Consider the following 57671-nt stretch of genomic DNA (forward strand, 5'->3'; position numbering starts at 1 on the left):
GGGCCCTCGCCGATCCCCTCGCCCGGCTCGGCATCTCCGTCTACGAACAGAGGGACGGAAGCTCCCGGCGCCAGCTGGTGGAACGCTTCCGTTCAGCGGAGCGGGCGGTGCTGCTGGGGACCCGGAGCCTCTGGGAGGGGGTGGATATCCCCGGGGAAGCCCTCTCATGTCTGATCATCGCCAAGCTGCCTTTCGAGGTTCCCGACGAGCCGATCTTCGCCGCCCGGAGCGCCCGCTACCGCGATCCGTTCCTGGATTACGCGGTGCCGGAGGCGGTGCTGCGGTTCCGCCAGGGCTTCGGGCGCCTGATCCGCCGCCGTTCCGACCGGGGGGTGGTAGTGATCCTGGATCGGCGGGTGCTGACCCGCACGTATGGAGCCTGGTTCCTGACCGCCCTTCCCCCGTGCACCCTCCATCGAGGTCCTCTGTCCGACATCGGTTCGGTGCTGAAGGACTGGTTGATGGGCGCTGCGGCGAAGTGAGAAGTTCCGATGCCTCCGAACCGATCCCGTTTGCCGGGCGAAAGGCTCCCCACGTAAAATTCAAACCACATCGGATCGGGGAGGGCGGTTGCTGTTCGGCATCCGGCCCTTGAAAGCGATCAGACGCCTCAGCATCGCGAGCCCTGAACCCGGGGTAGCGGACGGGCGAGGAGGTGGGATGTGGAGCGGAGCCTTCGCGGGCTGGCGCGGACGTGGGGCGGGCGCCTGGATGAGCTCACCCGAGCGCTTCGGCAATCCGTTCAGAGCGGCGCTCTCTGGGTCCCCATCCTGGCGGTCCTGACTGCGATGGGGATCGGCGGGGTTGTGGTCTTCGTCGCCACCGGCAAGCCTCAGCTGGCCCTCCTGGCTTATCAGGGGCTGTGGGAAGGGGCCTTCGGCTCCCCCAAGGCGTTAAGCGAAACCCTGGTGCAGATGACCCCCTACGTGTTCGCCGGGTTGGGCATCGCCCTGGCCTTCCACGGAGGATTGTTTAACATCGGGGCGGAAGGCCAGCTGGCCCTGGGGGCCATCGTCGCGGCGTGGATCGGCTACGCCCTTCCCTCTCTGGTGGGCGGGACCATCCCGGCTCTTCTGCATCTGCCGCTGGCCATCCTGGGTGGGGCGCTGGCCGGCGCCCTGTGGGCCGCCATCCCGGGCTGGCTGAAGGCCCGCACCGGCGGGCACGAGGTCATCAACACGATCATGATGAACTACATCGCCCTGCTGATGGCCAGCTATCTCCTGAACGGCCCCATGCGGGATCCCAGCCCGACCAACGTGGTGGCCCGCACCCCTCGCATCGCAGAGACCGCCCGTCTCCCCCGACTGTTCGCTGATCCGGATCTCCGGTTGCACGCCGGGTTCCTGATCGCCCTGGGGATGGCCCTGCTGGTGGCCTGGCTGCTCTGGCGGACCACCCTGGGCTTCGAGATCCGGACGGTCGGCCTGAACCCTCACGCGGCCCGCTATGCGGGCATCCCCATCGTCCGGATCACTGTGCTCACGATGGCCATGAGCGGCTTCCTGGCCGGGATGGCGGGCGCGGTGCAGGTGACGGGGCTGAATTACCGGCACGAGCTGAGCTTCAACCTGGGCTACGGCTTCGACGCCATCGCCATCGCCCTGCTGGGGAAGGTTCACCCCATGGGAGTGGTGCTGGCCGCCTTCCTCTTCGGAGCCCTGCGCAACGGGGCCAGCCGCATGCAGTTCCTCACCCAGGTCCCGGTGGATCTGATCTCGGTGATCCAGGCCCTGATCCTGATGTTCGTGGCCGCCGAGGCGATCGTGCGCACGCTGTATCGGCCGCTATTCCGGGGCGCGGCGGAGGAGGAGCGGATGGTGCTCACTCGAGGATGGGGAGAGCTGTGAAGAGGATGACCTCGAGATATCCCGCGAACGATGCGTGGGGCGCCTGAGGGGATCCGATCGGGGAGCGAAGAGGGGATGGACGCGCGACGGTTCGGCTTCATCATCGGGGTGATCGCCCTGATCTTCGGGGCGGCAGTGGCCCTGGGATACGGACGGTATCCCGCGGCGGTGATCCTCGTCAGCATGCTGGCCACCACCATCCGGGTCTCTACCCCTTTGGTGCTGGGAGCCCTCTCCGGGATCTTCTGCGAGCGCAGCGGGGTGGTTAACATCGCCATCGAGGGGATGATGCTCACCGCGGCCTTCACCGGCTTCACAGCTTCCCTTTACATCTACGATGCCGGCGCGCCCGGCATGGTGGCGCTGCTCCTGGGCGTGCTGGTGGCCATCTTGAGCGGGGCGCTCCTGGGCCTGCTCCACGCCGTCCTCTCGATCACGTATAAGACCGATCAGATCATCAGCGGGACGGTGATCAACATCCTGGCGGTGGGGATCACCGGCTACCTGAACCGCCAGCTGTTCTTCGGCGGTCAGATGCCCCACTCCCCCGGCGTGCTCCCCCGCATCTCCCTCCCGGTGCTCTCGGAGCTCCCCCTGGTGGGGAGCATCTTCAGTCAGCAGCCCATCACCTGGCTAGCCCCCCTCCTGGTCCTGGCCGTCCACATCCTGCTTTTCCATACTGTCTGGGGGCTGCGCACCCGAGCGGTGGGGGAGCATCCTCGGGGGGCGGACACCCTGGGCATCGATGTGATCCGCATGCGCTATATCAATGTGATCCTGGGTGGGGCGATGGCCGGGCTGGCGGGGGCCTACTTCACCCTGGAGTCGGTGCCGGCCTTCGAGCCGTTGATGACCAACGGCCGGGGCTTCATCTCCCTGGCGGCGATGATCTTCGGGAACTGGACCCCCTTCGGGGCGTGGGCGGCCACGCTGCTGTTCGGGGCGGCCCAGGCCCTGCAGGCCAACGCCCAGCAGTTCGAGTTCCCCGCCCCCTCCCAGTTCGTGGGGATGGTGCCCTACGTGATGACCATGCTGGTGCTCACCGGCATCGTCGGCCGCACCATCCCGCCGGCGGCGGACGGACAGCCGTATGAGCGCGAGGCGCTGCCGCCTCGCCGTCGGACCCAGCGCCCGGCGGCCCTGCCCTTCTCCGCCGATGGGGAGATCCTTCAGGCGGTCGGGATCGTCAAGCGGTTCCCCGGGGTGGTGGCCAACGACCACGTGAACTTCTCCCTGCGCCGGGGCGAGATCCACGCCATCCTGGGGGAGAACGGGGCCGGCAAGACCACCCTGATGAACATCCTCTACGGCCTGTATCATCCGGACGAAGGCGAGATCTACGTGAAGGGGCAGCCGGTGGAGCTGCGCCGGCCGAACGACGCCATCCGCCTGGGGATCGGGATGGTCCACCAGCACTTCATGCTGGTGCCGGTGTTCACCGTGGCCGAGAACATCATCCTGGGCCAGGAGGTCCGCCGCGGCCCCTTCCTGGATCTGCGCCGGGCGGTTCAGGAGGTGCGGGAGCTCTCCCGCCGCTACGGCCTGGAGGTAGACCCGGAGGCCCTGGTGAAGGACCTACCGGTGGGCGTCCAGCAACGGGTGGAGATCCTCAAGGCCCTTTACCGCAACGCCGACATCCTGATCCTGGACGAGCCCACGGCGGTGCTGACGCCCCAGGAGACCGAGGAGCTGTTCCGGGTCATGCGTCACCTGCAGCGGCAGGGGGTCTCCATCATCTTCATCACCCACAAACTGAAAGAAGTGCTGGCGGTGGCGGACCGCATCACGGTGCTCCGGAACGGGCGGGTGGTGGGCGTGCTGACGCCGGAGGAGGCGGACGAGGCCCACCTGGCCGCGATGATGGTCGGGCGTGAGGTGATGCTGACGGTGGAGAAAGCCCCCGCACGGCCCGGGGAGGAGGTCCTGCGGGTGGAGGATCTGCGGGTGCGGGACGACCGGGGGGCGCTGGCGGTGGATGGAGTGAGCTTCTCCGTGCGCGCCGGCGAGATCCTGGGGATCGCGGGGGTGCAAGGGAACGGACAGACCGAGCTGATCGAGGCTCTGGTGGGGTTGCGCCCCGTCTCCGGCGGCCGGGTGTTCCTGCTTGGGGAGGAGGTGACCGGCCGTCCGCCCCGGGCCCTGATCGACCGCGGGATGGCGCACATCCCGGAGGATCGGCAGAAGCACGGCCTGGTGCTGCCTTACTCCGTCGCCGACAACCTGGTTCTGAACGCTTATGACCGCCTGCCCTTCGCCCGGGGCCTCCAGCGGCAGCCCCAGGCGATCCTGGAACACGCTCGCCGTCTCATCGCCCTTTATGACATTCGGACCCCGAGCCCCTACATGCCTGTCCGCAACCTCTCCGGCGGCAACCAGCAGAAGGTGATCGCCGCCCGGGAGCTGTCCCGGCCCATCCGGCTGCTGGTGGCCAACCAGCCCACCCGGGGGCTCGACGTGGGGGCCACCGAATACATCCATCGCAAGATCGTGGAGATGCGGGACCAGGGGGTGGCCGTGCTCCTGGTCTCCACGGAGCTGGACGAGATCTTCTCCCTATCCGATCGGATCGCGGTGATGTATCGGGGGCGCATTGTGGCCGTCCTGGAGGCGGCGGAGGCCACGCTGCAGCAGGTGGGCCTGCTGATGGCCGGGGTGCTCCCGGCCCCCGCGCGGACGGACGGGGAACGCCCCGCCGCCCAAACCCTTGCCGGATGAGCGAGGGCACGCATCGATGTTCGATCCCGGCAGGAGGCGGAGATGAAGCGGATTTGCGTGATCGGAGCCGGCTACGTCGGATTGACCACCGCGGCTTGCCTGGCGGACCTGGGCAATCGGGTGGCGTGCGTGGATATCAATGAGGAAAAGATCGCCATGCTGCAGGAAGGCCGGCTCCCCATCTTCGAGCCAGGGCTGGAAGAGATCGTCCGCCGCAACATGAAGGCGAGCCGCCTTTCCTTCACGACCTCATATGAGGAAGGCATCAACGGCCTGCCGGCGGAGTTCGTCTTCATCGCCGTGGGGACCCCCGAGGGGGTGGACGGAGAGGCAGATTTGCGGTATGTGCGCATGGCCGCGGAGCGCATCGGGGAGGTGATGGACCATCCCCTCATCATCGTCAACAAGAGCACGGTGCCGGTGGGGACCGGAGATTGGGTGGCAGACATCGTGCGCAGCCGCCAGCGCCAGCCCATTCCCTTCTGGGTGGTCTCCAACCCCGAGTTCCTGCGGGAGGGGTCAGCGGTTTACGACTTCATGAACCCCGATCGCATCGTCCTGGGCTCGCTGGATCGGGAAGCAGCGGAGAAGGTAGCCCAGCTGTATCTGCCCCTGCGCAGCACCATCATGATCACCGACCTGCGCACCGCCGAGATGATCAAATACGCCTCCAACGCCTTCCTGGCCACCAAAATCTCCTTCATCAACGAGATCGCCAACATCTGCGAGGCCCTGGGGGCCGATGTGAAGGAGGTGGCGGCCGGCATGGGCTATGACAAGCGCATCGGCCGCGCCTTCCTGGACGCCGGGGTGGGGTGGGGGGGCTCATGCTTCCCTAAGGACGTCAAGGCCCTCATTCACATGGCCGTCGTCCACGGGTGTCATCCGCAGCTGTTGCAGGCGGTGGTGGAGATCAACCGGGATCAGCGGCGGCGGGTGGTGTGGAAACTAAAGGAGATCCTGGAGGATCTGCGGGGCATGGTGATCGGGCTGCTGGGGCTGGCCTTTAAGCCGAACACCGATGACATCCGGGAGGCCCCGGCCCTGGAGATCGCGGGGCTGCTCCTCCGGGAGGGGGCTGTCGTGCGGGCCTACGATCCGGTCGCCATGCCCAACGCCGCGCGGGTCCTGCCCCAGGTGATCATGTGCGCCGATCCCTACGAGCTGGCCGAGGGCGCCGACGCCCTGGTGGTGGTGACGGACTGGAACGAGTTCAAGCATCTGGATCTCCCGCGCATCAAGCAGCTCATGCGGCGGCCGGTGATCATCGACGGCCGTAACATCTATGAGCCCGAGATGATGCGCGAGCTGGGCTTCATCTACCGGGGGATCGGCCGGGGGTATAATCGGACAGGATCGGATCGCGAATAGCCAGAGCAGGTCGTCTTCTTTCACGCTCGGCTGCGTTCCGAACAGGGCAAAAGGGGCGGTTATGGCCTCAGCCCCCTCGCGCCGGGTTGATCCCTCGGGGACTCAGGATGATACAAGAGCCCGCCGATTGATCCGGCTGGCTGTTTCCTTCCTGTTTTCTATCCTCCTGAATTCTTACACGTGGACGCTTGATCCTCAGCCAGCCTCTCCTTCATCCGAAGGGCCTGCCTCTCATCCTGCGGATCCGGCCCCGCCGCCGGGACGGTCCTTCGCTTCCCTGGCAGAGTTCTGGGCCGGTCAGGCGGAGTGGATCCTGGAGGTCCCGGATACGGGACTTCCGTTGGGGGAATCCGATACGGTCTGGCGCGGCGGCTTAGAATTCTGGTCCTATCTGCACGCCAGCTTTCCTTCCGCGGGGGTGGTGGATTCCTGCGGCCAGCCGGTCCCCTTCCCGGGGTGTGTCACCCTGTGGCGCAGCACCGATGGGGGCCGTCACTTCCGCCTGGAACGTCCGGTCTGCCTGATCCCATGCGCCCGCTGCCCTTGCGATCCCCAGCGGGATCAGGTCGATCAACAACAGTATCCCCGGGTCTTCTTCGAGAGAAGACGGGCCTATATGGTGTATGAATGGCGTGGAGCTGTTTACCTGCGGATCTCCCCGGATGGCCTTCGCTGGTCCCCGGCGCTGCGGATCCCGGGCACCGGATGGTCCTCCCCGGCCCGTCGATGCCGGCCCGAGGAACGGGTGGGGAGGCATCCCCACATCCTTTCCGAGCGGGAGTATGGGGAGTGCCTGGCTGGAGGTCCGCCGGGCCTTTTCGTCACCGGAACGCGTCTGTATGTGTTCGTCAACCTGGGGCGGAGCCCCGGGCACATGGGATGCCTGGTAGGCCCGAAGGCCCTGACGGCCCGGGGCTGGCGGCGTTGCACCGCCAATCCCCTTTTCGGGCCGGAAGCCGATTACGGCCCTCTGGAGCTCACGGGCCCTGCAGCCAATCGTTACTTTGAGTTCCGCACCATCTCCGCCGCCGATGTGGTGCGGGAGGGTTCCCACTACTATATGGTCTATGAAGGCATCCGAGGTCCCAGCCGGCCCGGCGTGGGGGACGACCAGTTCGGGCTGGGGATGGCCCGCAGCCGGAGGCCCTTCATCGATGGCCCCTGGGAGAAATATCCGGGCAACCCGCTGTTGATGGACCTGCCGGGCAACGTCGGCGTCGGCCATGCCGATCTCGTTCAGGTGGGCCCGGCAGTGTATCTTTACACCGCCACTCCCTTCGGCACGCGGGGTCGTTACGTGCTGGTGAAGAAACTTTGAGGATCTCCCAAGCCCATGAGTTCCTGGGAGGTGCGCTATGCGGAAGTTGCGCAGGCTCTGTGTGTTGGCCTTGATCGGCCTGCTCGGCTGCGGCGGGCCTTCGACGGTCGCCCCCCTGCAGACCCCCTCACCGCTTCCGGCAACGGCGAACCCATCGCCCGCCTCTACCCCTACCCCGGCCATCACGCCTACCCCCACTCCAGCGCCGACCCCTACGTCGACCGCCACCCCCACACCCCTCCCGCTTTCCACGCTGCGCGGGCGGATCGTATTCACGCTTTGCAGCCTCGACTACAGTCAGTGCGATCTCTCCTCGGTGCGACCGGATGGAAGCGATCGGATTGATCTGACCGCTACACCCCACGAGTCCGAATCCTCTCCCAGCGTTGCCCCGGACGGGACATGGCTTGTGTTTGACTGCATGCCCGGGATCTGTCGGATGAACGCGGATGGAAGCGGACGGCGCGTGCTCACTTCCCAAGGGTTTAGCCCGGCGATCTCCCCGGACGGGCAACGGATTGCCTACTCCAGGCCCGATGGCCTGTATGTGATGAACGCGGATGGAAGCGAGGCTCGAAAGCTGAGCGCGCGCTCGGCCGGCTCCCACACGTGGTCGCCGGATGGAATGTGGATCGCCTTCGAATGCTACGATGAGGCAGGCGGCGCCATATGCCTCATTCGTTCTGATGGGAGTGGGGAGCGCGTGCTGTTTTCTGTTCCTGGAGGAATCTGCTGCCCAGCCTGGTCCCCGGATGGTCGCTTCCTCGCTGTCTGGCAGGGGTCCGGCGTGCTGATGGTTCCAATGAGCTTGCCCAGCGGCCGACTAAGGGGCCAAGCCTTCTTTCCATCTTTTCCCTACGGCATGCCCGGAGGCCACGCCTGGTCGCCGGACAGCCAGAGCTTGGTGATCTCCAGCAAGATGGATCCGATCACGTTTCAAGTTTTGCCGGGAAATGCCCTCTGGATTGTGAGAAACATCCGGGCTCCGTTCCAGCAGGAAGAACCGCGGTTGCTCATCCAGTTGGAGGACGCGTCCTGCTTATTCCCTGTTTGGGTACCTTAGTTGAGAGGAGGGGAGGTCCATGAGACCCAAAGCCCTGCTGTACGCGCTGGGATTGCTGGCCCTGTTGTTCAGCCTGCCGGATCTCTCCTTCCGGGGGCGTTGGCGGCCGCTCCCTATGGCCGAACCCGTCGCCGAGACGCCGACGCCATCCCCCACCCCTCCGCCCACCCCCACCCCCAGCCCGACGCCCTCTCCTGTCCCGACGGCGACGGCGACCGCCACGCCCACGCCGGCACCGATGACGCCCATCGCCCCCGGCGGCTCTGCCGGGCTGGGGCTTCCGCCCAACCGGGTGAACCTCATCCTGCTCGGGATGGACCGCTGGAACATCGAGCGCCGGGGCCGAACGGACACCATGATCTTGATCTCGATTGATCCGGACGAGCCCTCCGTGCGAATGGTCAGCATCCCCCGGGATCTGTGGGTGCGTCTGCCATGGGGTGGGGAGCACAAACTGAACACGGCCTATCCCAGCGGAGGCTTTGAGGGGTTGCGATCCACCCTGCGGCTGAACCTGGGGATCTCCGTGGATCGATTTGTGGCCATCGATTTCACGGGGATGCGCCGGCTGATCGACGCTCTGGGCGGGGTGGACGTGCTGGTGCGTTGCCCGCTGTATGATGTGTTCCCGGACCCGGACTATCCGACGCTGACCTACACGCTGGACCTGCGGACGCCGGGATGGTATCACCTGGACGGGAAGCTGGCGATGGCGTATATGCGGTCCCGCCTGACGACCAGCGATTACCACCGGGCGCGCCGGCAGCAGCAGGTGCTGCGCGCGATATTCCGGAAGCTGCGCTCTGAAAACCTGCTGCCCCGCATCCCGGAGCTCTGGCCGGCGATCCAGCAGATGGTCCACACCAATCTCTCCCTGGGGGAAGTGGTGTGGCTGGCATGGGTGGGGCGGCGGTTGCCGGAGGATCGGATCGCTCATGCGTATCTGCACGCCACCATGGTCTCCTCGCGAACCCTGTATCTGCCGCCGCCGACGACGGGGGTGACGCAGCCGCTGGAGCTGTGGATCTACGTGCAGACCGGGAACACTATCCCCTTCCTGCGGCGGTTCCTGACCGAGCCCATGCCGAACCCGGCGGAGCGGACGCCGGTGGAGTTGATCAACGCCACCGGAGAGAAAGCTCGCGGAGACATCGCGGAGGAGGTGCTGGCGGAGGCCGGGTTCCGCGTGACGCGGCGGGTGGAGCTGCGGCGGGAGGAGCAGCCCACGCGGGTGATGATGCTGAAAGAAGGAGGAGGAAGCGAAGCCGGAAGACTCCTGCGGGCGTTGCGGATTTCCTTCTCCCGCCTGGAACGTGCTCCGGAGCCCGACGCGGCAGTTCCTTATCGGATTTGGTTAGGGCCTGATTTCAACCCATGCCCCTGAGGAGATTCGGAATGGCCCGGCTCGTGTCCCCCTGCCACCAATGCGCCGAGCCCGCTCTGGATGGGCGCGCAGCACCCAGCCCACGCAGAAGAACGCGGCCCGAGCGCCCACTGCCTCCAGATCCCGAAGAAGCGGCTCCACCAGATCCGGAAGGAAGCAGTCACCCGGAGGCGCTCAAGGGAGGCAGCTGAACGTCTCGAGTCTGCTACAGATAACTGAGCACAGCATGACCAGGCCAGTCTGCTGCGCATAGAATCAGGGGGCTTCGCCAGCTAAGCGTAAGATGCGACGACGCAGGTCCTCCGACAACCCCATGCCTGCCCCAACCAGTCTCTCCACATAAGGGGATACTTGCTCGATGACACCACGCTCCTTGGCTTCAAGAAGAATACGGAGTATTCCCCATACCTGCAATCCAGCCGCCTGCGCGATCCGCCGGGCCAAACGGTCATCAAGCAGAACCACTGCCTCTCTGTGCTCAAACGCCAAAGCCAGAGTCGCCAACTCCCCCCGACCTAAGTCCACCGACAGCCATTCCTCAGGCGCATGACGTGGGTTTATCCTTTTGAGCCATGGATAATCTTCAACTTGGGGCACGTCATATCCACGAAACCGGCCGGCTTCTAATTCCTCCACTACCGCATTAGGGGCCCACACCTCAACAAAGATGTTCCCCAACCACTCAATCCCACCAATTCGATATAAATAGGCGAAGTGTTGCTAATCGCCACTCTCACCGGCGGCCTCCAGATCCTCCAGATCCGCTGCCAGCGGAAATACCCGATAGCGGTGCAGACTGAGAAGAAATTCGACGCGGGGCATACCTGCCAGCTCGGCCGCTCGACCAGAAGAAAGACGTCCCATCTCGTATAGCTTTACCGCAGCCAGCATCAGTAGCTCTCGAGCGAAGGTCTCCGGATCGCTCTTCTCGGCTAGAAGCACCTTCTCAGGGATGGTTAACACAACTTTTAATTCGCGCATGGAACACCATCCTTCCATTCAGACGGATTACGGCCTTACCTCTAATGTAGCGCGTGGCTCGATGACCGTCAAACCCCATTCTCCGCTTCTCCAGTCGAGAAAGAGCGGGCTTCCTGGGCCTTCCTCACCCATCACGGGGAGTCCGGTGGGAACATCTCGCTCAACGTCACCAGCCGGAAGCGGGCCGCCAGCTCCGGCAGCACCCGACGGGCTCCCTCCACGTTCGATGTGCTGACGTGCAGCAGGACGACCTCCCCACCCCGCACCCGCTCCCGCAAAAAGGCCGCCACCTTCTCCGGATCCCGCACCCCCAGTCGATCCAGCGATCGATAAACGTCCAGGGTCCAGAGGGCCACCCGCATCCCCCGCCGCCGCACCGCCTCCAGGATCTTTGGATCCGCTTCCGTGGTGAAGCCCGCCATCCCCGGCGGACGAAACCAGCGGGTAGGATAGGGCCCGCCCAGGGCCTCCTCCACCGCCCGCTGCCAGCCGTCGATCTCGGTGTCGATCACCCTCCGATCCGGACGCGGGGCCAGCATCCGGTGATGCAATGTATGGTTGCCCAGCTCGTGCCCTCCCGCCACCAGGCGCCGGGCTAGCTCGGGATGAGACCGAAACACCCGGCCCACGCAGAAGAACGTGGCCCGAGCGCCTACGGCCTCCAGATCCTGAAGAAGCGGCTCCACCAGATCTGGAAGGAAGCAATCATCGAAGGTCAAGGCCACCATCGGGGCGGATCCCCGGCAGACCACGCCGGGTGTCGCGCAGGGGGGTGGTCCTCTGCGCCGGCGGGGCCTGGGCGTCTCCTTTCGAGCTTCCCGAAGGGACTGACGCAGCGCCTGAGGATCTTCGTCCGAGGGGGATCCGCGGGGAGGCGGGGCCGGCTCCGGCCAGCGGGCCCCGAGGAGCAGAAGGAGAGCGCTCGCCCCGAAGAGCCAAGCAGATCTCCAATGGGAATGCAACCGACAGCGGGAAATCCCCGCACCTCTTCGGGAACCCATGGGCGGATCGCTCCCTCATCCAATGCACTGATCACTCCACCGCACTGCCTCTGGACCAGCGCTGCCCGGGCGGCGCATGGCCCTCGACACACGAAACGGGCTCACCCGCGAACGAGGCGATCCACCACCATCACGATGAAAAACAGGAAGAGATAAGTGTTGGAGGCGTGATACAGCCGGCGGGCATGGGCCTTAGAGGGGTCCTGCCAGAGGCGAAGGGCCAGCAGCAGCAGCCAAGCGTTCAGCAAGAGGGCGCCGGCCAGATACATCCAGCCCATTGCCCGGATCAGGAAAGGCACGAGCCCGAGGGCCATCAGGATCCCCGTGTAGATCAGCGCCTGGAGGGCCGCCGGGCGCGCGCCGGTGACCACCGGCAGCATCGGGATCCCCGCCTCCCGGTAATCCCGCTCGGTCAGGATGGCGAAGGCCCAGGTATGGGGCGGCGTCCAGAAGAAGATCAACGCGAAAAGGAAAAGGGCCATCGGATCCACGCGGCCGGTGATCGCCGCCCAGCCCACCAGCGGCGCGAACCCTCCCGCCGCCCCGCCGATCACGATGTTCTGAGAGGTCCACCGCTTGAGGATCATCGTGTAGATCCCCACATACCAGATCCAGCCGGCCAGGGCCAGCCCTGCCGCCGTGGCGTTGACGAAGGTCCACAGCAGGAGCAATCCGAGAGCGGAGAAGAGCAAGGCCACCGCCGCGGCCTCCCGTCGGCCGATGCGTCCCGCCGGGATCGGGCGACGGGCGGTGCGGTGCATCCGCTGGTCCAGGTCCGCATCCCACACGTTGTTCATGGCGTTGGCCCCGCCGGAGATCAGGAACCCTCCCAGCAGGGTGTAGATGAAGGTGAGGATGGGGGGCAATCCGCCCTGGGCAATCAGCATCGCCCCGGCCGTGGTCACCAGCAGCAGGGCCACGATCCCCGGCTTGGTGAGGGTGAAATAAGGCTCCCAGATGTGACGCAGCCGCACGGTTTCCTGAAGCGTCGGCTCGGCCCACTGGGCTTCCCCCAGCGCCCAGGCCCAGGCGACTACGACAGCGGCCCAAATGGCCGTCGCCAGCCCGAGGTGCAGGGTGTTCAGCAGAGCGGGGAACCCCATCCACAGGTTGATGGCCCCCAGCCCCATCTGAAGCACATACAGGACACCGGCCGCCAGCATCCAGCGGAAGATCCCGCGGGGGATCCCGGACCAGGCGGCCAAGCGCACCACAAGCCATGCGAAGGCCACCCCCACGCCCAGGGCGACCAGCCGGTGGAGCATGTGGACCCGGCCGAGCAGATCCCCGGGCCAGATCGTCCAGCCTTCACAGAAGGGCCAAGACGAACACGCCCAGGAGGCGCCGCTCCCCGTCACCGTGGCCCCCACCAGCGTCAGGGCGAACAACGCCAGTCCGATCATCCCAATGGCGCGCACCGCGGCGGCCGCAGGCTGGATCGCCGCGAGATCGCGATGGGGAGGGCGCGCCGCCCAGGGGGCGAAGGCGCGGGTGGCGGCCACGAGGGTGAGGGTGAGGATAATGAGGGCCATGGCCAGGTGCACGGCCACGATTGTGGGGGGAAGCTCCAGGATCACTGTCAGCCCGCCCAGAAGGGCCTGACCGAAAACCAGCCCCAGGGCCCAGAAGAGGGGCCGATACAGGGCCGGCTGGCGTTCCCGTCGCCAGGCGAGGAACGCCGAGAGGAAAAGCAACGGCGTGACGCTGGCGGCCAGCAACCGGTGGATCCATTCCAACCATGCGGCGACGTCCTCAATCGGGGGGAAAAGCCGGCCGTAACACAACGGCCAGTCCGGGCAACCGAGGCCGGACCCCGTGCTGCGCACCAGAGCGCCCCAAGCCGTCAACAGGCCGATAACCAGAGCCGTGAGGACCAGCAACACCCGCACGCCCTTACCGCTTTTCCCATTCGCCATCTGAAGCCTCCACACGCATCCGGCCAGCGCGGGCCGGGATCCGTTCGAACGTTGGGGATGATGCTTATCTCCAATGATAGCCGGAGACCTACGGGCCCCCAAATCCGCACATCATGGATTATGAACCCTGGGCTCCACTTTCACGGGATGCAAAAGGAACATGTCGCTCCTGGTGGGAGGGGCTTTCACCCCAAATCCCAGTCTTTGACGACGTAAGGGTCGCGGCGGAAGCCGCTTCTACCGACAAGAGAGGATCACTGGGAAAGGCCGGTGGAGCCCCGGAGGCGGCGGAGGCCGCGTCGGTGACGCCAGCGCCACCAGACCCCCACCGGATATCCGCACATCTTCGCGATGTCCCCCCAGACCCGGATCAGCGGTACCCACCCCAGCATCCGGATCCGATCCTCCCAAGGGTAGCCCTCCCAGAGCCGGAAAAGCCTCCGGTAAGGGGTTCGCAGATACAGCGCGCCCCCGAGGAGATACCCCAGGGCGAACAGTGGATGCACCCCCAGGCTGAGCCCGGCCAGCAACGGGACCAGACCCAGATAAGTGCCGTAGCGGATGGCATGGCGCAGCCGCCACAGGTCCGCCTTCCCATCCCCCCGCGCATATCGGTAATACTGCACAAAGAAGGCCCGCATGGTCGGCCGGGGGCGGAAATAAACCACCGCCTCGGGGACGAAGGCGAAGGGACCGAAACGCTCATAGAGGGCGAAGTCAAAGATCAGATCCTCGCAGTAATCCAGCCACTCGGGGTAGCCGCCCACCGCCTCCCAGGCGGACTTCCGGAAGGCCACGGAACGGCTGGAGGGCCAGAACCGCTCCGGCCGGATGTCCCGCAGCTCGGGCAGCACCGTGGCCGCCATGGCCACCTCAAAAGGCGTTCGGGGATCCGGCAGGAAGAAGCCGGCCGCGACCATGGTCTCCGGCCGCTCGCGGAAGGGGCGGAGCAGGTGACGCAGCCAGTCCGGGTGCAGGCGCACCCCCGCATCGGTCACGGCGATGATCTCCCCCCGGGCGGCGGCAATCGCCCGGTTGCGCCCCTGGGCGATGTTGGCCCCCGGGGCCTCGATCACCCGCAGGGGCAGCCGCCGCTCCGCCCGCAGGCGCTCCAGGGTTCCATCCGTGGATCCTCCATCGGCGATGACCACCTCGTCGGGCAGATGGGATTGCGCCGCCAGGGAATCCAGGAGCTCCTGGATGGAAGCGACTTCGTTTTTGACCGTGGCGATCACGGAGACCATCGCCATGAACGACAACCCCACGGTCTTTCGTTCAGTGGACGGCTGCTTCCAGCGAGGCGGAAGCCTGAAGGGCGGTGAGGCCTTCCCGGATAGCGTCCAGCATCCGGCCGCGCACAGCCCGGACGGCAGCGTGAATCGCGTTCTTGACGGCTTTGGCGTCGGAGCGGCCATGCCCGATCACCACCACGCCGTCCACCCCCAGGAGGGGCGCCCCCCCATACTCCCGGTAATCCAGACGGCGGAGGATCTCCCGAAGACTGGGGAGCAACAACAGCAGGCCGGGGGCGGCCAGAAGCAGCCCCGGCAACGCCATCGCCAGCCCCACGCGGTCCAGGGCGCCGTCGGTCAGCTGGGCCTTGAGGAAACGAACCAGGAAGGCGACGAACCCCTCCGTGTGTTTGACCACCACGTTGCCGGTGAAGCCGTCCGTCACCACCACATCGGCCGCTCCCCGGGGGATGTCCTTCCCCTCGACGTTGCCGATGAAGTTCAGCCCGCTGGCCTCCAGACGGCGGTAGGCTTCCCGGACCAGGATGGAGCCCTTGCCCGGCTCCTCCCCGTTGGAGAGGATCCCTACCCGGGGGCGGGGCCACCCCAGCACCCGCTCGGCGTAGACCACGCCCATCATGGCGAACTGCACCAGGTGCTCCGGCTTCGGATCGGTGTTGGCGCCGATATCGAGCAGCAGGCAATGGCCGCGGAGGGTGGGATAGAGGGTGGCCAGCGCCGGCCGGTCGATGCCGGGGATCCGTCCCAGGTGGAAGAGAGCCGCCGCCATCACCGCCCCGGTGTTCCCCATCGAGACGAAGGCGTCCGCCTCCCCGGCGCGCACGAGCCGCATCCCCACTACCATGGAGGAGTCCCGTTTCGCTTTCACGGCGATGGTGTGTTCATGCATCTCCACAACCTGAGAGGCGTGGACGATGGAGAGCGGGAGGCCGGCTGCACGGCGGCCCAGCGCCGCCCGGAGGCGGTCCTCCGGGCCGATCAGGAGGATGTGGAGATCCGGGATCTCCCGCAGCGCCCGCAGGGCACCTTCCACCGGAACCTGAGGGGCGTGATCACCCCCCATGGCATCCAGCGCGATCCGCACGGTCATGGTTGGAGGCTACCTCCCTTATCCCAGGCCTTCCAGGAGTTGCTCGACAGCGGTGGAGAAATCGATCTCCCGGCGCACGAGCTGATCCACCAGACCATCCAGACGGGCACGGCCCACCCGCTGGGCGATGCGGGCCCATAACCGTTCGCGGACTCGGGCGGCCAGTTCCTCCGCTACGCGCCGCCGGCGCCGAGCCTCCCCTTCCCCACTCTGCTCCAGATACACGCGATGGCGCTCGATCGCCTCCACCAGCTCCGGGATCCCCTGGCCGGAGAGGGCGACGGTCTGCAGGATCGGAGGGGTCCAGCCCTCGGTGGCCGGCTCCACCCGCTGGATGGCCATCGTCTGTCCGTGGTGGCGGATGACGGCGGGCTGGCCCAGGGAGAGCATCGAGCGCAGGATGTGCAGGGTGGCGGCCGCGCCTTCCCGATCCGCCTTGTTGACCACTAGGATGTCCGCGATCTCCAAAATACCCGCTTTGATTGCCTGGATGTCATCCCCCAGGCCGGGAGCCTGCACCACGACCACCGTGTCGGCTGCACGGGCGATGTCCACTTCCACCTGGCCCGCCCCCACCGTCTCGACCAAGATCCGCTGGAAGCCCACCGCATCCAGGGCCCGGAGGACCTCTTGGGTCGCTCGAGCCAGCCCACCCAGGCTGCCCCGAGTGGCCATGCTCCGGATGAAAACCCCGGGGTCCATGGCCACATCCTGCATCCGGATACGGTCCCCCAGCAGGGCGCCGCCGGTGAAAGGGCTGGTGGGGTCCACGGCGATGATCCCCACCGTCTCTCCTCGGTCCCGATAGGCCCGGGCCAGGGCGTTCACCAGCGTGCTCTTCCCAGAGCCGGGGGGGCCGGTGATCCCAATCACATAGGCGTTCCCGGTGTAAGGGAAAAGATGGGCGCTCAGCCGGGCCGCCGCCTCCCCGCCTTCCTCCAGCAGGGAGAGCATCCGCGCCAGCGCCCGGCGGTCCCCCGCCCGGGCGCGTTCGAAGAGAGCGATCGGATCTCCCATGGAAGGCTTCGCTCCTGCTCAGGGTGCCACCGGCTCTCCGGCCGCCTTCAAATCCTCCGGCCGGATGCCGAAGTGATCGCAGATGAACCGCACGATGGCCTCGGTGCTGGTCCCCGGCCCGAATACCTCGTGGATGCCGGCAGCCTTGAGGGCCGGCACGTCTTCCTCCGGGATGATGCCCCCGGCGATGACCAGCACATCGTCCAGGCCGCGCTTGCGCAGCTCCTCCACCACACGGGGGAGCAACGTCATGTGGGCGCCGGAGAGGATCGAGAGGCCGACCACATCCACGTCTTCCTGCAGAGCGGCCTCAGCGATCATCTCGGGGGTCTGGCGCAACCCGGTGTAAATGACCTCGAACCCTGCGTCCCGGAGGGCCCGGGCGACTACCTTGGCCCCCCGATCATGCCCGTCCAGCCCCGGCTTGGCGATCAACACGCGGATCTTGCGTCCCATGGTCCGCCTCGCCCGATGGGATGGATCCCCGTTTCCATTGTAACGCAAGGGGGAGCCGGGAGTTCACCGCTACGGAGCAAGCCGGACCCCGTGGGGCCCGGAGGAGGGGAAGGGATGGGCGATGAGGATCAGGCGGTGGGAATTGCTCCAGGGTGGCCAGCAGGTGACGAGGGTCAGCCGCTCCTCGACCGTCGGCTGGATCCAGCGGGCGTTGGCCTCCCGGACGGCGAGTGGCTGGTCCCGCTCCGGGAGGATGTGGCGTTCGACGATCTCGTATTCCCACACGCCGCCGACCGCATCGATCCGGATGCGCGCCCCAAGGGGGAGCTCAGCCAGACGTCGGAAGACCGCGCCGGCGATGTTGTGGTGTCCGTTGAGCACCAGGTTCCCGATCTCCCCAACCCGGGCCGAGGTCGGGATCCAGCCGGCTGCTGGCGCGTCGGGAGCGAGCCATTCCCGGTAGCGGCGCCCCGCTATGACGACGATCCGCGACGGCGCAACTCGCACGGGCGCGTCCAGGCCGATGGCGGGGACCGTGATCCACAAGGGGACTCCACGGGCCGGCGTCTCCGGAGGCGAAAACGTCGGCGCTTGGGGCCACGCCGTCCACCAGGATACCGAGGATGGAGCGGACCCGACCTCCGGCGCCGGCACGCCGGCAAGCGGTGCGGATCCCTCCTGGCTCGCCTTCGTCATCCCCGGCAGCACGCCCGAGCAACACGGATCCCGGATCGAGCCGGGCAACGGCCCGAGGATCAGCGTCAGCGCCAGGGCCCATGCGCCCCACTCCGGGCCGGGCATCCGGCATCCTCCCCGGTGGCCGGATGAAGCGCCTATCGCCGGGCCCACGAGGGGGAGCGCAACCCAAGGATCAGAAGGCCGCCGGCGATCCCCAGGACGATGGCCGTCGGGAACGGACGGGAAGGCTCCCCAGATCCCCCGGTGGGCCCCAGCAGCTCCCCATCCAGCGGCTCCGTGGGACGTGGAGTGGGGGAAAGCGGCATGGGCAAGGGAGGGACGGCTGTGGCGGGAACCGGATCGGTGGGCGTCGGAGTGGGAGTCTCCGTGGGAGATGGAGTCGGTGTCGCGGTGGCTGTGGGCGTGGGGGAGGGGGGCGGCTGCTCGGCGATGCAGAAGATGTCCCATGGATGGCCGGGGCCGATCACCCCCAGGAGGTTCGTCCCGGCCCGGGCGTCGGCTTCGGTGGGATAGACCTCCAGGGCCAGATCCACATGCATCTCGAAGAACCCGGCGGGCCAGGTCTCCCACGCCGGGTAGATCACCTGGAGCGGATAATCTCCCCCCTGGAGGACCTCCCAGCGCTGGACCATCTGGCGGCCCCCGCCATCGGGGATCACGAAATCCAGCTGCACGAAGCCGCGGAGCCAGCGGCTGCCCACGTTGCTCACCGTGATCGTATCGAGATCCGAGCCATCGGGGCAGAGCGCATAGGTCTGAGGCACCGTCAGGACGATATCACTGATATCGGGGTCGTCCTCATGGTCCGCCCGGGTCAGCAAGGCTCCCCCGCTCAGTGCAAGAAACACGAGGAAGAGCGGGAAGATCCCGCGCGCCAGCCCTCGGAAGCCCCGGAGCGCCCGGGCCCATCGGTGTAGATGAGGCATAGATCACCTCCAAGTTCGGAAATCAAGAGGCCCGGCCGGAGACCATCCCACCGGTCAGGCGCTGGGCTTTCCCCAAAGCGCAAAGAGGCCACAAAGCGGGATGTCTCCCGGAGCGTTCCCACGGCCCTCGAAATGACATCCCCGGATCCCCCGGACCGAGGGCCGCACGCGGATCGATGCCGGAGGTGCCAAGGGGTAAGCCAGCTTGAGGCTAAGAGAAAGAAGTTGGAAAAAAGTAATGAGTTTGTTATCTGCCGGATCCACCGCTCGACAGGCTATGGACGCTCTGGGCGCGCGGTCTCCGGGGTCGATCGACCTCCACAGCCGTCCCGCCCGCCTCGTGAAACCCCTTCTGTCAGATCTGGGGGGCGCCATGCGGTCACCGGGGCGGCCGGGAGCGCTTCTCAGCAGCTCCCCACCCAACATTACCATCGCCCGAGACGAAAGCGAGTCGGGCACCCTCCGGATGAATCGCAAGATCTTGAATGCCACCTGGGATGGCGGCGAAGGCCGGCTGTGGCGCTTCCTCACAAATTTCAAGTCCAGAGATCCTTCAGGATCCACCTACCTCCCTACGGGCCTTGGGCATCCAGCTCGGGTTTACCTGCAGGACCTGGGCAGCCCGACGGTGATCCTGGTGTAGCAGGATCCCGCACGGCCGGGACGGGCCCGGCTGGCCCTGTTCCTGATCGGCCGTGGGGCACTGGTGGAGAAGTTCGCCCCACGGGTCCTCACCGCCACGACGGTGCGCGGGCGGCCGGCCCTGTGGGCGGAAGGGCCCGATCTCCTGCAGACCCGCTCCGGGGGCTGAACGCTGCAGCGTTTGGTGGAAGGAAACGTGCTCCTCTGGACCGAAGGGGAGGTCACCTACCGACTGGAGACCGATCCAGGGATGGAAGAAGCGGTGCGGATCGCGGAGTCCCTCGCGCCGCCGTAAGAGTGGACCGCCTTCGCCGCACGAATTAGAATGAGCCTTGTGAGCCGAAACCCGGGGGTCCCGGGATGGGTTCTGGACCCATCTGGGAGCGCCTGGGTCCATCCTGAACCCTCCAGGAGGTGGTGGATGACGGTGGAACGCTTCGGGGCGGTGACCTTCCGCGGCAAGCCCTTAACGGTGATCGGGGAGCCCCTCCGGGTGGGCGACGTCGCCCCCGACGTGGAGCTGGTGGCCCCCGATCTGAGCCCCTTCCGCATCCGCAGCACGGACGGCAAGATCCGCATCCTCAGCGTGGTGCCCTCGCTGGACACCGGGGTGTGCGACGCCCAGACCCGCCGGTTCGACCAGGAGGTGGCCCGCTTCGGGGACGAGGTGGTGTTGATCACGGTCAGCGCCGATCTCCCCTTCGCCCAGCGCCGCTGGGCCGCCGAGGCCAACGCCCAGCACGTGATCCTCGCCTCCGATCATCGGGAGATGGCCTTCGGCCAGGCCTACGGGACCTGGGTTAAGGAGCTCCGCCTGGAGCAGCGCGCGGTCTTCGTCCTGGACCGCGACGGGACGATCCGGTATGCGGAATATGTCCCCGAGATCGCCCAGCACCCCAACTACGACGCCGCCCTCGAGGCGGTCCGCGCGCTGCTGGGCCAGCCGGAGCCCCGCTGAGAGGAAAGCCTGCGTCTGTGGGGGCTATGCGCCCTTACACCCCGGGGGGACGACGAGGCGCGTCCCCCCTTTTCGTTTCGCGATCCTATTCGGAATTGAAGGGAGCGGAGGGGCGTGCTATGCTGAGAAATCGGCTCCAGATCTGAGGAAGCGATGGACGGCGATGGCGAAGGGGAAGATCATCGTTCGGGGCGCCCGAGAGCACAACCTCAAGAACATCACCGTGGAGATCCCGCGGGAGAAGCTCGTGGTCATCACCGGCCTCTCCGGCTCCGGCAAATCCAGCCTGGCCTTCGACACCCTCTACGCCGAGGGCCAGCGACGCTACGTGGAGTCCCTCTCCGCCTACGCCCGCCAGTTCCTGGGGCTGATGGAGAAGCCGGATGTGGACCAGATCGAGGGGCTCTCCCCGGCCATCTCCATCGACCAGCGGGGGGCCTCCCACAACCCCCGCTCTACCGTGGGGACGGTGACAGAGGTCTACGACTATCTCCGCCTGCTCTTCGCCCGCGCCGGGATCCCCCACTGCCCCCGCTGCGGCCGGGAGGTCCAGAAGCAGAGCCCCGAGCAGATCGTCGAGGCCATCCTCTCCCTCCCCGAGGGCTCCCGCATCATGATCCTGGGCCCCGTGGTGCGGGGCCGCAAGGGCCATCACGGCCCGGTCTTTGAGGAGCTGCGCCGCCTGGGCTTCGTCCGCGCCCGGGTGGATGGGGTCATCCGAGACCTGGACGAGCCCATCGAGCTGGACCGCTACAAGATCCATCACATCGAGGCGGTGGTGGACCGCCTCATCGTGCGTCGGGACGGGGCGGATCGTTCGCGGCTGCAGGACTCGGTGGAGACGGCCCTGCGGCTGGGGGACGGCCTGGTGATCGTGCACCACGCCTCGGCGGAGCCACCGGAGGATCTGCTGTTCAGCGAGCACTTCGCCTGCCCCTACTGCAGCATCAGCCTGCCCGAGCTGGAGCCCCGCCTGTTCTCCTTCAACAGCCCCAAGGGCGCCTGCCCGACCTGCGAGGGCCTGGGGGTGCAGCTGGAGCTGGACCCCGACTTGCTGATCCCGAACAAGGACCTCTCCCTGGCCGAGGGGGCTATCATAGCCTGGGGCGGGGCGGAGGAGGGCGGCTACTACTGGCAGCTGCTGGAGGCCGCATGCCGGGCCTTCGGCATCCCCACCGACATCCCGGTGCGCGCCCTCTCCCCTGAGCAGCTGCATCTGCTCCTCTACGGGGCCGGGGAGGACGTGCGGATCCCCGTTCGCTATCAGGCCCGGGACGGAAGCTGGCGGGTCTACGAGGCGCCCTTCGAAGGAGTGATCCCCAACCTGCGCCGACGCTACGAGGAGAGCACGTCGGACTACTTCCGGGCGCGGGTGGAGGGATGGATGAGCGAGCGGCCGTGCCCGGCGTGCGGTGGGGCGCGGCTACGGCCGGAGGCGCTGGCGGTGACGGTGGCCGGTAAGAACATCTACGAGGTCACCCGCATGTCGGTGGCCGAGGCCATGCGCTGGGTCGAAGCCCTGCGAGGGGAGGACGGGCAACCGCCCTTGCTCTCCGAACGGCAGCGGACCATCGTCGCCCAGGTCCTGCAGGAGCTGCACAACCGGCTGCGCTTCATGGTGGACGTGGGCCTGGACTACCTGACCCTGGATCGGCCGACGGCCACCCTGTCGGGAGGGGAGGCCCAGCGCATCCGGCTGGCCACGCAGATCGGCAGCCAGCTCACCGGCGTGCTCTACGTGCTGGACGAGCCGAGCATCGGCCTGCACCCGCGGGACAACGAGCGGTTGATCCGAACCCTGAAGCGGCTGCGGGATCTGGGGAACACGGTGCTGGTGGTGGAGCACGACGAGGCGATGATCCGGGCCGCCGACTGGGTGATCGACCTGGGCCCGGGGGCGGGGGAGCACGGGGGCTACGTGGTGGCCGAGGGTCCGGTGGAGGCCATCATGCGCAACCGCCGCTCCCTCACCGGAGCCTACCTGGCCGGACGGCTGACCATCCCGGTCCCGGCCCGCCGGCGTCCCGGGAACGGGCGCTTCCTGGTCGTCCGCGGGGCTCGGGAGCACAACCTCAAAAACATCGACGTCCGCTTCCCCCTGGGCTGCTTCATCTGCGTGACAGGGGTCTCGGGCTCGGGCAAGAGCACTCTGGTGGTGGAGATCCTCTACAAGCGCCTGGCCCAGATCCTCCACGGGGCCCGCGAGCCGGCGGGCGCTCACGAGGCCATCGAGGGAGTTGAATTCGTCGACAAGGTCATCCACATCGATCAATCCCCTATCGGTCGGACGCCCCGCTCGAACCCGGCCACCTACACCGGGGTTTTCACGGATATCCGGGACCTTTTCGCCAGCCTGCCCGAGAGCAAGCTGCGCGGGTATGGGCCGGGCCGCTTCTCCTTCAACGTGAAGGGCGGCCGCTGCGAGGCATGCGAGGGCCAGGGCCAGATCCAGATCGAGATGCAGTTCCTCCCGGACGTCTTCGTGACCTGCGAGGTCTGCAAGGGGGCTCGCTTCAATAAGGAGACGCTGCAGATCCGCTATAGGGGGAAGAGCATCGCGGACGTGCTGAACATGACCGTCGATGAGGCCCATGAGTTCTTCGAGGCCTTCCCGGCCATCCAGCGCAAGCTCCAGACGCTGCGAGACGTGGGGCTGGGCTACATCCGGCTGGGCCAGCCGGCGCCGACCCTCTCGGGGGGCGAGGCCCAGCGGGTGAAGCTGGCCAAGGAGCTCTCCCGTCGCCCTTCCGGGCACACCCTCTACATCCTGGACGAGCCCACGGTGGGGCTGCATGCCGCCGATGTGCACCGGCTCATCGAGGTGCTCCAGCGCTTCGTCGACCAGGGCCACACCGTCATCGTCATCGAGCATCACCTGGATGTCATCAAGGTGGCGGACTGGATCATCGACCTGGGCCCGGAGGGCGGCGAGGGAGGAGGCTACATTGTGGCCGAGGGGACACCGGAGGATGTGGCCCGTGTAGAGGCTTCTTACACCGGCCAGTTCCTGCGCCGGGTCCTGCGCGGGAACGCCGCTTCCCCCAACGGGCGACGTCGGAGGGAGCACTGATCCGCGCGGAGGGAGCGATGGTTTCGAGTCACGCTGAACCAAGGTCAAGCCGTCAAGCCTTGCCAAGGTGAATTCCGAATTTGATGCAGGAGTCGCAGGCCATCGTGGGCGCGGCGCGGGACACCTTCTATGTCCTCCTCTTCCCCACCGTCCCCACCCAGGTCAGAACCTCCGGCCTCAGGGGGACTTGACAGGATGCGGGATCTGTGCTATAAAAGGCGGCAAATCCCGGATCAGTGGAGCCAGTCGCGCATGGCCTTCGGTTCGGTGGTTCTCTCCCTTATCGTCATCGTCCTTATCCTTCGGGGCCTCCTTCGCCTCGGAGGGGCGAACCCCGTTTGGGAGGGAACCACCCTCAGGTAGCCCGGAGCATCTTCTATATCTGCACCGACCGGTCGGAGGGGGCCTCCCAAACGGGAGGCCCCCTCCCGTTTTATCTCCCAGCCTGCGAAAGGAGGTCGCGATGGCCGCGCCAGCGATGATCCAGACATCAGCTCCTCCGCGCACCGCCCGCCGGGAGCGTCGCCGGATGAAGACAGCCTGGGCGGTGATGGAAGCCCTGTATCGGGAAGGCGTCGAGGTGATCTTCGGGGTCCCCGGCGGTGCCTCCCTACCCCTCTACGATGCGCTCTATGACTACCCCCACATCCGTCACGTCCTGGTTCGCCACGAGCAGTGCGCCGTCCACATGGCCGAGGGCTACGCCCGGGCCACCGGTAAACCCGGGGTGTGCTTCACCACTTCCGGCCCCGGCGCCACCAACCTGGTCACCGGCCTCACCGACGCCATGATGGACTCCACCCCCGTGGTGGCCATCACCGGCCAAGTCCCCACGTTCTTCATGGGCGGGGACGCCTTCCAGGAGGCCGATGTGATCGGCCTCACCATGTCCATCACCAAGCACAACTGGCTGGTGAGGAAGCCCGCCCAGGCCCCGGAGGCCGTCCACGCCGCCTTCCGGCTGGCAACTGAGGGCCGCCCCGGTCCGACCCTGGTGGACCTCCCCCGCGATGTCCTGCTCGCGGAGGCGGAGTTCACCTTTGAGGATCCGGAGGCCTCCCGGCCCGCCCGTTCCCCTCGCCCGTTCCCGGACGAGGCGTTGCTGCGCCAGGCGGCTGATATGATCGCGCAGTCCCAGCGGCCGATCCTTTACGTGGGAGGAGGAGCCATCCATTCGGGCGCTGCCCCTGAGATCCGCGCGCTGGCCGAGAAGGCGCGCATCCCGGTGGCCACCACCCTGATGGGCCTGGGCGCCTTCCCGGAGGATCACCCTTATTCCCTGAAGATGCTGGGGATGCACGGCACGGTCTACGCCAACTTCGCCATCAACTTCTCCGACCTGATCATCGCCGTCGGCGCCCGCTTCGACGATCGGGTGACGGGGAAGCTTTCGGCCTTCGCCCCCCACGCCAAGGTGATCCACATCGACATCGACCCGGCGGAGATCAACAAGAACCGCAAGGCCGACATCGCCCTGATCGGGGATGCCAAGCAGGTGCTCCGCGCCCTGCTCCCCTTCGTTCGCCCGCCGGACACCGAGGCCTGGTGGCGTCAGATCCAGGACTGGAAGGCCCGCTACCCGCTGCGCTATCGGCAGGGCGACGACGTCATCAAGCCCCAGTTCGCCATCCAGATGATCTACGAGCTGACCCGGGAGCACCGGCCCATCGTCACCCTGGATGTGGGCCAGCACCAGATGTGGGCGGCCCAATTCTTCACCTGGACGGAACCACGAACCTGCATCACCTCCGGAGGGCTGGGGACCATGGGTTTCGGCCTGCCGGCGGCCGTGGGGGCTCAATTCGGTTGCCCCGACCGGCTGGTGATCAACATCAACGGCGACGGATCCTTCCAGATGACCTTCCAGGCGCTGATCACGGCGGTGGAGTGGCGTCTGCCCATCAAAGTCTTCATCATCAACAACCAGTATCTGGGCATGGTGCGGCAGTGGCAGGAGCTGTTCTACAACCGGCGCTACTCCGCCGTCTACCTGGCCAACCCGGACTTCGCCCGGCTGGCCGAGGCCGTGGGCGCGGCGGGGATCCGTGTGGAGCGCCCCGATCAGGTGGAGCCGGCCATCCGCCAGGCCCTGGCGGTCACCGATCGCCCGGTCGTAGTGGATCTCCTGGTGGATCCCGAGGAGAACTGCTTCCCGATGATCCCCTCGGGCATGACCGTGTTCGATATGATGATCGAGCCCGGCGTGAAGGCGGTGCCATGAGCGATCCTTGACGGCGAGAAGGAGGCGAGGATGCCCCATTGGCTGGCGGTGACGGTTGAGAACTCCGTGGAGAGCCTGAACCGGGTCTTCCATCTGCTGCGCCGGCGTCACCTGCCGGTGGGTGACATCTCGGTGTGCCGCACCGAGGACCCGGAGACGCTGCGCCTGCTGATCCCGGTGGACCCTGACCGGGTGGACCCCCAGCGGGTGAGCGCCAACCTGGAGAAGCTGCTCTGCGTCCGGGCGATCGAGGATTGGGGGGAACGCCCCATCGTCGTCCGCGACATGGCGCTGGTCAAGGTGCGGGCCCCCACGGAGACCTGGGTGGAGATCGCCCAGCTCGCTGAGTTCTACCGGGCCCGCATCGTGGACGTCGGCCCCGAGACCCTTATCGTGGAGGTCACCGGATCGACGGAGAAGGTGGATTCCTGCATCGCCCGCCTCCAGCGATTCGGCGTGGTCGAGGTGATCCGGGCCGGCCCCATGGCGATGGTCCGGGGCCAGGCGGAGGCTGCACCTGCCGCTCGCATGGCGGAAGCGGCTTGATGTCTTAAGATCCCTGATCCCGATTCAGGAGGAGGCGTTCCATGGCGCGGATCTATTACGATGCGGATGCCGATCTGAGCCGGCTACATGGCAAGCGGATCGCGATCCTCGGCTACGGCAGCCAGGGCCACGCCCACGCCCAGAACCTGCGGGACAGCGGCTGCGATGTCTGCGTGGGCCTCTACCGGGGCAGCAAGTCCTGGGAGAAGGCCCAGGCGGACGGCTTCCCGGTTTATGAGGTTCCGGAGGCGGTGCGTCGGTCGGACGTCATCATGATGCTGGTGCCGGACCCCGCCCAGCCGGCCCTCTACCGGGAGGCGGTGGCACCGCATCTCTCCCCGGGCAAGACGTTGATGTTCGCCCACGGCTTCAACATCCGCTTCGGCCAGATCATCCCCCCGCCCGACATCGACGTGAGCATGGTGGCCCCCAAAGCCCCCGGCCACCGCATGCGGGAGGTCTTCCGGGAGGGCGGCGGGGTGCCGGCCCTGGTGGCGGTGCACCAGGACGCGACGGGCCAGGCGCTGGCCAACGCCCTGGCCTACGCGAAGGGCCTTGGATGCACCCGGGCCGGGGTGATCGAAACCACCTTCACCGAGGAGACGGAGACCGATCTCTTCGGCGAACAGGTGGTGCTATGCGGCGGGGTCAGCCACCTGATCAAAGCCGCCTTCGAGACCCTGATCGAGGCTGGCTACCAGCCGGAGATCGCCTACTTCGAATGTCTACACGAGCTCAAGCTGATCGTGGACCTCATGTATCAGGGCGGCCTTTCGTATATGCGTTACTCGGTGAGCGACACCGCGGAATATGGAGACTACCGAAGCGGCCCCCGCGTGATCGACGACCACGTGCGGGCCACCATGAAGCAGATCCTGGAGGAGATCCGCAGCGGGGCCTTCGCCGAGGAGTGGATCGAGGAGAACGCTAAAGGCCGCCCCTGGTTTAACGCCAAGCGCGCGGAGGAGCGCAAGCATCCCATCGAGGAAGTGGGCCGTCAATTGCGGGCGATGATGCCCTGGCTCAACCCTAAGGAAGTCCCTGCGGGATAAGGAGGGGCCTATGGAGCCGGATGTCGTTCGGATCTTCGATACCACCCTGCGGGATGGGGAGCAATCCCCCGGCGCCACCCTCACGGTGGAGGAGAAGCTGGAGATCGCCCGCCAGCTGGTTCGCCTGGGGGTGGACATCATCGAGGCCGGCTTCCCCATCGCCTCGCCGGGGGATTTCGAGGCGGTGCGCCGCATCGCCCGGGAGATCGGGCCGCTGGGGAAGGACCGCCCCAACGGCCCGCCGGTGATCGCCGGGCTGGCCCGCGCCAACAAAGAAGACATCGACGCCTGCTGGGAGGCGGTGCGGGAGGCTCCTCGCCCTCGCATCCACGTCTTCCTGGCCACCTCCGACATCCACCTGCAATACAAGCTCCGCATGACGCGGGAGGAGTGCCTGGCCCGGATCCGGGAGATGGTCGCCTACGCCCGCCGCTTCTGTGAGGACGTGGAGTTCTCCCCGGAGGATGCGGGGCGCACCGACCGCGATTTCCTGATGCAGGCCCTGACGGTGGCGGTGGAGGCGGGGGCTACCACCCTGAACATCCCCGACACGGTCGGCTACACCACCCCCGAGGAGTTCGGGAGTCTCTTCGCCGAGATCCGCCGGCGGGTCCCCGGGGTGGAGCGGGTGATCCTTTCCGCCCACTGCCACAACGACCTGGGCCTGGCCACGGCCAACACCCTGGCCGCCATTCGCAACGGCGCCCGCCAGGTGGAGGTCACCGTCAACGGCATCGGCGAGCGGGCCGGCAACACCGCCCTGGAAGAGGTGGTCATGGCCCTGCACACCCGGCGCGACCTCTTCGGGGTGCGCACCTATATCGACACCACTCAGATCTACCGCACCAGCCGCCTGGTGAGCGCCCTCACCGGCATCCCCGTCCAGCCCAACAAGGCCATCGTGGGGGCCAACGCCTTCGCCCACGAGGCCGGCATCCACCAGGACGGGATGCTCAAGAATCCGCTGACCTACGAGATCATGCGGCCCGAGACCGTGGGCGTGCCGGAGTCCCGGCTGGTCCTGGGCAAGCACTCCGGCCGGCACGCCTTCCGGGTCCGCCTGGAGCAGATGGGCTACCACCTCTCCCCCGAGGCCTTCGAGGAGGCCTTCCGCCGCTTCAAGGCCCTCTGCGACCGCAAGAAATACGTCACGGACTTCGACCTGGAAGCGCTGATGGCGGATTTCACCCAGAGCAGCGGCCAGACCTGGCGGCTGGACACGCTGCAGGTGATGTGCGGCACGCCGGCCATCGCCACCGCCACCGTGCGCCTGATCGGGCCCGACGGCGAGGTCCGCCTGGGCACGGGGACGGGGAACGGGCCGGTGGATGCGGCCTACCGGGCTATCGAGACGGCCCTGGGCGTGCAGGCCCGGCTGCTGGAGTTCAACGTCCACGCGGTGACCCCCGGGCGCGACGCCATGGGCCGGGTGTTCGTGCAGGCCGAGGATCCCCAGAGCGGGGAGCTGGCCGGGGGCTTCGGGGCGGACACGGATATCGTGGTGGCGGCGGCCAAGGCCTACCTCAACGCCCTGCTTCGGCTGGCGCGCGCCCCCCAGGGCGCCCGCGTGGAGCTCTCCGTCCCTGTGCCATGAGGGCCTCAACGATCTTCACACTTCCACAAACGGAGGGGTCGCGATGGGCATGACCATGGCCGAGAAGATCATCGCTGCCCACGCCGGGGTGGACCGCGTGGAGCCTGGGGAGCTGGTGGAGGTGCGGGTGGACTTCGTGATGGCCAACGACATCACGGCGGCCCTGGCCATCCGGGAGTTCGAGAAGCTGGAGGTCGAGGGGGTCTTTGACCGGGAGCGGGTGGCCTTCGTGGCCGATCACTTCGTGCCTCCCCCGAACATCAAAGCGGCCGAGCAGTGTCAAGCGGTCCGCACCTGGGCCCGCCGCAAGGGGATCCTCTATTTCGAAGGAGGACGCGACGGAGGCATCGAGCACATCGTGCTCCCGGAGCAGGGTTTGGTCCTCCCGGGAGAGATCATCATCGGAGCCGACTCCCACACCTGCACCTACGGAGCTCTGGGCGCCTTCGCCACCGGGGTGGGCTCCACCGACGCCGCCGTCGCCATGGCGACGGGGCGGCTGTGGCTGAAGGTTCCTCCCACCATGAGGCTGTTCTACCACGGGACCCTGCGCCCATGGGTGACGGCCAAGGACCTCATCCTCCACACCATCGGCCGCATCGGGGTGGATGGGGCGCTTTATATGGCGATGTATTTCACCGGCCCTGTCATCTCGCAGCTCAGCATGGATGCCCGCTTCACCATCACCAACATGGCCATCGAGGCCGGGGCGAAGACGGGGCTGATGGACGTCGACGAGAAGACCTTGGAGTTCGTGCGGCCGCGGGCCCGGCGTCCCTTCACGGTTTACCGGGACGATCCAGACGCCCGTTATGAGGTGGAGCTGGACTTCAACGTCAGCGATTGGGAGCCGGCGGTGGCCGCGCCCCATCTGCCCTCCAACGTGCGGCCGGTGGGGGAGCTGTCCCACATCCGCATCGATCAGGTGTTCATCGGCTCCTGCACCAACGGCCGCATCGAGGACCTGCGCCTGGCGGCCCGCATCCTCCAGGGCCAGCGGGTGCATCCCGAGGTCCGCTGCATCATCATCCCGGGCAGCGGGGCCGTCTACCGCCAGGCCCTGGCGGAGGGCCTGATCGACATCTTCGTGGAGGCCGGGGCGGTAGTCGGGCTGCCCTCCTGCGGCCCCTGCATGGGGGGCTACTCGGGCGTGCTGGGGCCCGGGGAGCGCTGTGTCTCGACCACCAACCGCAACTTCGTCGGCCGCATGGGGCATCCGACCAGCGAGGTGTATCTGGCGAACCCGGCTGTGGCGGCCGCCAGCGCCATCCTGGGGCGCATCGCCAGCCCGGAGGAAGTCCCCACGATGGCCGTGGCGGCATAAGGCAGCGCCGAAGCCGCCGGATGGGCAGAGCCGGAGAGGCCTCGGGAGAATCGAACGGAAACCGGCTGAGGAGGAGAAACCATGGAGGACCGCCGCTGGGCTTGGGAGGACGTCCTGGAGGAGGTCATCGCCTCGTGGGAGGCCTCCCATGAGGACGATGGGAAACGCGTCCACGAAGCGGATTGGGTCGTGGACTGCATGATGGGTTGCTACAACTTCACCGAGCCGGAGGAGGACTGACGATGCGTTTCCAGGGGCGCGCCTGGGTGTTCGGCGACAACATCGACACGGACGTGATCATCCCCGGGCGGTATCTCAACACGACGGACCCGCAGGAGCTGGCCGCCCACTGCATGGAGGGCGTGGACCCGGAGTTCCCCCGCAAGGTGCAGCCGGGCGACATCGTGGTGGCGGGGCGGAACTTCGGCAGCGGCTCCTCCCGGGAGCATGCCCCCCTCAGCCTGAAGGCGGCCGGGGTCTCCTGCGTCGTCGCCAAATCCTTCGCCCGCATCTTCTTCCGCAACGCCATCAACATCGGGCTGCCGGTGCTGGAATGTCCGGAGGCCGTGGAGGCGATCCAGCCCGGGGATGAGCTGGAGGTTCGCCTGGACAGCGGGGAGATCCTCCACCGCCGGACCGGGCAGGTCTTCCGGGCCAAGCCCTATCCGCCGTTCATGCTCGAGCTGATTCGCGCCGGAGGGCTCATCCCCTACACGAAGGCGCGGCTCCGTCAGGGATCCGTTGTGGCCTGAATCCACTCGATGGAGGAAAGCGATGGGGCGTCGAGAAAGGAGGTGGACCCGGGTTGCCCCGGGCCGGGAGCTCGTTCGTCGGTTCCTGGCCGGGGCCGCCCGCGCCATCGCCGCCGCTTTCGGCCGGCCGATGATCTTCGCATGGCATCCCATACCGGTCGAGGAGGTGCGCGATGGAACGCGTCTGGCTTTACGATACCACGTTGCGCGACGGCAGCCAGCGGGAAGGGATCTCCTTCACCGTTGAGGACAAGCTGCGCATCACCGAGAAGCTGGACCAGCTCGGCATCCACTACGTCGAAGGAGGATGGCCGGGCTCCAACCCCAAGGACGCGGAATACTTCCGCCGGGTGCGGCGGATGAGCCTCCGCCACGCCCGTATCGCCGCCTTCGGCATGACCCGGCGGCCGGGGCGCCGGGCTGAGGACGATGAGAACCTGCGGGCGCTGCTGGAGGCGGGGACGCCGGCCGTCACCGTGGTGGGCAAGTCCTGGGACCTCCACGTCCACCGGGTGCTGGAGACCACGCTGGAGGAGAACCTGGCCATGATCCGGGAGAGCGTGGCCCTCCTCAAGGCCCATGGGCGGGAGGTGATCTACGACGCCGAGCATTTCTTCGACGGCTGGAAGCGCAACCCGGACTACGCCCTGGCCACCCTCCGGGCCGCCCAGGAAGGCGGAGCCGACTGGATCGTCCTGTGCGACACCAACGGCGGCTCGATGCCGTGGGAGATCGAGGAAGGGGTGGAGGCCGCGAAGCGAGCGGTCTCCGTCCCCCTGGGGATCCACACCCATAACGACTGCGAGCTGGCGGTGGCCAACTCCCTGGCCGCCGTCCGCCGGGGTGTCCGGCAGGTGCAGGGGACGATCAACGGCTACGGGGAGCGGGTGGGCAACGCCAACCTGATCTCCATCATCGCTAACCTGAAGCTCAAGATGGGGATCGATTGCGTGACGGACGAGCAGCTGGCCCGCCTGACGGAGGTCTCCCGCTTCGTAGCCGAGGTGGCTAACCTCCCCCACGATTCCCATCAGCCTTACGTGGGGGCCAGCGCCTTCGCCCACAAGGGCGGCATCCACGTGGCCGCTATCCTGAAGACCGAGGAAAGCTACCAGCACATCGATCCCGCCCGCGTGGGCAACGTCAAGCGGGTGCTGGTCTCCGAGCTCTCCGGGCGGGGGAACATCGTCGCCAAGGCCCTGGAGTTCGGCCTCCGCCTGAACCCCGAGGATCCGGCGGTGCAGGCAGTGGTGCGCCGGATCAAGGAGCTGGAGAACGAAGGGTTCTATTTCGAGGACGCCGAGGCCTCGGTGATCCTGATGCTCCGGCGCGCCCATCCCGACTACATCCCACCCTTCCAGGTGCTGGATTACGTGGTGATGGTGGAGCGGCGGGAGGGCCGCCCGCCGGTGGCCGAGGCCGCCGTCAAAGTCCGGCTGGATGGGGAGATCGTGCACACCGCCGCGGAGGGCAACGGGCCGGTGAACGCCCTGGACGCGGCGCTGCGCAAGGCCCTCCTCCCTCGCTACCCGGCCCTCTCCCGGGTGCACCTGACCAACTATCGGGTGCACATCCTCAACGGCGACGCCGGGACGGCGGCCCGGGTGCGGGTGTGGATCGAGAGCACCGACGGCCAGCGGGTCTGGCGCACCGTCGGAGCCTCCACTAACATCCTGGAGGCCAGCCGCCTCGCCTTAGAGGACAGCCTGGAGTTTGGGATCGATCCCACGGTGGATCATCGCTGAAATTCAAAACCCCTGCCCGGGAAGGAAAACGATGGGACGCTTCGTGATCGCCGTGCTGCCCGGAGATGGGATCGGACCGGAGGTGACCGCGGAGGCCGTTCGGGTCCTGGAGGCGGTGGGGCGCCGGTTCGGCCATACCTTCGAGTTCCACGAGGCCCTCATCGGGGGGGCGGCCATCGACGCCACCGGATCGCCGCTCCCTCCCGAGACCCTGGAGCGGTGTCGTCGCTCGGACGCGATCCTGCTGGGGGCGGTGGGCGGGCCCAAATGGGACGACCCCACCGCCCCCGTCCGTCCAGAGCAGGGGTTGCTGGGCCTGCGCAAAGCCTTCGACCTCTTCGCCAACCTGCGCCCCGTGCGGGTCTTCCCCGCCCTGGTGGGCGCGACGCCGCTCAAGGAGCGGGTGGTGCGGGGCGTGGACCTCCTGTTCGTCCGCGAGCTCACCGGCGGCCTCTACTTCGGTCCCCGCCAGGAGGCCGGTCCGGACGGCGAGGAGGCCTACGACACGATGCGCTACACCCGATGGGAGATCGAGCGGGTGGTGCGGCTGGCCGCCCGGCTGGCCCGGGGCCGCCGAAAGCAGCTCACCTCGGTGGACAAGGCCAACGTGCTGGCTGCCTCCCGCCTGTGGCGCCGGGTGACCGAGGAGGTGGTCCGCCGGGAGTTCCCGGACCTCGCCCTGGAGCACGTGCTGGTGGACGCCTTCGCCATGCATCTCATCCGGCGTCCGGCGGCCTTCGACGTGGTGGTGACGGAGAACATGTTCGGGGACATCCTCACCGATGAAGCATCGGTGTTGGCGGGATCCATGGGGATGCTCCCCTCGGCCTCGCTGGGGGAGAGCCCGCCGGGGCTCTTCGAGCCGGTGCACGGCTCGGCCCCCGACATCGCCGGGCGCAACCTGGCCAACCCCATCGGGGCGATCCTGAGCGCGGCGCTCATGCTGCGCTACGCCTTCAGCCTGGAGGCGGAGGCCCGAGCGGTGGAGCAGGCCGTGGAGGCCATTCTCGAAGCCGGCTACCGCACCCGGGACATCGCCGATGGGGAGACCTGCATTGTGGGGACCCGGGAGATGGGGGAGGCCATTGCGCAGCGCATCCTTCACTGCGCCTCATAGCCCCAGGATGGGCGCCGCTGAAGTATCCTTGAGATCCGTTGAAGGCCACAGGGCTTCCCTTCAGATCCCTGGAACATGAACGGAGGAGGCACAGCCATGAGCATCTCCGGGAACGGGCGCAAACACCGCAGCGCGCGGGTGACGGAGGGCGTGGAACGGGCTCCCCACCGGGCGATGTTCCGGGCGGTGGGCTTGCGGGATGAGGATCTCCGCCGGCCTTTCATCGGCGTCGCCAACACCTGGTTCGAGGCCCAGCCCTGCAACCACCACCTCCAACGCCTGGCCGAGCTCGTCAAGCAGGGGATCCGCGACGCCGGGGGTACCCCCATCGAGTTCAACGCCGTCCCGGCCAACGACGCCATCGGCATGGGCCATGAAGGGATGAAGGCCTCTTTGGTCAGCCGGGAGCTGATCGCCGACTCCATCGAGCTGGCGGCGGTGGCTTACCAGCTGGACGCCCTGGTGGCCATCGGGGGCTGCGACAAGACCCAGCCGGCCTGCGTGATGGCCATGGCCCGCCTGAACCTGCCCTCCATTTATCTTTACGGAGGAAGCGTCCCCCCCGGGAGCTGGCGCGGACGTGCGGTGACCATCCAGGATGTCTTCGAGGCGGTGGGGGCGGTCTCCCGCGGGCGGATGACCGTGGAGGAGCTGCGGGAGCTGGAGGAGGTCGCCGTCCCCACCTACGGCGCCTGCGGAGGGATGTTCACCGCCAACACCATGGCCTCCGCCTTCGAGGCCATGGGGCTGACCCTCCCCAACGCTGCCGCCCCGGTGGCCCCCAGCCGGGCCCGGGAGGAGCTGGCCTACGAGACCGGACGGGCCATCGTTCGCATCCTGGAGGCTGGGATCCGGCCCCGCGACGTCATGACCCGGGAGGCTTTCGAGAACGCCATCGCCGTGGCAGCCGCCATGGGCGGCTCCACCAATCTCATCCTTCACCTTCTGGCCATCGCCTACGAAGCCGGCGTCCCCCTCACCCTGGACGACTTCGAACGGGTCAGCGAGCGGACGCCCCACCTGGCGGACCTGAAGCCGGCGGGCCGATATGTGATGGCGGACATCGACCGCATCGGCGGCGTGCCGGTGGTGATGAAAGCCCTCCTGGACGCCGGGCTCCTGCACGGCGACTGCCGCACCGTCACCGGGGAGACCATCGCGGAGCGCCTGGCCGGCGTGACCTTCCCGGAGAATCAGGATGTGGTCCGCCCGGTGAGCCAGCCCCTCCATCCCACCGGCGGCTACGTGATCCTGCGGGGGAACCTCGCCCCGGAGGGCGGGGTGTTGAAGATCACAGGGACCACGAAACGCTACCATCGGGGGCCCGCTCGGGTCTTCGACCGGGAGGAGGACGCCTTCCAGGCGGTCAACAGCGGGCAGATCCGACCGGGGGATGTGGTGGTGGTGCGCTATGAAGGGCCGAAGGGCGGGCCCGGGATGCGGGAGATGCTGGTGGTGACCGCCGCCCTGGTGGGCCAGGGCTTGAAGGACGAGGTGGCCTTGCTCACGGATGGCCGGTTCTCCGGAGCCACCCATGGCCTCATGATCGGCCATATCTCCCCGGAGGCCGCCGTTGGCGGACCCCTGGCCCTGTTGCAAGACGGGGATATCATCGTGATCGACGTAGATCGTCGGACCGTGGACGTAGAACTCTCCGAAGAGGAACTGGCCCGACGCCGGGCGGCCTGGACCCCGCCGCCGCCCAAGTATTCCCACGGCCTCTTCGCCAAATACGCCCGGCTGGTCTCCTCAGCCGCTCAGGGCGCGGTGTGCATCCCATAGTCGCATTTCCTCAATCTTTGGATAAAAAAGTGGTGCGCGCGTGGGGGATCCAAAAACGAGGGCGGGTGGAGAGCAGCCCGGCCCTGCTTTCTCGATCTGAACAAGGGAGTGCGAACCGATGAGCCGCCAGCCTTCGTTCCGTGTCGCCGTCCTGGGGGCCACCGGGATGGTGGGCCAGTGGCTGGTCCATCTGCTGGATCGCCACCCGTGGTTCCGGGTGGTGGCCCTCACCGGGTCCGATCGCTCAGTGGGACGGCCTTACGGCGAGGCGTGCCGCTGGCTGCTCGGCGCGCCGATGCCTGACTGGGCGGCCCGAATGCCCGTCCTTCCCACGGAGCCGGGCTTCGAGGCCGAGCTGGTGATCTCCGCGCTCCCCTCGGAGGTCGCCCGGGAGGCCGAACCCCGTTTCGCCGCCGCCGGCTACCTGGTGGCGAGCAACGCCTCCGCCTACCGCATGGCCCCGGATGTCCCCCTGTTGATGCCCGATGTGAACTTCGACCATCTCGCCCTGCTCTCCCGCCAGCGAGACGAGCGGGGCTGGACCGGCGCCCTTCTCACCAACCCGAACTGCACCACCACCGCGGCCGTCCTCCCCCTGAAGGCCCTGATGCCCTACGGCGTCCGGCGGGTCCATCTGGTCAGCCTCCAGGCCCTCTCCGGCGCCGGCTACCCCGGGGTCTCCGCGATGGAGATCGTCGACAACATCCTCCCCTATATCCCCGGGGAAGAGGAAAAGCTCGAAAAGGAGCCCCGGAAGCTCCTGGGCCGGCTGACGGACGAAGCTGTGGAGGAAGCGCCCATCCTCCTCAGCGCCCAGACCAACCGCGTCCCGACCCTGGATGGCCATCTGGTGTGTCTCTCCGTGGAGCTGGAGGAGCGGATCTCGCCGGAGCAGGCGATGGCGGCCATGGCCACCTACCGTCCGCCAGAGGAGGTCGCCGATCTCCCCACCGCGGTCCCGATGCCCATCGTGGTGCGCAGGGAGCCGGACCGGCCGCAACCGCGCCTGGATCGGATGGCGGGCGGGGGGATGAGCGTGGTCGTGGGCCGGGTGCAGCCCTGCCCCGTCTTCACCCTCAAGTTCGTCGCCCTGACCCACAACACCATCCGGGGGGCGGCCGGCGCCGCCCTCTTCAACGCCGAAGCCCTCCTGCGCTGGCTCGGGCGGGTGTAGCCCGGGGCCTCGAACCGACCGGCATCCCGGAAACCTCAACCCAACCGGCGGATCTCTTGGCGCTCCGCAACGGATGGTTCCTCGTTTCGCCGCCCGGGTGGAACACCGGACCGCGGGAGGTCAATTTCCTCCGCGCGCTTCCTCTCCGTAACGTATAATGTCCGCGGAGCGGCTTTCCCGAGCCGCAGGAACCTTTAAGTGCGCTTCGGGAGGAAACCCCATGGACTTCCGTCTGAGCGATGAGCACCGGATGGTCCAGCAGATGGTCCGCGAGTTCGCCGAGCGGGAGGTCCGCCCCGTCATCAAGGAACATGACCGCGCTCAGAAGCCCATCCCCTGGCTCTTCGAACGTATGGCCACCCTGGGGCTGCTGGGGATCTGCATCCCGGTGAAATACGGCGGCGCGGGCATGGACTACATCTCCCTGGGGTTAGCTTGCGAGGAGCTGGAGCGCATCGACAGCTCCCTGCGTGTGGTGATGTCCGTCCACGTGGCCCTGAACTCCCTCTCCCTGTTGCAGTGGGGGACGGAGGAGCAGAAGCAGCGCTATCTGGTCCCCCAGGCGAAGGGGGAGAAGATCGCCGCCTACGCCCTGACGGAGCCCGGCGCCGGCTCGGACGCGGCGGCCATCCGCACCACCGCAAAACGCCAGGGGGATGTCTACATCTTGAACGGGGAGAAGACCTGGATCAGCTTGGCCGACCTGGCCGATCACTTCCTGGTGATCGCCAAGACCGATCCGGAGAAGGGCCACCGCGGCATGTCGGCCTTCATCGTGGAGCGCTCCTTCCCGGGGGTGAAGACCGGGACGATCCACGGCAAGCTGGGGGTGCGGGCCGGGAACACCGGGTGGATCGTCTTCGAGAACACGCCAGTGCCTGTGGAGAACCGCCTGGGGGAGGAGGGGGAGGGCTTCTACATCGCCATGGCAGCCCTGGACAACGGGCGCTACACCGTGGCGGCGGGGGCCACCGGCCTGATCCGGGCCTGCCTGGAGGCCTCGGTGAAATACGCCAACGAGCGGATGACCTTCGGCCGGCGCATCGGGGAGCACCAGCTGGTCCAGGAGATGATCGCGAAGATGGCCACCAACTATGAGATCGCCCGCCTCCTTTACCTGCGGGCGGGCTGGATGAAGAACATGGGCCTGCGGAACACCCGGGAGACCAGCCTGGCCAAATGGTTCGCCACCGAGGCCGCCGTCCAGGCGGCCCTGGACGCCATCCAGATCCACGGGGCTTACGGCTACAGCGATGAATACGATGTGGAGCGCTACCTGCGCAACGCCAAGGGCGAGGTGATCTACGAGGGCACCAGCCAGATCCACACCATCCTGCAGGCGGAATACGCCCTGGGCTACCGGAAGGACCGCCCGCTGCGCTGTGAGCTGCCCGCCTACGACCCCGAGGTTTGGCGTGCGGAGCCGGCGGTGGCCTGAACACGCTCTGAACACATCCATGCCATGTTCTCCCGGGGTGCTGTGGGTTCGAGGGCCTGAGGCCCTGAGAAGCGGGGAAGGCTCTCTCATCCTCCGGGCGCACAGGAGGGCTTCCATGCACATCGTGGTGCCAATCAAGCAAACCCCGGATACCACCGCGACCCTCACGGTGGATGCGTCCGGGCGTATCTCGTGGGGGGATGCGCCGCTGATCGTGAACCCCTGGGACGAGTTCGCTATTGAGGAGTCCCTGCGGTTGAAGGAGAAGTTCGGCGGCAAGGTCACTGTGATCACCATGGGGCCGGAATCCGCCAAGGAGGCCCTCAAGCAAGCGGTGGCCATGGGGTGCGATGAAGCCATCCTCCTTCATGACCCCGCCTTCGAGGGTTCGGATACGGTGGTCACAGCTACCATCCTGGCCGCCGCCATCCGCAAGCTGGGAGCGGTGGACCTGGTCTTCATGGGCAAGGAAAGCGTGGATGGGAACTCCGCCCAGGTCCCGCCCGCCCTCGCCCGCCGCCTCGGCTGGCCGCTGCTGGCCTATGTGGGGAAGATCCGCGAGATCGATCCTGCCGGGCGGACCATCGTGGTGGAGCGGATCCTGGAGGAGGGCCGTCAGGTGGTGCGGGCGCCTCTTCCGGCTGTCCTCAGCGCGATGCAGATGAACGAACCCCGCTATCCTTCCTTTATGGGCATCCGCAAGGCCGCCCGGATGCAGATCCCGGTCTGGACGGCCGCGGATCTGGGGCTGACGCCGGAACAGGTTGGCGCGGCCGCCTCCGCCGCCCGCTGGCCCTCCGTTTTCGCGCCCCCCAAGCAGGAGATCCAGTGTGAGTTCATCCAGGGCGAGTCCCCCGAGGAGATCGCCCGGATCCTGGTGGATCGCCTGCTCGCGGAGAAGGTGCTGTAAAGGAACAGGCGCTGTGGCAGGCCACGCTTCCGGAACGAACCCGCTGGGAGGATCCGCATGAGCGGCATCTGGGTCTGGCTGGAGCAGTTCCAGGGGAAGATCCCCTCGGTCGCCTGGGAGACCCTCGGGGTCGCCCGGCGCCTGGCAGACGCGCAGGGGACGGCGGTGACCGCCGTGTTGATGGGGGACGGGATCGCCGCCCTAGCTGAGGAAGCCATCGCCATGGGCGCGGATGAAGTGCGGGTGATGGAGCACGCCGCCCTGGCGGACTTCCGCCTAGAGCCTTACCTCGCCGCCTTCGTCCCCCACATCCGGGAAGGGGCTCCCCAGGCGGTCTTGCTCCCCTCCACCGCCCGGGGGCGGGAGCTGGCGGGAGGGCTGGCCGCGGAGCTGGGCACCGCCGCCCTGGTGGATGTGATCGAGGTCTCGGTGGAAGACCAGCGGATCACAGCGGTCCGCCCGATCTATGAGGGCAAGCTGTTCGCCCGGACCTACGTCGAGCGCACGCCGGCCATCCTCACGGTTCGGGGACGGGCGTTCCCTCGGCCGGACCCGGATCCGAACCGGAAGGGGGAGATCCGGTCGGTCGCCGTGGCGCTGGACCCCTCTGCTTTCCCCACACAGGTCCTGGAGTGGATCCAAGAGGCGGAGGGGGAGATCAGCCTGAACGAGGCCCGCATCGTGGTGGGGGGCGGGCGGGGCGTGGGCAGCCCGGAAGGCTTCGAGCCGCTGCGGGAGCTGGCCCGCGCCCTGGGGGCGGCCCTGGGGGCGACCCGCGCGGTGGTGGACGCCGGGTGGATCCCCTATAAGTATCAGGTGGGCCAGACCGGAAAGACCATCAGCCCCGATCTCTACATCGCCTGCGGGGTCTCCGGGGCCATCCAGCACCTCTCCGGCCTGCGGGGGGTGAAGGTCATCGTGGCCATCAACAAGGACCCAGAGGCCCCGATCTTCAAGGTCGCCCGTTACGGCGTGGTGGACGATCTGTTCAAGATCGTCCCCGCCCTCACCGCCGAGCTCCGTCGCCGCGGGTTAGCCCGGGGCTGAGCGATCGATCCATCCCGACTTTCTTCAAATGGGAGACGGGCAGCAAAGCCGTCCGTCTCCCGTTTCATCGGTTACGGCCCTTCCACCAGGAAGAGCGGCAGGCCGCCGACGGCGGCCTCTCCCTGCTTCCGGCGGTCCGGGTTGCACCAGGTGGGCGTGTTGTAGTTGGTGGCGCCCGGCAGTGAGAAGGTGTAAACTCCATCCACCGGCGTCACCGAGGTGGCCACCCCGGTCCGGACGTCGTAAACCACGCCCCGGGGAGCCGTCGCCGTCACCGTAATGGTTGCCGGGATCTCCATCCGGGTCCAGGCCAGCAGCACCCGCGCGCCGTCCGGTCGCTGGAAGGCGAACCATTCCACCTGCCCGCTGCACGCCCCCCAGTCGGTCCGGCCGTTCGTGGAGCGCCAGCGCCAGAGGGGCTTTGCGTCCCGCAGATGGGTGCTCACCAGCCGGTAAGCGGCTGCGGCCGGTCGCGCTCCGGCGTCCGATGGATAACACGGCGCCGGCGTGGGATTGCGATACAGGCCGAAGGCGTCGTGCGCCTCTGGCCCGTTTCCACAGTCATCGTGCAGCATGAAGTGAAAGATCACCCGCGCCCCGCTCCAGATCGCGTAGGCCGCGCTCTGCACCACATACGCCGCGGCCTCCTCCTTCGTCCCGCGATAGGCGCTGTCCGGATCCCACGTCGGACCCGGGTGATCGTCCCATACCGGCAACCCGCTCTCGTTGACCCAAAGCGCTTTGGTGAGGCCGAAGGCCCCGAGGGTCCCCTTCACTTGATTGAGATAGCGGAACGTCTGCCAGGCGTAGCTGTAGCTGTGGACCGGCAGGATGTCGAAATACCAGCCGAAGGCGTCCCGCAGCTGGGGATCCGGATCGTTCTGGAGGATCGTGAGGACCTCGCGCAGCCAGTTGGGCTTCTCGAAGATCGCCAGCCCGCCGAACAGGATGCGGGCCTGGGGATCCGCCTGGCGGGCGGCGATGGCGGCCACCCGGAGCAGGCGGGCGTAATCCGCCGCGCTTCCACTCCAGAAGAACGAAAGATCGGGCTCGTTCCAGATCTCCCAGTCACGCACCCCGCGCCCGGCCGGCCACCCGGGCACCTCCCGACTCGCCACCCCGCCCGGCCGGTAGCGGGCGACGGCCTGATAGACAAAGGCGGCCCATCGGTTCTCCGGGTTGATGATCTTGCTCGGGCCGGGCCGGTCCGTGCCGTCGGTGAAGATGGGAGCGTAGAGGCCGGCCGGGGGGCTCGCCGCGGCAATGGCGATGGGTGCCCCGGGTGTGCGCGCCTCCGAACGGCGCAGGATGGAGCCGCCCACAGGCGGTCGAAGAGGGAGGCCTCCGGTCGCGTAGAAGCCCGGGGTGCCGAGGAGGATGAGGGAAACCTCGAAGCCCTGGGCCAGAGCGTCCCGGAGGGCGGTGTCGACGGAAGCCCACTGATAGACGCCCGGCGAGGTCTCCACCCCGCTCCAGTAGAGCGGCCAGCGGTCCCACCGGGCGCCCAGCTGCCGCGCGCGATCGAACCGGGCGGCGTCAGCCGGCCACTCCGCTGAGGTGATGAAGACCAGCCCGAACTCCACCCGGGGAGGAGCCTCCGGCCCCTGACGAGCGACGAGGGGCAGATACACGCGGAATGAAAGGGTCTGAGGACTCCCCCACCAGTCTCCGCTGGGCGGAGGAGCCGCCCCGCCGGAGGGGAGGGTGGGGATCGCCTCCCCCCAGGCTCCGCCTCTCAGCAACAGGAGGATCAGGATCCAGATCCCACGGCGCGCCCACACGGAGTTCCTTCCATCGCCTGGGTTGAGGCCGTCTCAGGAGCCACCCGCGGCGAGGGCGGCCAGAACCTGAGCGGGGGTCCGACGGCCCCGGGGCGTGCGGTCGAAGTCCGCATCGAAGCTCACCAGGATAAGCCCATGCTTCTCCGCCGCCACATATTGATACGCATCATCGAAATCCAGCCGGAATGCACGTGCGGCTTCCACTACGGTAGGCATATCCTCGACATCTAACTTCACCAGGCCGAATCCGGACCGGAATACATCTTCGATGAGACGCAGGAAGGCATCATGGCGCTGAAAACGGAAGAGGATGATCCCGAGGGAGTAGAGGGTAAACTGGCTCATGAAACCACGGCTGGGCTCGATCTGGCGGAGCAAACGCTCAGCCTCATCCGCTCTCTCCTGAGCCAGGAGCATCTCCAGCCATATGCTGGTATCCAGGAGGAACATTAATCCCCCCACCACTCCTGGGCTTTGTGCTGGAGTTCCACCGCAGTGAAGTGGGCCCGCAGATCCTGGAGCGCGCCCTTCCAGTCCAGGCGAAGCGGCTCCAGGCTGCGCTTTGCTCGCTTCTGCAGGAGGAACTCAACGAAATCCTCCACCTCCTGCCGCAGCTCCGGGGGCAGCTCCCGGATCATCTCCTCCAGGGTCTTCACGGCCGCCTCCCCCTTGAAGGCTCCAGGTCATCATAACCGGAAGGCATCGGCGTGCCAAGGGGGCGCCCGGGAACGCAGGAGGCCGGGCAGCCGGCAGGCTCGAACCCCGGGGTAAAATGAACCCGGAACTCAAAGAGCACCCCGGGATGGCATCCGGCATGCCGGAGAAGCCTTGCGTGGCCCTGATCCACTACACGGCCCCGCCGGTAGTCGGTGGGGTGGAGGCCGTGCTTGCCCGCCAGGCCCGCGCCCTGGCGGCGGCCGGCTACCCTGTCCGGATCATCGCCGGCGTCGCGGCCGTGGATGCGCCCGGGGTGGAAGCGGTGGCCATCCCGCCGATGTATGGGGCCCATTCAGACATTGCCCCTCTCCAGGCGGCGCTGATGGAGGGCCGCCTCCCGGACGCTTTCCCTCAATGGCGGGAGCGGCTGCGTCGCGCCCTCCGGGAGGCCCTGCACGGGGTCGACGTGGCCATCCTTCACAACGTCTGCACCATGGACAAAAACCTCGTCCTCTCTGCGGCCCTCTATGATCTGGTCACCGAGGAGCCCCGGCGCTGGATCGGATGGCATCACGATGCGGTGATCCTGCGGGCGGGCGCTCCGCGTTTCCCGGGCGAGCCGTGGGAGCTGCTCGTTCGGCCCTGGCCGGTGATCCACGTGACGGTCTCCGAGGCCCGCCGGCAGGCCCTGGCCGCCGCCTGGGGGATCCCGGCCGCGCGCATCCACGTGATCCCGAACGGGGTGGACCTCGGGGAGTTCTTCCGCTGGGGCGCCCGCACGCGATCCCTGGTGGAACGCCTGAGCCTGATGGCCGCCGATGCCATCCTCCTGACCCCGGTCCGCATCACCCGCCGCAAGCGACTGGAGGAGGCCCTGGCGGTCCTCCGGTGTCTGCGGGCGCAAACGGGATGGGACGCCCGGCTGGTGGTGACCGGCCCGCCGGGCGCCCACACACCGGCCAACCGGGCATATCTGGAAGCGCTGCGCGCCCAGCGGGCCGCGTGGGGGCTGGAGGGGGCAGCGCACTTCCTGTATGAACATCTGGGGGAGGGTCTGCCAGAGGAGGCGGTGGCGGATTTCTACACGTTGGCGGACGCGGTGCTGCTCACCAGCGAAGAGGAGGGGTTCGGGCTGCCGGTCCTGGAGGCGGGGCTGGCGCGTCTGCCGGTGTTCGCCCGGGAGCTCCCCCCCTTGCGGGAGCTGGGCCGAGAGGATGTGTTCCTGTTTCCCACGGAGGCCGCCCCGGAGGCCCTCGCCGCGGCCATCGCCCGCTTCCTGGAGACGGACCCGGTGGCCCGGCTGCGCCGCCGCGTCCGCCAGCAATTCGACGCCGATCGCCTGATCCGGGAGCGCTTGATTCCCCTGCTGGAAGAGACGCCCTCCTGAGGTTCCCTCCTCACCAGAGATAAAAACCCCTCCCGGTCTTCCGGCCGAGGAGGCCGGCCCGGACCATCTGGCGAAGCACGGGGGCAGCCCGATAGGCGCCGCTTCGATGCTCCGCCTCCAGGGCATCCAAGATGGCCACCACCAGGTCCAGGCCGATGAGGTCCCCCCACTCCAGGGGCCCCCGAGGGTAGTTCGTGCCCAGCTTCATCGCCGTGTCGATGTCCTCAGGGGCTGCTACTCCTTCCATCACCGCGAAGGCCGCCTCGTTGATCAGGGCACACAGGATGCGCGGGTGCACCATCCCCACCGCGTCCTGAACCACCACGGGGGAGAGGCCCAGCGCCTGCCACCAGGCCCTTGCCCGCTCCAGCGCTCCGGTATCCCCTGGAAGGGAACGGGCCAGCTCCACCGGAAGCCCGAGGCTCAGGGGCGGCAGGAGTGCGAACCCTACTACACGGCCCGGATGACGGGTCCAGCCCGCCACCTGGGTCGCGGAGACGGTGAGACAGAGGCTCAGCAACAGTGTCTCGGGGGGCAGGGCCGCATCCAGGATCTCCACCAGAGCCTGCTTGGCCTCCGGGGGGTAGGGCAGGGCCTCCACCGCCAGGGCGCTCCGCCGCGCCTCCGCCTCCAAGGTGGGGCGCAGCTCCGGCGCGGGCCACCCCTCCAGAGTCAACACGGAAGCCGGATAGCCTTTCTCCAGGCACCACGCGCCGATCTCCTCCGCGAAGATGCTCGCTCCCACGATCAGCACGCGCTCCTTCAGCGGTTGGGTTCCCATCCCCCCTTCCTCCCAAACCGTGATCCGGGGATCTCGCGGGCTTAGGCCGGTGAGGCCTCGTAGTTATACCATCCTTTCCCGGTTTTGCGGCCCAGACGGCCGGCCTGGACCATCTGGCGCTGCAAGGGGTGTGGGCGAAAGCGGGGCTCCTCGAAGAAGGCCCGATAGACGCTCTCGCTGACCGCCAGGTTGACATCCAGCCCGATGAGATCCATCAGCTCGAAGGGCCCCATGCGGAACCCCAGGGTCCGCATGATCCGGTCCACCGTGGGTGGATCGGCGACGCCCTCCCCCACCAGGCGCAGGGCCTCCAGGTAGAAGGGCCGGGCCACCCGGTTCACGATGAACCCCGGCGTGTCCTTCACCACCACGGGGGTTTTGCCCCAGCGCCGGGCGAGATCGACCAGCGCCCGCACGGTTTCCTCGGACGTAGCCAGGCCTCGCACCACTTCCACCAGGCGCATGACCGGGGCCGGGTTGAAGAAGTGCATGCCGGCCACTCGCTCCGGCCGACGGGTGGCGGCCCCCAGGGCCGTGATGGAGAGAGAGGAGGTGTTGGAAGCGAGGATGGCGGTGGGAGCGCAGAGGTCATCGAGCCGGCGGAAGACCTCCTGCTTAAGATTCAGATCCTCCGGGGCCGCCTCGATGACGACCTCGACCGCCGCGAGGGCCTCCAGGTGATCGCTGAGGCGCAGCCGCTCCAGGGCGTTCCGGGCCTCCGCCTCGGCGAGTCGCCCTTTCGCCAAAGCCTCCTGCAGCCATCCTTCGATCTGGGCGCGGGCGCGTTCCAGCGCTTCCTCCACGACATCGTAAAGGACGACCTCGGCGCCGTGGGTCAGCGCCACATACGCGATCCCTCGCCCCATCGTCCCCGCCCCGATGATCCCCACGCGCTCCATTGTTCTCCACCTCGAATGACATCTTTCACGCCGATTGAAATCGGCCTTCGTAGGCGCTCCGCGCCAAGCGTCGGCCTTCGCCGACGCAACAGATGCTTTCCGGTCGGCGCAGGCCGACCGCTGGCCAAAGGCCTCCCGAGGTCGAATTCATTCGACGCCCCAAGCCGGCCATCGGCCGCAGGCTTTCACGCCGATTGAAATCAGCCTTCCAGGGCGCTTCGCGCCAGGCCTCGGCCTCCGCCGACGCAAAGAACGCTCTTCCGGTCGGCGCAGGCCGACCATCGGCCGCAGGCCTCCCGAGGTCGAATTCAATTCGACATCATTCCCGTCATCCCCGTCGGCGGAGGAAGGCCTCCACGCGCTCCCGGTGCTCCGGCGTGCGGGCGGCCACCTCCTGGAGATAGGCCTCGTAATCGAGGGACTGCTCCAGCGTGAAGGCCAGCGCCCGGTTGAGGGCCCGCTTCAGGAACCCCACCGCCCGGGCCGGCAGCTCCCGCAGCCGGGCCGCCCACTCCTGGGCCGTCAGCATCACCTGGTCCGGCGGGACCACCGCGTTGACCAGCCCCCAGGCCAGGGCTCGGGAAGCGTCCAGCCGATCGATGAGGGTGGCCGCCTCGAAGGCCCGGGCGTATCCGGCCAGATGGGGCAGGAACCAGGTGGAGCCCGAATCGGGGATCAGGGCGATCTTGGCGAAGGCATTGAAGACGAAGGAGGCCGTCTCCGCCATCACCCGCAGGTCGCAGGCCAGGGCCAGGCTGCAGCCCGCGCCCGCCGCCACCCCGTTGATGGCGGCGATGAAAGGCTTCTCCGTGTTGCGGATGCGCAGGATCAGGGGATTGTAGCGGCTACGCAGGTGCTCGCCGATGGACATCGCCTCTTCCGGCCGCTCGTAGCGCGCCCGCATCTCCGCCAGGTCCTGCCCGGCGCAGAACCCCCGCCCGGCCCCGGTCACGATCACCACGCGGACCGCCTCGTCCCGCTCCACCGCCCGCAGGACGTCCTGTAATTCCCGGAACATCTGCTCGTTGAAGGCGTTGAGGACATCCGGTCGGTTCAGGGTGATGGTGGCGATCCCCTCCTGAACCTCATACTGCAGCGTCTCATAGGCCATGGCGCGACCTCCTCTACAGGGTCTGTTCTTGGCGAACCCGAGGAATCCTCAGCGTTCTCCCCAAGGGACGAGGGCTGCAAGCCCTCCGATCAAGAGGGCCGTCGCTCCGGCCGTTAGCGGGAGGATCCTGGGGAGCTCCGGGATGGGCAGCGTCGTGGATCCGAGGAGCAGCAAGGAGTAGGCGGACCAACCGGCGATGAAGCCGAGCAGGGCGGCCCGCCACGCGCGATCCAGATCCCGGCGTCGGCCCAGCCGGAAGGATAGGCCGCTGATCCCCAGGATGGCCAGCGCGCTCCATCCGAAGATCGACCACCCGGCCAGGCCCGGCCCCAGACCCCGGCCCGGGCGCGACGGGGCCGCAGGCGTGGGCATGGGCGAGGGGACCGGCGTCCGGGTCGGCTCCGGGGAGGGTGTCGGCGTGGGCGGCACCACCGTGGCGATGCGGCCCACCCGGTTCCGCTCGATCTGGAGTTGCAATCGATAAGAGAGCCGCGCCGGCTCGCTCACCGCCCGGATCTCCAGCATCCCCTCCCGATCCAGCGGGATGTCCACTTCCGCGAACCCATCCCGGGTTCCCACGACGAAGGGCCCGATGCTCCCCTGACCGGAATAAACGCCGGTGAAGGCAACCGGCGTGCCATCCGGAACCAGGTATCCATCCCGGTCGCGGATCGGTCCGGCCCAGACGCGTAACGTCTCCCCAACCCGGACGGTCACGGGGGCCGGGGTTCCAGAGACGGTCCCCTCCCGTGGGCCTGCCCCCAGGGGGATCACCTGATTGGGATCCGGCCGCAGGCGATCTGCCAGGTTATAGCCGAGGGCCGCGATGGAAAGGGGCGCGCGACTCCGGGGGTTCAAGGCGCCGAAGAGGGCCTGGGCCATGATCTCTATCGCCGGGGGCACGTGCGTCCAGAGCGCTTCATAGCGGCTCAGCCGGCTCACCTCCCGGGCGGTCAACGGATACAGCGGCCCGAGGCTCCAGAAGACTACCTGCTTGCCGGCCAGCAGATCCGTCCGCTCGCTGAGCAGGAGATGCGGCAGGCTGGAGGCCGGATCCTCCGGGCGCTCATCCAGGGCGACGATCAGCACCCAGGTTGCCCGATCGAACTCCGGCTGCAGGTCCGGTCCCTCAGGCGCTCGAGAAAGGAAAGCGAGGGCCTCTGCGAACGTGCGCACCGTGATCCGGGTGGCGTCGAGGGTCCCTCCGCTGGCCGTCACCATGGCCTGGGTGAGCACCTCTGTGGGTAACAGCCGCTGCTCCGGGCACGCGGCGCAGGCCCGGGCCGTCCGTCCGTCCACCAGCACCAGGAAGGTCTCCCCGGGCTGCGGGATGGGCACCGGACCGGTTTCGCGGGGGTGCAGGCGGACGAGGGCCTCCTCTAAGGCCTGGCGAACGACCCGGAGGTGGGCGGAGGTCACAACGGTCTGAGGAGGTTTCAATGGGGTAGGGAACACCATGGAGGCGCTGAAGCCCGGATAGAGGCTATACTTCAGACGCAGGATGCGAGCCACAGCGCTATTGACCAGGTTCTGGAACGCCAGATCCGTGGAGTATTTCTCCTGGAAGAGGGCGATGACCGCTGCTGCCTGACGGGCCGACTCTTGGGGGTCGGGGTGGAGCGCCCCCAGCCAGATCAGATCGTTCCCGGCTAAGAAGGCCTCCAGCGCCGCGCGCCGGAAATCCACCTCTCCCCGCTCATCGGCATACAGATTGCGGATCACCGGGTGCCCCAAGGGAGGAGAGACCAGGACACCCCCGCCTTCCCGCCAGGCCTTGATCTCCGGCAACGTTAGCAGGGCGCCCAGCGCCGCCCCATCCACCGTTAGGGGACGGGTCCATTCCTGAGCGCTTCCCCCGAAGCCTCGCACCCGCATCGTGGAGACCTGGACGGCGCGCAGCAGCGGACGGCCGGATTCGGTGGACGTGCGCATCAGCGTGATGAAGGGGACCAGATCAAAGGCGGCCAGATCCTCCCGGGTGAGGATCGCCACCCGTTCCTCCCGTCCGTAGGCGCGTCCTTCGCCGGGGAACGCGCCGGGGACGACGAGGAGCCGGCCCTCGCTTCCTTCCGCGAGGCCGCTCAGATATGCCCGGGCCATGCGGCTCACCCAGTGGGGATCCCCCCCGAAGGTCTGCACCCCCGCATCCCCGAGGTCCGGCCGGGGCTCCAGCAACACTTCCAGGGGAGGGCCCAGGAGCAAATTGATGCCGACCGCGCGGAGCTCCTCCCCCAGGGCCCGCCCCACCGCCTGCGCCCGGTCCGGATTCCACGTGGCGCCGAGGGCCAGGGGGGAGGGAAGCGGCATCGCCCCGGCGGTCCAGGCGGAGCCGGGAGGGCCATCCCCCTGCTGCCGCAGGCCGATGAACAGCGGGATGAATGGGGTGAGCCCGGCGGCCTGTTGTTGCAGGGAAACGGTGATGGAGAACAGCTCCGAAGGGGTGGCTCCCACGTTGGAGAAGTTTCCCTGCTCGGGGCTTAGGATCACCCCGCCGATGCGCTGCGTCTCCAGCAGCGACCGCAGCGGATGATCCGGGCGGGCCACCGGGCCGGGGAGGGTGATCAGGAAGAGCTGCCCTACTTTGGCCTCCGGCGGCATCTGAGCCAGCAGGCGGGCGATGAACTCATCCTCGCCCCCCTGTGCAGCGGCCGGAGCCGCGCCCAACGGCCCCAGGGCCAGGCTCACGAGAAGAAGCCACCGGATCCCTCGCGCCACCGGCTCACGCTCCCGTCCGCAACAGGCGCTGATGCTCGATCTTCATACAGCGGTCCATCACCACCAGCAGGCCTGCCTCCCGGGCGCGCTGGGCGGCCTCGAAATGGATCACCCCCAGCTGCATCCAGATCACCTTCGCCCCTTTCGCGATGGCTTGCTCCACGATCTCCGGGACGTAACGGGCCGGCCGGAAAACGTCCACCACGTCCACCGGTTCGGGGACGGAGAGGAGATCCGGGTAGGAGGGCTCCCCCAGGACCTCCGGGATCGTGGGGTTCACGGGGATGATCCGATAGCCCTGGCGTTGGAGATACGAAGCCACCTGATGGCTGGGCCGTTCGGGATCCGCGGAGAGGCCCACCACGGCGATCACGCGCGCCTCCCGGAGGATGCGGCGCAGGGTCTCGTCGTCCTGAACGGTGATCGGCTCCGGGATGCGCACCGTCGTTTCCTGGCGATCCAGCACGCGATCCCCGGCGAGGAGCCGGGCTTCCACCTGGTAAGGCGCCCCGGGATCCGGTTGCCGCAGGTGCAGCACATACGCCGGCCGGAGCTCCATCACCTCCATGACCGCCAGGGAGTGGACCTCCTCTCCCCGGGCGTTGTAAAGGATGAGCTCCAGATCCGGGCGTTGAGGGGAGGGCGCGAACTCCAGCTCCAGCTCCACCACCACCCGGCGCCCGTCTGGCATCGGGGTGGCCTGCAGGGAACGAATGCGCGGCGTCCCTTCCTGCATCACGTGTTCCATGGGCGCCTCCATCGCCGGGTCGATCATCCGCAGCCGGGGCCTCTCTGGAGGGCGCAGGCGATTCCGGGAAACACCTTTCTCAATTTTATCACCTTCCTGCGCAGTCCCTCCCGGGGATTCGAGGAGACCTCAGCGTTTCCCGGGCTCGCTTTCGGCTACATCAGGTAGAGGATCAGGATCGCCGTCACCCCCCAGAGGATCACGGTGAGCAGAAGGGGGAGGTCTTTCAAAACCAGCTCGTCCGGCGGCGCGGTCTCCCCTCGGACGTGGATGAGATAAAGATAGCGGAAGATCCCATACAGCACGAAGGGGATGGTCAACATCATGGCGTGGTTGGAAGGAAGGTTGGGGGCGGAGAACGTGTAAAGGGAATAGGCCACGATGGTGGCGGCCATCACCACGCCCATCATCTCGTCCAGGAAGCGGACGGTATATTCCTCCAGGATCGCTCGGTGGTTGCGGGCGTTCTCGCCGAGCAGGATGATCTCCTGGCGCCGCTTGGCGAAACCGATGAAGAGGGCCAGAAGCAGCGTGCACAGGTAAAGCCAGGGCGAGAACCGCTCCACCTGAACCAGGGGCACGCCCGCGGCGACCCGCAGCACGTAGCCGCTGGCCAGGGCCAGCACATCCAGGATCACCTGATGCTTCAGCCAGAGGGAGTAGGCCAGGTTAAGACCCCAGTAGACATAGGCGAGGAGGGCGAACAGAGGATCCAGGGCAAAGGCGGGATAAGCCAGCCCGAGGGGGATGAGCCAGATCGTCCCCCACGCCACCCGAGGATCCAGCTCCCCGGCGGCCAGGGGGCGGTTCCGCTTGCGCGGGTGCTGCCGGTCTCTTTCCAGATCCTGGAGGTCGTTAAAGAGGTAAACCGCGCCGGAGAGCAGACAAAGGATCAGGAAGCCGGCGACGGTGCGCCCCAGCGGCTCCGGGCGGAGCAGTTTCTCGTCGAACACCAGCGGGGCGAAGATGAACACATTCTTGATCCACTGGCGCGGCCGCATGGAACGCACCAGCGCGGTCAGCGTCCGGCCCTGCGGCAAGACGAGTGCCTTCACGACCACCCCTCTCCACGTTTTCTCCGAAGCCGGGCAACCCAGCCCGGCGTCCTTTCCCCATTATAATAGTGGACAGTTGAGCGGAACGGCCGCCTCATAGCGGAACTGGTGGAGAGTGTCCTACGAGCTCACAGAGGATCGCCTGCCGATGGACGAACAGGAACGCCTGGCGTTGCGCCGGAAGATCGTGGGGATCGCCCTGCGGCAGGCCCGGGAGCGGGCCGGCCGCACGGTCCAGGCCTGCGCTGCCCTGCTGGGGATCTCATCGGCCCGCTATCGGGCCTACGAGGCCGGGCGACAGGACCCCACCCTGCCCGAACTGGAGCTCCTGGCCTGGTTTTTCCAGACGCCCCTCTCCGCCCTCCTGGATCCGGATCAGCGGAACGCATCGTCGGAGGAGGAGATGGCGCAGGCAGCTCCGGAGTTCATCGCCCTCCGACACCGGGTCATCGGGCTGATCCTGCGCCAGGCCCGGGAGGCCGCGGGGAAGAGCCTGCGGGAGGTGGCCGCCGCCCTGGGATACACCCCCCGGCGGCTCCGCGCCTATGAATCCGGGGAGCGCCCGATCCCCCTCACGGAACTGGAACGTCTGGCGGCCCATCTGGGGCTTTCCCTGGCTGACTTGCGGGACACCGAGAGCCCCATCGGCCAGGCCGCCATCCTGCTGGATCAGATCGAAGGGTTCCGCGCGCTCCCGCCGGAGGTGCGGGCCTTCGTGACCGCCCCTGTGCACCTGCCTTACCTGCGCCTGGCTATGCGCCTGTCGGAGCTGCCCGCCGATCGGCTCCGGCACATCGCGGAGGACCTGCTGGAGATCACCCTGTGATGTGGACCACCCCTGTTCTGCTCCTCTTCCTTGGCGTAGGGGCCGGGCTGATCCGACACGCCCTGGCCGGCGGCGGGGCCCGCCGTCTGGCCTGGGATCTGAGCCTCGGATGTCTGGGGATGGTCCTGGGCCACGCCGCCGGGCGTCTCCTGGTCCCAGGGTTCGGTCAGATCGGGACCACGGCGGTCCTCCCCGGGCTCCTGGGGGCGCTTCTCCTGCTGGGGCTCACTTCCCTTCCCCTCCCCCGCCGCTGAGCGAAGGTCGCGGCGGAAGCCGCTCCTACAAAAATCGATCTTTGGTAGGAAGGGCTTTCGCCCAGGACCTCGGCTCCTGCAGATCCGTTGAATCCCGAGGATCCCGGGACAGATGTCCCCAGAAAATTGGGACACCCGCCTCTACCAGGCCTCCGCCCTTTCGCTTAGAGTGAGAAGCGGAAAGATCCTTGATAAGGAGGCCTGCGATGGAGCGCATGGCGCGCATCTGGCTGCTGCTCATCCAGATCGTCCTGGGCTATGAGTGGCTGCGCGGCGGTCTGGAGAAGCTAGAGACCGGCGGCGGGTTTGTGAAGGCGCTGCCCCAGACCCTGGCCCGCTTCGCCGAGAAGAACCCGTATCCCTGGATGAAGTCCTTCCTCACTGGCCCGGCCACGGCCAATGCGACGCTGTTCGGCAACTTGGTCCAGTGGGGCGAGCTGCTGGCTGGCCTGGGCCTGATCGCCGGCGCCCTCTACCTGCTCTTCCTGGCCCATCGCCTGAACGGCGTCCTGCGCCGGGTGGCCGGGATCCTGGTGGCCATCGCCCTGCTGGGCGGGATGATCATGAACGCCGCCTTCGGCCTGGCCGCCGGCCACACCAGCCCCTCCACCTCGGGGATCAACCTGGTGATGTTCTTCTCGCAACTGATGCTGCTGGGCTTCTGGATCGGCGTCATCCTCCAGCCGGTGGAGGAGCGGATCCTGGAGCGGCGGCCGGCCTGAGCGATCCCATCCAGCCCGATGAGGGGGACGCTACCTGCGTCCCCCTCTTGGTTCATGAATCGGGTGGGACATGGAAAACCCAGATCCCCAAGCCGTCGCAGTGGGAGCGCGGCCGCCACGCCCACCACCCCCGGGGATACGCCGCCTGCAGGACGGCTCGGGTGGCCTCGTCCTCCGGATGCACCAGATACAGCTTGGGGCCCGGCACCCGGCGATGCCGGGCCACCCCATGGGGCAGATCCTCATACCAGACCGTATAGGGCCAGTCCAGATCCCCCAGCCACATCCCGATCAGCCGGGAATCGAACCAGTAAGGATAAGCCACATAGAAGGCGTTCGTAGGCGGTCCGCCCCCCGCATAGAAGCCGCGCAGGATCTCCGCGGCGTCGGAAGCGTTCAGGACATGGCGGCAGTAAGACTGGGCATATGTCTCAAAAACGCGCACGGCATTCAGGCGGATCAATGTAAGAACCAGCAGCCCGGCGATCCCCCACCCCAGCCATCGCCGCGCGCCCGCGCGGCCCCACCATGCGGTCCACATCGCCGGGACCAGCGCGGCGAGGGTGAGGACGGAAGGCAGGGCGCCGGCCGCCCGCACCGTGCTGGGATTCTCCCGCGGGAATGAGAGGTTATACGCCGAGGGGAAGAGCATCACGAAACCGGCCGCCAGCGCCGCCAGGGGGACGGGATCCCGTCGGCGGATCATCCACCCGAATGCAGCCACCCCACCCAGGACCAGTAGAGCCCCCATTACGGGATCCAGCATCGGCCGCAGGGGAATCGTCGCCACATATACCTCGTCGCCCGTCCAGTGGAACATCAACAGCGCCCGCCGCAGGTTGTTGGCCAGGATCCACAGCGGGTTCCCCTCGATGGGCTTCTCCCAGGTGGAGACCCGGGTCATCAGGCGATAGAAGAACATCTCCGGGGACTCCACAATGAAGCGGAGCATGGGGGCCAGGACCGGGAGGGCCGTGAGCATGCCGAGGATGAAATCCCGCATCTGGCGCCACCCTTCGGCGGTCCGCCAGCCCCGACGGATCCCCCACACGAGCAGGAAGGCGGCCGGGAGCGCAGCGATCATCCCCCGAAAGGGGGAGTAGCCATACAGGCCGATCCCCAGGAACAATCCCATCCCCAGGAAGTCCGCCCGACGACCGGAGCGCAGCCCCCGGATGAGGAAGGCCAGGGACCAGGCGGCGAAGGTGGGCAGGAAGGGGTAGCGCAACCCCACCCGGGACGGGATCACCGCCCAGGAGGCCACCGCCCCCAGGAACATCGTCCATAGCCCCCCATGCCGCCCCCACAGGGCCGCGCCGAGCAGATAGAGGGCGGGCAGGAGCAGGACCCCGATGAAGGCCGTCCCCACCTGGAGGGTGAACTTGTGCAGCGGCATCCCGAAGAGCCGGATCGTCGCCGCCGCCAGATAAAACTGGAAGGCCTCCCGCCCGGTGTTCCGGGGGAAAAAGATCCGATACTCCCCGTTCAGGACGTCCCGCACGTCGAGGAGCTTCTCGGCGTGGTCGCTGTTCACATCCAGGGGGAGGTTCCAGAGATCCCAGTAGCGGAAGCTGATCCCGAGCCCCAGGACGAGCAGGAGCACCAGATGCCACCCCCGCACCCGCCATCCCTCCCGGGGCCATCGTGGGAGCGGCGCGTCCCACCACGCGGCCAGCCATGCGGCCACCGCCAGCCCCCAGGCGATCACCCCGAGAAGCCGGAAGCGGTTGCCGCCGGACTCCAGGAAGGCCAGGGCGCTGAACCCCAGGCTCAAGACCGCCCAGAGAGGACGTCCGGGGATCGATGGGCTGGCGGATGGGGCGATGGGGCGTTCCCCCTCCAGCCAGGCTGGCTCCTGCCGCAGGGCCCAGAGGAACAGGGCCAGCGCCCCTGCGTAAACCCCAAACGCCCGCGGGTCCGGGGCCTCCCGGGGGCTGGCATCCAGCAGCCCCTGCGCGAACACCGCCAGAAGGCCCGCGAGGGAGAAGGCCAGCGCGCTCGCGATCCGCCGGGCCATGGGGTTATCCGCCTCCCTCCTTTCGCGCGATCATAAAGAAATACGCGCCCTCCGGGCCTGGAGGCTCCTCGTAGAACGGCCGCAGGATCCGCTCCACCGGCCAAAGGCTCCACCGCCACGGGGCGAGGATCCAGCGACCGAGGAGCTTTTTGTAGATCAGGGAAGGCAGCCCATACGGGTGGCCCCACTCCAACAAGGCCGTGGCGCCCGGGGAGAAATAGAACCACCAGCGGAGGGGGCGCAGGCCGGCCCGCTCCAGCCGGGCCACCCAGATCTCCGGAGCATCGCAGTGATGATGGCGGGAGATGTGGTTGAAGAGCCGGCCGTAGGCCTCCGCAGCGCGCCGCAGCCGCAGCCGGCGCAGCAGCCGATAGAGCGAGAGGAACTCGACGAAGCGATGGCTGGGCGAGCAAAACAGGAAGAGGCCTCCCGGCCGCAGCACCCGGGCCACCTCCGCCAGGACGGCCTCCACCGGAGGGATATGCTCCAGGACCGAGTTGCTGAGCACGGTCCCGAAGAAGGACGAGGGGAAGGGCATGCGGGCGCCATCGGCCTGCACCACCCACCGGTAGGCCCGGCGGGCGGCGGCCTCCTTCAGAGGCTCCCATTCGGGGTCCAGCCCGACCCATGCCTTCCCCGGGAAGGCCACGGAGGCGAAGTGTCCATCCCCGCAGCCCAGATCCAGGACCGGCTCCGGCATTTCCAGGCCCTGGTAGAATCGGGCCTCCACCGCCCGCAGCAGCGCCCGGAAGGCAGGCACCTCCTTCAAATGAAGCCAGAGGAAATCAGGAGCCATCCCGATCTGTCCAGGCGGGTGAGATACGAGCGGACGAACTCCTCGAGCTCCTGCGCTCGAACTTCCGGGAAGGATCTCTTGAGTTGATCCAGCAACTTCTGATCCGTGCTCACCAGAAGCTCCGCGCCCGCATCGATATAGATCTCCAGCAAATATCGGTCCTCCTCAGAGATGGAGGACCATGCTTCCGGAGAGCGCGCCGCCGAGCCCGCCGACGAGGAGGGAATGACTCCTTTTTGGGGATCCCGCAGCAAGCGTTGGAGCAGACGGTTGGCTGCCCGGACCGCTGGCCGTTGATCTTTCATGAGCTTGTAGGCTTTACGCGCCCAGGGCGTGTCGGGCCGCCACGCGATCCGATCACAGCGCCTCTCGATTTCCTCAAGGATCCGATAGGCCTGTCGCTGGCGCTCGCTTCCCTCCTCGCCCTGGAGATGAGAGAACAGCCACTCGTCCAGGAGGATGAGGCGGGAGGACATCGCGGCTTCTCCTGACAGGTCGTTCTCATTCGGAAGCCTCGGGCACACCGAGGAAGACCCGGAGGTCCTCCAGCTCCGCCTCCACAAACGTCCGCAACCCCCCTTCGATCTGGCCGCGCTCATTCACCTGCTGACGCGTGAAGACCGAAACGCCGTCCTTTCGTTCCACGAAATAACACGCCAGATCCGCGGGCCGGAGCGCGCCCCGTGCCACCTGAGCCAGAAGGGCGCTCAGAAATGCCATGCCGTGGTAGGTGCGAGCTCCAGATCTACAATCTACACACTCGATCGAGCGAAAAATTCCGAACAAACAGTCCGCGGGTCGCCATTTTCAAGCTCCTTTCTTCCTCCGATCCCGGGACGCCCGCAGCTCCTCGAAAAGCGCCTCATAAGCGGCAGCGGTTCGCTCCGTATTATAGTGCTGGGCCACCCACTCCCGGGGCCGGCAGAAGGCCGGGCGCTCCGCCAGCACCCGCAGGATCGCCTGGGCCAGCGCCCGGCTGTCCCGCGGGGGGAAGGTCAACCCCATCCCCGTCGTCTGCGTCGGCACCCGCACCCCCGGCAGATCGCTGGCCACCACCGGGGTCCCGCACAGCATCGCCTCCACCTGCACCAAGCCGAAGGACTCGGTGGCGTTCCAGCTGGGAAGCACCACCACGTCGCAGCTGGCGTAGAAGGCTGCCATCTCCTCCGGCTCCAGCACCCCCACGAAGGTCCAGTGGTCCCGGTAGCGCTCGAAGAGGGGCGCCAGCCGGCGGGCGTAGGCCTCCTCCCCCAGGACGTTTCGGTAAGGCCCGGCGAAGAGCACGCGGGCGTTCGGATAAACCGCCAGGATATGGGGGAGGGCTTCCAGGAGATACTCCACCCCCTTCTCCGCCGCCAGGCGGGCGGCCATCCCGATGACCACCTGGCCCTCCAGCCCCCAGCGGGCCCGGAAGGCCGCCACCCGCTCCGGATCCGGAACCGGGATCTCCACCGGCGGAGGGATCACCCGCACCTTGGTGAGATAACGGGAAAGATAGGGGGAATGGCGG

Annotated in this window: 52 protein-coding genes and 1 pseudogene (2 of these 53 cut by a window edge); 29 read left to right on the plus strand and 24 right to left on the minus strand. The window is 67.6% G+C overall.

Translation table 11 applies throughout. The annotated features are described in order from the left end of the window. The 8 genes and pseudogenes from CFB18_RS00185 to CFB18_RS00215 form a co-directional block, all read left to right on the plus strand. Positions 1 to 482: the end of a helicase C-terminal domain-containing protein gene (locus tag CFB18_RS00185; RefSeq protein WP_088569796.1), read on the plus strand. 2398 nt of this gene lie to the left of the window's left edge; 482 of the gene's 2880 nt are visible here — the last part of the coding sequence; its start codon lies beyond the left edge, outside the window; it ends in the stop codon at positions 480 to 482. 180 nt (positions 483 to 662) lie between these two features. Next, on the plus strand, positions 663 to 1850 hold the full coding sequence (locus tag CFB18_RS00190) for an ABC transporter permease (protein WP_200807995.1): 1188 nt from the start codon (positions 663 to 665) through the stop codon (positions 1848 to 1850). A 183-nt stretch (positions 1851 to 2033) separates the two neighbouring features. Next, positions 2034 to 2879, plus strand: a pseudogene (locus CFB18_RS16405) (ABC transporter permease); the annotation flags it as partial. 111 nt (positions 2880 to 2990) lie between these two features. Next, positions 2991 to 4565 carry an ABC transporter ATP-binding protein gene (locus CFB18_RS16410; protein WP_407083993.1) on the plus strand — a complete coding sequence of 525 codons (1575 nt, stop codon included), beginning with the start codon at positions 2991 to 2993 and terminating at the stop codon, positions 4563 to 4565. A 42-nt stretch (positions 4566 to 4607) separates the two neighbouring features. After that, a complete protein-coding gene (locus CFB18_RS00200; RefSeq protein ID WP_088569798.1) occupies positions 4608 to 5936 on the plus strand; it encodes a UDP-glucose dehydrogenase family protein in 1329 nt (442 codons plus the stop codon). A 340-nt stretch (positions 5937 to 6276) separates the two neighbouring features. After that, positions 6277 to 7254: a glycoside hydrolase family protein gene (locus tag CFB18_RS14795; RefSeq protein WP_143597443.1), complete on the plus strand. Its 978-nt coding sequence runs from the start codon at positions 6277 to 6279 to the stop codon at positions 7252 to 7254. 15 nt (positions 7255 to 7269) lie between these two features. Further along, positions 7270 to 7599, plus strand: a complete 330-nt coding sequence (locus tag CFB18_RS15710; RefSeq protein WP_234976982.1) for a hypothetical protein — start codon at positions 7270 to 7272, stop codon at positions 7597 to 7599. Positions 7600 to 8336: 737 nt separating this feature from the next. Beyond that, positions 8337 to 9701 carry an LCP family protein gene (locus CFB18_RS00215; RefSeq protein WP_159461487.1) on the plus strand — a complete coding sequence of 455 codons (1365 nt, stop codon included), beginning with the start codon at positions 8337 to 8339 and terminating at the stop codon, positions 9699 to 9701. A gap of 255 nt (positions 9702 to 9956) precedes the next feature. On the opposite strand, the gene CFB18_RS00220 is transcribed toward CFB18_RS00215, so the two are convergent. The 10 genes from CFB18_RS00220 to CFB18_RS15505 form a co-directional block, all read right to left on the minus strand. Beyond that, positions 9957 to 10379, minus strand: a complete 423-nt coding sequence (locus CFB18_RS00220) for a PIN domain-containing protein (protein ID WP_200807996.1) — start codon at positions 10377 to 10379, stop codon at positions 9957 to 9959. A 42-nt stretch (positions 10380 to 10421) separates the two neighbouring features. Next, on the minus strand, positions 10422 to 10682 hold the full coding sequence (locus CFB18_RS00225) for a UPF0175 family protein (RefSeq protein WP_088569803.1): 261 nt from the start codon (positions 10680 to 10682) through the stop codon (positions 10422 to 10424). Positions 10683 to 10813: 131 nt separating this feature from the next. After that, complete coding sequence (locus tag CFB18_RS00230) at positions 10814 to 11410, minus strand: polysaccharide deacetylase family protein (protein ID WP_159461488.1); 597 nt, start codon at positions 11408 to 11410, stop codon at positions 10814 to 10816. Positions 11411 to 11784: 374 nt separating this feature from the next. Beyond that, positions 11785 to 13599, minus strand: coding sequence for a heme o synthase (locus CFB18_RS00235; RefSeq protein ID WP_088569805.1), 1815 nt, complete (start codon positions 13597 to 13599; stop codon positions 11785 to 11787). Positions 13600 to 13853: 254 nt separating this feature from the next. After that, positions 13854 to 14849, minus strand: a complete 996-nt coding sequence (locus CFB18_RS00240) for a glycosyltransferase (protein ID WP_088569806.1) — start codon at positions 14847 to 14849, stop codon at positions 13854 to 13856. A 25-nt stretch (positions 14850 to 14874) separates the two neighbouring features. Further along, entirely contained in the window at positions 14875 to 15936 is a 1062-nt protein-coding gene (gene plsX, locus CFB18_RS00245) for a phosphate acyltransferase PlsX (RefSeq protein WP_088569861.1), read from the minus strand. Positions 15937 to 15960: 24 nt separating this feature from the next. Continuing rightward, a complete protein-coding gene (gene meaB, locus CFB18_RS00250; protein WP_088569807.1) occupies positions 15961 to 16959 on the minus strand; it encodes a methylmalonyl Co-A mutase-associated GTPase MeaB in 999 nt (332 codons plus the stop codon). Between the two features lie 18 nt (positions 16960 to 16977). Next, positions 16978 to 17415, minus strand: a complete 438-nt coding sequence (locus CFB18_RS00255; protein WP_088569808.1) for a cobalamin B12-binding domain-containing protein — start codon at positions 17413 to 17415, stop codon at positions 16978 to 16980. A gap of 69 nt (positions 17416 to 17484) precedes the next feature. Then, positions 17485 to 18216 (minus strand): sortase, encoded by a 732-nt coding sequence (locus tag CFB18_RS00260; RefSeq protein ID WP_088569809.1) that lies wholly within the window; start codon positions 18214 to 18216, stop codon positions 17485 to 17487. 32 nt (positions 18217 to 18248) lie between these two features. Beyond that, complete coding sequence (locus tag CFB18_RS15505) at positions 18249 to 19040, minus strand: hypothetical protein (protein ID WP_088569810.1); 792 nt, start codon at positions 19038 to 19040, stop codon at positions 18249 to 18251. Between the two features lie 838 nt (positions 19041 to 19878). Here CFB18_RS15505 and CFB18_RS15715 point away from each other — a divergent pair. From CFB18_RS15715 to CFB18_RS00340, 17 genes are all read left to right on the plus strand, one after another. Then, a complete protein-coding gene (locus tag CFB18_RS15715) occupies positions 19879 to 19977 on the plus strand; it encodes a DUF4367 domain-containing protein (RefSeq protein ID WP_234976983.1) in 99 nt (32 codons plus the stop codon). A 126-nt stretch (positions 19978 to 20103) separates the two neighbouring features. After that, the gene (gene tpx, locus CFB18_RS00270) at positions 20104 to 20640 is read left to right on the plus strand and encodes a thiol peroxidase (protein WP_088569811.1); all 537 of its coding nucleotides are present in this window, start codon (positions 20104 to 20106) and stop codon (positions 20638 to 20640) included. 163 nt (positions 20641 to 20803) lie between these two features. Continuing rightward, a complete protein-coding gene (gene uvrA, locus CFB18_RS00275) occupies positions 20804 to 23710 on the plus strand; it encodes an excinuclease ABC subunit UvrA (protein WP_088569812.1) in 2907 nt (968 codons plus the stop codon). Between the two features lie 463 nt (positions 23711 to 24173). Then, on the plus strand, positions 24174 to 25931 hold the full coding sequence (ilvB, locus tag CFB18_RS00280) for a biosynthetic-type acetolactate synthase large subunit (RefSeq protein ID WP_088569813.1): 1758 nt from the start codon (positions 24174 to 24176) through the stop codon (positions 25929 to 25931). Between the two features lie 30 nt (positions 25932 to 25961). Further along, a complete protein-coding gene (gene ilvN / locus CFB18_RS00285) occupies positions 25962 to 26477 on the plus strand; it encodes an acetolactate synthase small subunit (RefSeq protein WP_088569814.1) in 516 nt (171 codons plus the stop codon). A gap of 41 nt (positions 26478 to 26518) precedes the next feature. Continuing rightward, on the plus strand, positions 26519 to 27529 hold the full coding sequence (gene ilvC / locus CFB18_RS00290; RefSeq protein WP_088569815.1) for a ketol-acid reductoisomerase: 1011 nt from the start codon (positions 26519 to 26521) through the stop codon (positions 27527 to 27529). 10 nt (positions 27530 to 27539) lie between these two features. Beyond that, a complete protein-coding gene (locus tag CFB18_RS00295; RefSeq protein ID WP_088569816.1) occupies positions 27540 to 29123 on the plus strand; it encodes a 2-isopropylmalate synthase in 1584 nt (527 codons plus the stop codon). 43 nt (positions 29124 to 29166) lie between these two features. After that, positions 29167 to 30447: a 3-isopropylmalate dehydratase large subunit gene (gene leuC, locus CFB18_RS00300; protein WP_088569817.1), complete on the plus strand. Its 1281-nt coding sequence runs from the start codon at positions 29167 to 29169 to the stop codon at positions 30445 to 30447. Between the two features lie 81 nt (positions 30448 to 30528). Further along, positions 30529 to 30687, plus strand: a complete 159-nt coding sequence (locus CFB18_RS15150; protein WP_159461489.1) for a hypothetical protein — start codon at positions 30529 to 30531, stop codon at positions 30685 to 30687. A gap of 2 nt (positions 30688 to 30689) precedes the next feature. After that, positions 30690 to 31199 carry a 3-isopropylmalate dehydratase small subunit gene (locus CFB18_RS00305; protein WP_088569818.1) on the plus strand — a complete coding sequence of 170 codons (510 nt, stop codon included), beginning with the start codon at positions 30690 to 30692 and terminating at the stop codon, positions 31197 to 31199. Between the two features lie 173 nt (positions 31200 to 31372). After that, entirely contained in the window at positions 31373 to 32944 is a 1572-nt protein-coding gene (gene cimA / locus CFB18_RS00310; RefSeq protein ID WP_088569819.1) for a citramalate synthase, read from the plus strand. Positions 32945 to 32975: 31 nt separating this feature from the next. After that, positions 32976 to 34061, plus strand: coding sequence for a 3-isopropylmalate dehydrogenase (gene leuB / locus CFB18_RS00315; RefSeq protein WP_088569820.1), 1086 nt, complete (start codon positions 32976 to 32978; stop codon positions 34059 to 34061). A 96-nt stretch (positions 34062 to 34157) separates the two neighbouring features. Next, entirely contained in the window at positions 34158 to 35843 is a 1686-nt protein-coding gene (gene ilvD / locus CFB18_RS00320) for a dihydroxy-acid dehydratase (protein WP_088569821.1), read from the plus strand. Between the two features lie 118 nt (positions 35844 to 35961). Then, positions 35962 to 37017 (plus strand): aspartate-semialdehyde dehydrogenase, encoded by a 1056-nt coding sequence (gene asd, locus CFB18_RS00325; RefSeq protein WP_088569822.1) that lies wholly within the window; start codon positions 35962 to 35964, stop codon positions 37015 to 37017. A 220-nt stretch (positions 37018 to 37237) separates the two neighbouring features. After that, positions 37238 to 38455 carry an acyl-CoA dehydrogenase family protein gene (locus CFB18_RS00330; protein WP_088569823.1) on the plus strand — a complete coding sequence of 406 codons (1218 nt, stop codon included), beginning with the start codon at positions 37238 to 37240 and terminating at the stop codon, positions 38453 to 38455. 115 nt (positions 38456 to 38570) lie between these two features. Beyond that, a complete protein-coding gene (locus CFB18_RS00335; RefSeq protein ID WP_159461490.1) occupies positions 38571 to 39365 on the plus strand; it encodes an electron transfer flavoprotein subunit beta/FixA family protein in 795 nt (264 codons plus the stop codon). 57 nt (positions 39366 to 39422) lie between these two features. After that, on the plus strand, positions 39423 to 40412 hold the full coding sequence (locus tag CFB18_RS00340; protein ID WP_088569825.1) for an electron transfer flavoprotein subunit alpha/FixB family protein: 990 nt from the start codon (positions 39423 to 39425) through the stop codon (positions 40410 to 40412). A gap of 71 nt (positions 40413 to 40483) precedes the next feature. Here CFB18_RS00340 and CFB18_RS00345 read toward each other — a convergent pair whose 3' ends face one another. From CFB18_RS00345 to CFB18_RS00355, 3 genes are read right to left on the minus strand one after another with little or no spacing between them, the layout of a single operon-like run. Beyond that, positions 40484 to 42193 (minus strand): GH39 family glycosyl hydrolase, encoded by a 1710-nt coding sequence (locus CFB18_RS00345; RefSeq protein WP_088569826.1) that lies wholly within the window; start codon positions 42191 to 42193, stop codon positions 40484 to 40486. Positions 42194 to 42226: 33 nt separating this feature from the next. Further along, complete coding sequence (locus CFB18_RS00350) at positions 42227 to 42643, minus strand: PIN domain-containing protein (RefSeq protein WP_088569827.1); 417 nt, start codon at positions 42641 to 42643, stop codon at positions 42227 to 42229. Then, a complete protein-coding gene (locus tag CFB18_RS00355; protein ID WP_088569828.1) occupies positions 42643 to 42849 on the minus strand; it encodes a DUF2281 domain-containing protein in 207 nt (68 codons plus the stop codon). Before CFB18_RS00355 ends, CFB18_RS00350 begins: the two co-directional genes overlap by 1 nt. 158 nt (positions 42850 to 43007) lie before the next feature. Between CFB18_RS00355 and CFB18_RS00360 the strand changes: the two genes are divergently transcribed. Continuing rightward, on the plus strand, positions 43008 to 44237 hold the full coding sequence (locus CFB18_RS00360) for a glycosyltransferase family 4 protein (protein ID WP_159461491.1): 1230 nt from the start codon (positions 43008 to 43010) through the stop codon (positions 44235 to 44237). 10 nt (positions 44238 to 44247) lie between these two features. On the opposite strand, the gene CFB18_RS00365 is transcribed toward CFB18_RS00360, so the two are convergent. The 6 genes from CFB18_RS00365 to CFB18_RS00390 all read right to left on the minus strand — a co-directional run bounded on the left by CFB18_RS00365 (position 44248) and on the right by CFB18_RS00390 (position 51546). Continuing rightward, positions 44248 to 45018 (minus strand): 3-hydroxyacyl-CoA dehydrogenase family protein, encoded by a 771-nt coding sequence (locus tag CFB18_RS00365; RefSeq protein WP_088569830.1) that lies wholly within the window; start codon positions 45016 to 45018, stop codon positions 44248 to 44250. Between the two features lie 41 nt (positions 45019 to 45059). Beyond that, a complete protein-coding gene (locus CFB18_RS00370) occupies positions 45060 to 45917 on the minus strand; it encodes a 3-hydroxyacyl-CoA dehydrogenase family protein (protein ID WP_088569831.1) in 858 nt (285 codons plus the stop codon). A gap of 328 nt (positions 45918 to 46245) precedes the next feature. Further along, entirely contained in the window at positions 46246 to 47028 is a 783-nt protein-coding gene (locus tag CFB18_RS00375) for an enoyl-CoA hydratase-related protein (protein ID WP_088569832.1), read from the minus strand. A 48-nt stretch (positions 47029 to 47076) separates the two neighbouring features. Beyond that, complete coding sequence (locus CFB18_RS00380; protein ID WP_088569833.1) at positions 47077 to 49743, minus strand: glycoside hydrolase family 3 N-terminal domain-containing protein; 2667 nt, start codon at positions 49741 to 49743, stop codon at positions 47077 to 47079. 4 nt (positions 49744 to 49747) lie between these two features. Then, the gene (locus tag CFB18_RS00385; protein WP_200807998.1) at positions 49748 to 50491 is read right to left on the minus strand and encodes a CoA-binding protein; all 744 of its coding nucleotides are present in this window, start codon (positions 50489 to 50491) and stop codon (positions 49748 to 49750) included. A 155-nt stretch (positions 50492 to 50646) separates the two neighbouring features. Continuing rightward, on the minus strand, positions 50647 to 51546 hold the full coding sequence (locus CFB18_RS00390; protein ID WP_200807999.1) for a decaprenyl-phosphate phosphoribosyltransferase: 900 nt from the start codon (positions 51544 to 51546) through the stop codon (positions 50647 to 50649). Positions 51547 to 51661: 115 nt separating this feature from the next. Between CFB18_RS00390 and CFB18_RS00395 the strand changes: the two genes are divergently transcribed. The 3 genes from CFB18_RS00395 (at position 51662) to CFB18_RS00405 (ending at position 53348) form a co-directional block, all read left to right on the plus strand. After that, positions 51662 to 52372, plus strand: a complete 711-nt coding sequence (locus CFB18_RS00395) for a helix-turn-helix domain-containing protein (protein WP_088569834.1) — start codon at positions 51662 to 51664, stop codon at positions 52370 to 52372. Beyond that, positions 52372 to 52626: a hypothetical protein gene (locus CFB18_RS00400; RefSeq protein ID WP_088569835.1), complete on the plus strand. Its 255-nt coding sequence runs from the start codon at positions 52372 to 52374 to the stop codon at positions 52624 to 52626. Before CFB18_RS00395 ends, CFB18_RS00400 begins: the two co-directional genes overlap by 1 nt. A 206-nt stretch (positions 52627 to 52832) precedes the next feature. Further along, a complete protein-coding gene (locus tag CFB18_RS00405; RefSeq protein WP_088569836.1) occupies positions 52833 to 53348 on the plus strand; it encodes a hypothetical protein in 516 nt (171 codons plus the stop codon). Between the two features lie 52 nt (positions 53349 to 53400). Here the strand turns inward: CFB18_RS00405 and CFB18_RS00410 are convergent, their stop codons facing one another. The 5 genes from CFB18_RS00410 to CFB18_RS00430 form a co-directional block, all read right to left on the minus strand. Further along, complete coding sequence (locus CFB18_RS00410) at positions 53401 to 55365, minus strand: glycosyltransferase family protein (RefSeq protein ID WP_088569837.1); 1965 nt, start codon at positions 55363 to 55365, stop codon at positions 53401 to 53403. A 4-nt stretch (positions 55366 to 55369) separates the two neighbouring features. Further along, positions 55370 to 56161, minus strand: coding sequence for a class I SAM-dependent methyltransferase (locus CFB18_RS00415; RefSeq protein WP_088569838.1), 792 nt, complete (start codon positions 56159 to 56161; stop codon positions 55370 to 55372). Then, positions 56131 to 56637, minus strand: a complete 507-nt coding sequence (locus CFB18_RS00420; RefSeq protein WP_088569839.1) for a hypothetical protein — start codon at positions 56635 to 56637, stop codon at positions 56131 to 56133. The genes CFB18_RS00415 and CFB18_RS00420 overlap by 31 nt, the downstream gene beginning before the upstream one ends. Positions 56638 to 56662: 25 nt before the next feature. After that, complete coding sequence (locus CFB18_RS15155) at positions 56663 to 56881, minus strand: hypothetical protein (protein WP_088569840.1); 219 nt, start codon at positions 56879 to 56881, stop codon at positions 56663 to 56665. A gap of 87 nt (positions 56882 to 56968) precedes the next feature. Continuing rightward, positions 56969 to 57671: the 3' portion of a glycosyltransferase family 4 protein gene (locus CFB18_RS00430; RefSeq protein ID WP_088569841.1), read on the minus strand. It continues 470 nt past the right edge of the window; only the last 703 of its 1173 coding nucleotides appear in the window; the start codon falls outside the window, past its right edge — the gene reads right to left on this strand; it ends in the stop codon at positions 56969 to 56971.

It is taken from the genome of Thermoflexus hugenholtzii JAD2 (assembly GCF_900187885.1).
GTDB classification, from domain to species: domain Bacteria; phylum Chloroflexota; class Anaerolineae; order Thermoflexales; family Thermoflexaceae; genus Thermoflexus; species Thermoflexus hugenholtzii.

Coding starts and splice junctions, on each gene's coding strand:
- CFB18_RS00200 (WP_088569798.1), top strand. CDS start 4,608: ATGAAGCGGATTTGCGTGATCGGAGCCGGCTACGTCGGATTGACCACC.
- CFB18_RS15710 (WP_234976982.1), top strand. CDS start 7,270: ATGAGTTCCTGGGAGGTGCGCTATGCGGAAGTTGCGCAGGCTCTGTGT.
- CFB18_RS00215 (WP_159461487.1), top strand. CDS start 8,337: ATGAGACCCAAAGCCCTGCTGTACGCGCTGGGATTGCTGGCCCTGTTG.
- CFB18_RS00225 (WP_088569803.1), bottom strand. CDS start 10,682: ATGCGCGAATTAAAAGTTGTGTTAACCATCCCTGAGAAGGTGCTTCTA.
- CFB18_RS00230 (WP_159461488.1), bottom strand. CDS start 11,410: ATGGTGGCCTTGACCTTCGATGATTGCTTCCTTCCAGATCTGGTGGAG.
- CFB18_RS00235 (WP_088569805.1), bottom strand. CDS start 13,599: ATGGCGAATGGGAAAAGCGGTAAGGGCGTGCGGGTGTTGCTGGTCCTC.
- CFB18_RS00240 (WP_088569806.1), bottom strand. CDS start 14,849: ATGGCGATGGTCTCCGTGATCGCCACGGTCAAAAACGAAGTCGCTTCC.
- meaB (WP_088569807.1), bottom strand. CDS start 16,959: ATGGGAGATCCGATCGCTCTCTTCGAACGCGCCCGGGCGGGGGACCGC.
- CFB18_RS00255 (WP_088569808.1), bottom strand. CDS start 17,415: ATGGGACGCAAGATCCGCGTGTTGATCGCCAAGCCGGGGCTGGACGGG.
- CFB18_RS00260 (WP_088569809.1), bottom strand. CDS start 18,216: ATGCCCGGCCCGGAGTGGGGCGCATGGGCCCTGGCGCTGACGCTGATC.
- CFB18_RS15505 (WP_088569810.1), bottom strand. CDS start 19,040: ATGCCTCATCTACACCGATGGGCCCGGGCGCTCCGGGGCTTCCGAGGG.
- tpx (WP_088569811.1), top strand. CDS start 20,104: ATGACGGTGGAACGCTTCGGGGCGGTGACCTTCCGCGGCAAGCCCTTA.
- uvrA (WP_088569812.1), top strand. CDS start 20,804: ATGGCGAAGGGGAAGATCATCGTTCGGGGCGCCCGAGAGCACAACCTC.
- ilvB (WP_088569813.1), top strand. CDS start 24,174: ATGGCCGCGCCAGCGATGATCCAGACATCAGCTCCTCCGCGCACCGCC.
- ilvN (WP_088569814.1), top strand. CDS start 25,962: ATGCCCCATTGGCTGGCGGTGACGGTTGAGAACTCCGTGGAGAGCCTG.
- ilvC (WP_088569815.1), top strand. CDS start 26,519: ATGGCGCGGATCTATTACGATGCGGATGCCGATCTGAGCCGGCTACAT.
- CFB18_RS00295 (WP_088569816.1), top strand. CDS start 27,540: ATGGAGCCGGATGTCGTTCGGATCTTCGATACCACCCTGCGGGATGGG.
- leuC (WP_088569817.1), top strand. CDS start 29,167: ATGGGCATGACCATGGCCGAGAAGATCATCGCTGCCCACGCCGGGGTG.
- CFB18_RS15150 (WP_159461489.1), top strand. CDS start 30,529: ATGGAGGACCGCCGCTGGGCTTGGGAGGACGTCCTGGAGGAGGTCATC.
- CFB18_RS00305 (WP_088569818.1), top strand. CDS start 30,690: ATGCGTTTCCAGGGGCGCGCCTGGGTGTTCGGCGACAACATCGACACG.
- cimA (WP_088569819.1), top strand. CDS start 31,373: ATGGAACGCGTCTGGCTTTACGATACCACGTTGCGCGACGGCAGCCAG.
- leuB (WP_088569820.1), top strand. CDS start 32,976: ATGGGACGCTTCGTGATCGCCGTGCTGCCCGGAGATGGGATCGGACCG.
- ilvD (WP_088569821.1), top strand. CDS start 34,158: ATGAGCATCTCCGGGAACGGGCGCAAACACCGCAGCGCGCGGGTGACG.
- asd (WP_088569822.1), top strand. CDS start 35,962: ATGAGCCGCCAGCCTTCGTTCCGTGTCGCCGTCCTGGGGGCCACCGGG.
- CFB18_RS00330 (WP_088569823.1), top strand. CDS start 37,238: ATGGACTTCCGTCTGAGCGATGAGCACCGGATGGTCCAGCAGATGGTC.
- CFB18_RS00335 (WP_159461490.1), top strand. CDS start 38,571: ATGCACATCGTGGTGCCAATCAAGCAAACCCCGGATACCACCGCGACC.
- CFB18_RS00340 (WP_088569825.1), top strand. CDS start 39,423: ATGAGCGGCATCTGGGTCTGGCTGGAGCAGTTCCAGGGGAAGATCCCC.
- CFB18_RS00350 (WP_088569827.1), bottom strand. CDS start 42,643: ATGTTCCTCCTGGATACCAGCATATGGCTGGAGATGCTCCTGGCTCAG.
- CFB18_RS00360 (WP_159461491.1), top strand. CDS start 43,008: ATGCCGGAGAAGCCTTGCGTGGCCCTGATCCACTACACGGCCCCGCCG.
- CFB18_RS00365 (WP_088569830.1), bottom strand. CDS start 45,018: ATGGGAACCCAACCGCTGAAGGAGCGCGTGCTGATCGTGGGAGCGAGC.
- CFB18_RS00370 (WP_088569831.1), bottom strand. CDS start 45,917: ATGGAGCGCGTGGGGATCATCGGGGCGGGGACGATGGGGCGAGGGATC.
- CFB18_RS00375 (WP_088569832.1), bottom strand. CDS start 47,028: ATGGCCTATGAGACGCTGCAGTATGAGGTTCAGGAGGGGATCGCCACC.
- CFB18_RS00385 (WP_200807998.1), bottom strand. CDS start 50,491: ATGGAACACGTGATGCAGGAAGGGACGCCGCGCATTCGTTCCCTGCAG.
- CFB18_RS00400 (WP_088569835.1), top strand. CDS start 52,372: ATGTGGACCACCCCTGTTCTGCTCCTCTTCCTTGGCGTAGGGGCCGGG.
- CFB18_RS00405 (WP_088569836.1), top strand. CDS start 52,833: ATGGAGCGCATGGCGCGCATCTGGCTGCTGCTCATCCAGATCGTCCTG.
- CFB18_RS00410 (WP_088569837.1), bottom strand. CDS start 55,365: ATGGCCCGGCGGATCGCGAGCGCGCTGGCCTTCTCCCTCGCGGGCCTT.
- CFB18_RS00415 (WP_088569838.1), bottom strand. CDS start 56,161: ATGGCTCCTGATTTCCTCTGGCTTCATTTGAAGGAGGTGCCTGCCTTC.
- CFB18_RS00420 (WP_088569839.1), bottom strand. CDS start 56,637: ATGTCCTCCCGCCTCATCCTCCTGGACGAGTGGCTGTTCTCTCATCTC.
- CFB18_RS15155 (WP_088569840.1), bottom strand. CDS start 56,881: ATGGCATTTCTGAGCGCCCTTCTGGCTCAGGTGGCACGGGGCGCGCTC.